This is a genomic window from Paenarthrobacter sp. NPDC057355, from assembly GCF_042667405.1.
In the GTDB taxonomy this organism is placed as follows: Bacteria; Actinomycetota; Actinomycetes; order Actinomycetales; family Micrococcaceae; genus Arthrobacter.
Genome location: NZ_JBHVAL010000024.1, coordinates 1 through 43,055, shown reverse-complemented (window position 1 = coordinate 43,055; position 43,055 = coordinate 1). Strand labels below are relative to the sequence as shown.

Sequence of the window (43,055 nt, the reverse complement as noted above, 5' to 3'; positions counted from 1 at the left end):
GGGGCGCGGGGTTTTCCGTGATTGAGACACCAGGCGATGACGCCGGAGCGGCGCAGCGCCGTAGCGTCAGCCAGTCCGTGGATTTTGCCCTGTGCGCGGAGCCAGAACAACGGATGTTGCTGGCCGTGGCTTCCGTCGTTGACGAATACGGGATTGCTTCGGGGTGGGATGAAGAGGCCGGTGGTGCGCGCGGCGTTGCTATCCCGGGGCTTGCGCTGAAGGCAGGAATGGACAGGGCAGCGGCAGAGCAGTCCCTGAATCTCCTGTGTGCCAGAGGGATGCTCATCCGTCTGACGGCGAAACATCATCCCTTCGGCCCGGTCTGGGTTCTGCCTGACTACGAGGACGAGCTGTGAAGAGGGCCTGGGGCCAAGGAGGCGCGCCTGGCGTCGCCGTCGTGGGTGTTTGAAAACGCCCAAACCGTTTCAAACACCCCGCTTAAACAGTTGAGAGGAACTTTTGGCGGGAGGGCGCAGGACGTGCGCCGGAGCCAACCAGCACGTGGTTGTTGATTCGCTTTTCGAACGATCTATAGGAGGTTTCGGCCGATGTTGAATCAGATTTTGACGTTGATGAGTCAGTTTGTGGGTGTGGGTGGTGGTGTGTGGCTGGTGTGGGGGGTTATCGGTCTGGCGACGGGTTTGCGGGATCAGTCCGGCCCGGACATTAAGACTGGTATTTGGCAGACCATTGGCGGGGCGATGATTATCGCGGCCGCGGTGCTGTTCAAGAACATCGTGGTTCCGTAAGGGCTTGGGATGGGACCGATTCTTGCGTTCATGTTGGACGCCTTGGGCGGTGGGGGCTGGTTCGGTGGCGGCCCTGACGGTGGTTCCTTCTCTGATCTGGGTAAGTCTTTGCCGGAGTACCAGGCGTCGATGTGGCAGTCGGTGGAGGCGGTGCATAACGTCGCTGTGAAGCCGGTGACTTCGGTGATTTTGGCGATCATGTTTGTGCTGATGTTGGCGCGGACGAGCACCCAGATTGAGGGGGATTCCCAGCTGGGTGTGAAAGTCGTTGCGGCGACGTTGTTGAAGGTTGCCCTTGTTTTCATCGCTGTGCAGAACGCGATGGGCATTTTGAACGCGATCTTGTCGATTTCCACGGATATTACGAAGTCGATCCTCACGAACCCGGCTGCGGGCAGGGGCGATATCGGCACGCAAATGCTGGACCGGATTAATGCGATGAACCTTATGGAGCAGGTGGGTGCGCTGGTCCTGTTGTTTTTTCCGTTCGTTATCGGAGCGGCAGCAACGGTGGTGCCGATTGTGCTGATTTTCGTGCGGTTCGTGCAGTTGTTCATCATGGCGGCGTTCGCGTCGTTGCCGTTGGCGTTTTTCGGGCATGAGGACACCAAACAGATCCCGATCGGCTATTTGAAGGCTTTCGCGGCGACGGCTTTATCGGGAACCGTGATGGTCCTGGCGATCAAGCTGTACGGCGCGATCGGTTTGACGGATTCCTTGAAGTTCAACGGCGAGGTTTTGCCGTTCATCCTGGGGAACTTTTGGAACATGCTGCTGGCCCCGTTGGTGTTGCTGTTCATTTTGCTCACGGCTAACGGCTTGGCCAAAAAGATCGTCGGGGACGGGTAGGGACTGGCATGGCTTTGGAAATGAAGGTCTTCAAGGAGATCGCCGCGTACCAGCCCAAACCAATGTTCGGGATGACGTGGCGGCAGTTGGCCGCCCTGGTGGTGATGGTCGTTATTGGTGGCGTCGTGTTCGCCCTGGTGACGTTCTTGCTCATGAAATCCGGCGCTGGCATGGAGGCAGCGACGACCGCTGCGATGTGGGTGCTGTGGCCGGTTCTGTTGCCGGCCGCGATGTGGGGATGGTGGCGGCCTAAGGGCCTGAAACCGGAGGAATTTCTGCCCTTCCCGGCCCGGGACATTTTGATGAAGAAGGAAGTGACGTATGGAACAGCAACAGGCACTGATCGAACAGGAAACGAACCCATGGCTGGTTCAGGAGACAGAGCCGAAGCGAAAGCGCGGGCCCGGCAGGTCCGGGCTCTTCGCCGGGGCGTTTCCGAGCGCGGGTAAGAAAGCACCCAAGCCAGCGCGTCAGAGGAAGACCCGGGTAGGGGCGACCCGCACGGGCATCGATCATGCCGGCGGGGTTGGTTTCAAGGCTGCCCCGAAAAGGTCGCAGGACGTTCTGGGGTACAAGGCGATGCTGCCCAGCGGGGTTGCGTGGCTGGGCGGTGATGAGTGGTCCATGACGTTGAGTTTTTCCGATATCAATTATGTGGCTGCTGCTGAGTCCCGGCAGGAGTCGTTGTTGGATAAGTGGGCCAGGCAGTTGAATTCCTTTGCTCCTGGTTCCCGGTTCCAGGTGTCGGTGGTGAACCGCGTCCTGGACGCTACCGATGTCGCATCCCTAGTTCATAAGCCGTTGACCGGGGACCGGCTGGATGAGTACCGGGTGGATTTCAACAGCATTGTGAGGTCCAAGCTGGCCTCTGGTAGCGCAAACACGGTCACGGAGAAGTACCTGACGGTCACCGTCCAGGAGGTCGACCGGGCGAAGGCCGAAGAGACCCTGACGAGGATTTTCCACGAGCTCGAGTCCTCGCTGGCTGCTTTGGATGGGTGTTCGGCGGTGCGGTTGAACAGGGCGGAGCGTTTGGCGGTGTTCTCGAGGCTGCTGCGCCCGTATGAGTTGTTCACCTTCAGTGAGGAGTCGTTCCTGACGGCGAAGGGGTCTTGCTCGACCGGGGATTATGCGGCCCCGTGGTCGGTGGCCACTACGGGGAAACATGGGCCGGTGGTGCTCCGTAGCGGGACGGGGACGACGTACTTCTCCACGGTGTGGGTCCGTGATTATCCGGTGTGGTTGACGGACAGGGTGTTCACGGAGTTGGCCGAGATCAAGGCCGACATGATTGCCTCGTTCCACGCGGAGCCCTATAGCCAGCTTGATGGTGCGGTCATGGTCAACCGGCAGGTCGCTGAGTTGGAGATGCAGAAAGACAATGAGGAACGGAAGGCCCTGAAGCAGGGACGCAGTAAGGACTCCATCCCGCACAAGTTGAAGGTTGCTTATGATGAGGCAACCGGGTTGCGGGACGAGCTGGGAGATTCGAACCAGAAACTTTTCTCGACGTTGTTCTTGGTCGGTGTTTCCGGTCCGGATCCGGAGACTGTGGAGAACACTGTCCGCCGGGTTTCAACGGTGCTCAGGAAGCTCTCCATTCCCGTGGACTCGCTTGCCTATATGCAGCGTGATGCGTTGACGACGGTTTTGCCCACGGGCCGGCGTCTGGTGCCGATGCGCAGGACCTTGACGACCTCGGCGGCTGCGATGTTGATTCCGTTCACGACACAGGAACTGTGTGTGCCTGGCGGGATTTGGTACGGGCTGAACGCGCAGTCCTCGAACCCGTTGCTTGCTGACCGGACGAAAACGAAGAACGGAAACGGTTTCATCCTGGGCACGTCGGGGTCGGGTAAGTCGCAGGCGTGCAAGTCCGAAATCATGAATATTTTTCTGTCCCGGCCGAACGATGATGTGATCATCATTGACCCCGAGCGGGAGTACGAACCGCTGGTTCAGGCCGTGGCGGGGGAGACGGTGCGGGTCCATGCCGGGTCGGTCCAGCACGTGAATTGGATGGATGTTGACCTGGAGAACGTGGAGCCGGGCACTGATCCGGTCCATCTCAAATGTTCGTTCGTCCTTAGTGCTGTTGAAACGCTGGTTGGCGGCCGGGAGGGTTTGACCGGTGGGGAACGAGCGGCTGTGGACCGTGCCGCGCTTGCCCTGTACCGGGCTTACGCTGACGCGTATGAGGCTGACCGGGCCGCTGCCCGGATGCCCGTTCCGGAGGATCTGCGGAACGAACTGATACGTACTGGCGGGGAGGACGGGGCACGTCTGGCCGCCGCGCTTGAGCTGTACACGTCAGGGTCGTTGGCCGGCTTCTCGCAACGGACCAATGTCAACCCGCGCAACCGGGTGGTCTCGTGGGACATTTCCCAGCTGGGCACTGAGATGCGCGCCTTCGCCATGATGGTGATCCTGGATCAGATCTGGTCACGGATCGTGGCGAACAAGGCCGCAGGAAAGCGCACGTGGCTCTACGTTGACGAGTTCCATCTGCTGTTCAACAACCCCAAGACGGCCGAGTACTTCAAGGCTTTGTTCAAGCGTGCCCGTAAATGGGGTGCGATCCCGACGGGGATTACCCAGAACATTGAGGAACTGCTGGAAAACGCGGATGCGCGCCTGATGTTGGCTAACTGCGATTTCCTGATGCTCCTTGGACAGAACGAGACCGACGCGAACACGCTGACTGACTTGCTGACCCTTTCCGAGGAGCAGCGCCGGTACTTTACCAATGTCCAGCCGGGGAAGGGTTTACTCCGCTCCGGTTCGGCAGTGGTTCCTTTTGACGCGCGAATCCCGGAAACGTCCAAGCTGCACGCATTGTTTGAAACGTCCTTCAAAGACCTGGCCGCATAGAGCCGGGGGCTGTGGTGAAGAACATTCGTCGCCCCGGTGCCGGCCGGGAAGCATCCGAGAGGCTGGCACGGTTGAAAGTGGCCACGAGGTCACAGCGGCTCAGCAGCGCCGGCACGGAGAAGACCATCCGACGAAACCAGAACATTCCTGACAAAGCTGGCGGTTCGGAGCGGGCTGGCGGGTCAAGCCGTCTGTCGCGGGCGGTCCGGTCCACGGCGACGGAGGTCCTCACTTCGACCCGGCCGGAGCAGGAGCATACCGACACGGCCAGCAAGGTTGAAGCGGCGGCCGCGTCCAGGACCCGTCGAACCGCTGCCCGCGCGGTGGGGAAGGTTCCAGGAGCTGGCACGGTGGTGTCAACGGTTTCCTCCCGGTCCGGTGTCAGTGAGAACACCGAAGCGGTGGGGCAGCAGTTCGCGAAGGATGCTGCCCGTCGTGGTGGTCTTCGCACGGCACGGGTGGCCGGGAAGTTGGGCAGGCGTTCGGCCAGGGCTGCAGGGCGTGGGGCGAAGGTCGCTGCCCAGGGCACGGGCTCGGCTGCCCGGACTGCGGCGATCAAAGCAGGGCATGTCACTGCCCGCTCCGCCGTACACGGGGCTCAAACCGCCATGGCGATGGTCCGGGGAGTGGTTGCCGTTGTTTCCGGGATCACCGCGGGCGGCCCGTTCACGGCTGGAATTGGTGCGGTGCTGGCCATTGTCGCAGTGGTGGCGAGTATTTTCGGAGCTGTCCTGCCAACAGTGAGCAACACCGTCTCGTGCACAACGCCGGCCACGGGCGCTGTTGGTGTCGCCTTCGGGGGTTACGGCCCTGAGCAGATGGCCAACGCCAAGGACATCATCCGGGCTGGTCAGGACGCCAAGTTGGACCCCCGTGACATCACCATTGCTGTGATGGTCGCAATGGGTGAATCGAGCCTGCGGATTCTCGCGTACGGGGATGCTGTCGGTCCGGACTCGCGAGGGTTGTTCCAGCAGAGGGATTCGTGGGGGCCTTTAGCGGTGCGGATGAACGCTTATGGTTCAGCGGGCTTGTTCTTCGAGGCGCTGAAGAAAGTCCCGAACCGGGAAGCCAAGGAACCAACCCAGGTCGCCCACGCGGTGCAGAGAAACGCGGACCCGAACCACTACACAAAATTCTGGGACGCTGCTGTTTCAGTGGTCTCCAGAGCCGGTGGCGGGACGGGCTCCAGGTGCGATGTGGGGACAGCAGGGGTACCCGGAGAACTGGGCAAGGGCGACGATTACCCGTTCAATCACGGCCAGTACAACGCCTCGAACCCTGTCACGGGCCTGGCGTTCAAGAACTGCACCGATTTCGCGTGGTGGCGGTTGATGCAGCAGCTTGGCATCACGGACCAGGCGCGAATGGACTCCCGCCGGATCGGCCCCGGTAACGGTGCGACGTGGGGGGATGCCTGGAAGCGGGCAGGCTGGACGGTCACGATGACCCCCACGGTCGGGGCGATCATCTGGTACGGGCCAGGGAACCCAGGAGGTAACCCTATCTACGGACACGTCGCGGTGGTCAAAGCCATCACCGCCGACGGGAAAGTGATCGAAGAAGGCTACAACATGGCCCCGGACAAACTGGGCGCCTACTACACGCGCGAAATCCCAGCTGACAAACCTACCGGGTACCTGCTTGTCCCGACGAAGGAACAGTACGCGAAGGCCGCATAGGCCACGCACCAACAGCCACTTTCCGAGAAAAGGAGATCCCCAATGGACAACTTCACCGGCGCACCGCCTCAGCTCCCCATCCTCGTCGTCCTCCTGGTCGTCGTCGCATTCCTCTATGTGCGACACGTCAAGGTCAACACCGCGAAGCTCAACGCGTTCGTCAGGGCGAGCCCCGAAGAACAGGACGCCTACGACGTCGAGGAGGTTCGTCGGCTTCAGCAGTTCGCTATGAGCCGTGTCGGCCGGCGCACGTCCGCGACGGCCGCCCAGTACCGGGAATCCGCCCGCGTCCTGGGCGAATGGCTCGGCCACAGCTGAGCCCACCAGAACCCAATCACCGCTACCTAAAGGAACCACCAATGCTTGATAAGCAGAAACTCGCCGCACTGATTGTCATCGGTGTGCTCGTGGTGGCCGGCCTGGCCGTGTCGATCACTCTTGGCCTGTCCGGGCAGCACCACAGCGATGCCGGACCAAGCCAAGCACCTGCGCCGCCGTCGGCAGCGACGACTGACGCCCCACCGGAACCGGTTGAGCTGACTACCGAGGAGATGAACGCGCTCAAGGCAGCCGGGGAGGCTGCCGCAAGCTTCGACAACAACCCGAAATCCGCGTTAGGAGCCGAGGACTACATCAAGGCCGGCTTCACCGAGTCGTTGGCCAAGTCGTACAAGCCGATCTGGGGCGGGGTGTTCGCCGGCCGTGCCGATCAGGCAACCGCCCGGATCGATGCCCAGGTCGGAGGACCGGTGGGCGGCGCCGGTGTTCTCCAGCAATCGTTGAAAGTCCTGGACTACACCGGCTCCAAGCCCGGTAATTACGTGATCCGGGCCGCGGTCACCGTGCGCTGGAAGACTTGGGACGTCACGGCCGGCCGAGGTAAGGACGGGCTGCCCGTTCCAGTGAACGCCAATGGAGAAGCTGTCTGGACCCTGACCTATGAGCAGCTGTCCCAACGGATTCTCAAAGTTGAGCAGCCCGCGTGGCAGGACCTGGGAGCCGAGAAACTGTTCGAAGGTTTGGGTCTGCCCGTGCCCACGAAGGGCGCGAACACTGCAGCGCAGGCAGGGACCTAATGGCCGCAACAGCAACCGTCGAAGCGGACGGGTCAGCAATTCTGAGCCTGGACGGCATTGACCACAAAATTGGTGGCACCAGTGTTGACACCACCCGCCTACGCATCCGTGAGCTGGTGACCGAATACGCGGCAAAGACCGGTCAGCCTCAAACCCTTCAAGCCCATGACAGCACCGGTACATGGCAAACCATCATCCACCCTGACGGACGAACCGAGGCTGTCTCTTCCCGAGCCGACGCTGGCCCTTCTGAAACATTGCCCGCTGCCGAAGAATCAGCGGAACCGGAAATCCCACGCGATACCTCCTTCAGGCGGTTCAAGGTCACATCCCGTGTGGTGCTCTCGGCCGCCGGGGGCTTGCTCATCGCCTGCGCTGTAACGGCCGCAGTATCGATCACCAGCAACCCGGCCCCGGCAACGCCGCCCGCCGCTACCGGGACCGGGCCGCTGTGGACCATTCCGGAGAACGTGACTGCGTTGGCGGCCGCGGGCTTAGTGGTGGCAGGAACCAGCGACGGCTCCCTGGCCCTGTACGAAGGACCCACCGGGAAAGCCATTCCGATGCAAGGCAAAGTCGCTGTACCTGACGCCGGATTGGTGAAGGCGGCATCAGGTGACGGGCTCACTGTCATCTCCGTGTCGGAGGCATCAGGTGTGGCGGTCGTGCAGGGGACCGTCCACCCGTATGAAGGCAAAGGCGCGGTCTTGGACCGTGGCCCTGTGCCTGTACTGGTTGGTGGAACTGCCCAGGCCAAAACGTTCTGGGTCTTCAATGACGGGGCGCCCGTCCAGGTCCAGCCACCAGAACGTGGGAACAGCCTCTTTGGCGGGCTTCCCGGTGGCGGCTCCATCTGGGCAGCAGCTGGCGGGAAGGTGACCTACGTTCCCGCCTCCGGCGCGCCACGGACCATCCCGCTGCTGCCGCCCGTCCCTGGAGCCACGGTCAGCACGTGGCTTTCTGCCGGTGAAGCGACGACCACGATCCTCTGGAAAGCCGGGAACAGTCACGTCCTGGCAGAGCACGACACCTCGGCCGAAGGCAAAGGAGAGATCAAGGCCAAGACGGCACTGGAGGACGGCGACACGGTAAGCACTGATTCCGGGCTCACGGTCCTGCACCACAAGGACGGCACCTCCGAGGCGTACCCAGCAACAGCCCATGATCCACGATGCGCTGATCCCGTCATCACCTCCAAAACCCTGTGGTGCCCTGGCCCGGACAGTGCCTGGCGCTCCGGTACTGCTTCCGTCCCTGGTCAACCCGCCGCGGCCGGCGCGGGCTTCGCCCTCATCTTCCAGGACAACCACACACAGGTCCTCCCCACAACTCAACCCACCAAATAGCACCACCACAGAAAGAAGGAACAACCTCATGAGCCGTGGAAAGCACAAAGCTGTGAAGAACCGAAAGAAGCAGCCCGGAAACAAGCGGCGGACAGCCCAAGTAGTTGCCGGGGCTGTTTTGGCCGGCCCAGCGCTGATGCTCGGTGTCGCACCAGGGGCAAACGCCGCGGACCTGGGCCCAACACCAGCGGGCGGAACAACAACCCCAAGCGAACAGTCCACTCAAGCCCCCATGATCCCCGGCGGACAAGAGCCGCTGTCCACGGCGCCCGAGGACTCCGTCAAGACCACCGACCCAACTGATCCGGTGGTCGTGCCGACAGATCCCGTGGTCGTGCCGACAGACCCGTTAGTCGTGCCCACAGATCCCGTGGTCGTGCCAACAGACCCGGTCGTGGTGCCCACAGATCCCGTGGTCGCGCCAACAGACCCGGTCGTGGTGCCCACGGATCCCGTGGTCGCGCCAACAGACCCGGTGGTGGTGCCCACGGATCCCGTGGTCGTGCAGCCCGTAACCCCGTCGGTTCCTGCCGTCCCAGGGACCGGTCCGGTGCAACCTGTGGTGTCCGCACCTCAAAACCTCGTCCCGATGGCCGCCGTATCTTCCGGGACCAGCCAGGCTGGCTCAGTTCCGGTTCAGGCTCCCGCCAGTGTTGCCCAGCCCCAGCCGGCCTTTAAGGGCCAGCTGGCTAATACAGGTGCAGGCAATAACGAAACCCTGATCGGTGGCATCGGTGCCGGCGCGGTGCTGGCCGGCGTCGTTGCGATTGCCGCGAGTCGCCGGAGCAAGGGAAAGCACAGCCTGTAAAGCCGCGGCTGATCGCAGCCTCAGTGACCCATATTTCAAACCCCCACAAACACCAGAAAGAGACGCAATTATGGCCAAGACGAAGTTTTCTGTGGATCACGAGTGTGGCCACACCCAGGAACACGACCTGTCAGGGAAGCCGGCTGGTAAGCGCGCCGGTTTGGCGGTTTGGCTGAAGGAGAAGCCGTGCTGGGATTGCGGGAAGTCTTCCGGGATCTCGGAGGAACGCAAGGCTGAGATCCAGTCCGAGACCGAGGAGACTGAACGGACTCTGGAGCTGGGTGAGCTGAGGGCGACGGACCGGCAGCGGCCGAAGCTGCTGCCTTGGGCGCGGGAGATCCGGGCAACCAAGCTGAGGGAGGCCTACGATCTGGTTGAGTCTGGCACGGAGACTGAGGCTTGGTTCGAGAACAACATTCTGGGCCCGGCCAAGCAGATCAGCCAGTGCAGCTGGTGGGTCGATAACCGGGAGGCCTCGATCGAGGATTTGCCCGAGCTGCTTGATGATTCCGGGGAAGAGAACCCGCATACGTGGACCGGAGACAGGGCAGCGTCGTGAGCGCTGTAACCCGCAACCACCGGAACCCGGTCGCACCAGGAATCATGTTCCTGGTGCTGGCCGGGTCCGTGGCCCTGTTCTTTTTCGGCGCGTTCCCGGCCGGTGAGGCTGCCGTCGGGCACGGCTATGACTGGACGGCTGCGCAAACGACGTTGGATCGGCTTATCGCGTTGTTCCTGGGTCAGGGTTCCTGGACTGAGGCACACACAAACACGGTGCTGGTGTGGTTCGGGATGCCGGTGGCCGCCGCGGTTCTGGTTTTGATGGGGCAGGCGGTACTTCGGCCCCGCCGGCAGGAAATCGACAAGGCGGCACGGTTCATGGGCCGTGGCCGGCAGATCGAACCGCTGCGGAAGGGGTCTGTGAAGAAGAAGGCCAAGCGGCTGGGTGTTCAGGGGACAACGCATCCTGGGATTCTTCTGGCCCGGCTGGTGGCTGGAGGCGAACGCCTGTATGCCTCCTTTGAGGACACGTGCGTGGATATTTGGGGTTCCCGGGCCGGTAAGTCCTCCACCAGGGCTATTCCGGTGATCCTGACCGCGCCTGGCGCAGTTTTAGCGACATCGAACAAGCCTGATCTGGTGAGCGTGTGCGCGAAAGTCCGCGCCTTGGTCGGAAAGGTGTGGGCGTTCGATCCACAGGGGATCTGCGGGCCAGTGATACCCAAGATCTTCTTCAACCCGCTGACATCGGTAAAGGTCATTGAAGACGCCCGTGACCTGGCCGGCATTTTCGAAGAAACCACCGCGGACACGGATGCAAAGAAAGATGCCTTCTTTAACCCTGCCGGCAAGACACTGATCACCGATCTGATGTTCGCGGCCGCGCTGGCTGGCCGGTACCTGCATACGGTGTTCAACTGGATCAACCGCCCGAATGATGACGAGCCAGTGCAGCTGCTCATGAAGCACGGCCACACCTCAATCGCAGCACGGGTCAAAGATGTCCAGGAACTGACCGAGAAAACCCGGGGCGGCATCTACAAGGAAGCAGCTCGAATGGTCGAATTCCTCGAATCAACGGGCCTGCTGCAATGGATCACCCCGGGCGAAGGCCGGACCGAGTTCAACCCGGCTGAGTTCGTAAACAGCAAAGACACCTTGTTCCTCCTCTCGCAGGAGGGCACAGGCTCCGCCGGGCCAATCATCGCGGCCCTGACCAAAGCAGTCTTCGACGCCGGCGAACGCGAAGCCGCGCAACACAAATCCGGCCGGCTGCCGGTTCCGCTGATCGCGGTACTCGATGAGGCAGCGAACATCTGCCGGATCAGAAGCCTTCCGGAGAAGTACTCGCACTACGGTTCCAAAGGCATTCTGCCGATGGTGCTGTTGCAGTCCTACGAGCAAGGCGAAGAAGTCTGGGGCGAGTACGGCATGGCGTTGATGTGGTCCGTTGCCAACGTGAGGATCTACGGCGGAAACGCCGTGTCAAGCAAGTTCCTGGGCGATCTGGAGCAGCTTGTGGGCGAGTACATCTACCGTGAGGAAGAGAAAAGCTACGGCACCAACGGCGTCAGTAAGAGCGTCCGTACCCATAGCGAATCAATTCTCTCGATCGCTGACCTGGCCTCTGTCCCGGGCGACCGGATGATCATTCTCGCCGGGCAATCACGGGCCACCCTGGCCCGAACACTGCCCTGGCATAAAGACCGGAAACTACGCCGCGCGGTGAAGAACGCGAACCGAGGCCCGGGAAACCGCCGCCCCAAACTGAAGCCCCGCAATACCGGGATCAGCCGCTCTCTGACAAGGAAGGAAACCATCTAATGGACCAGCCAATTGTTGAACTGGATGACGAGCTCGCGGAGTTTGTCGAAACTGTTCTAACGCCGATCTTCGAGTACCGCACAGGCGGACACGCTTGGTGTGCCCAGTGGTGGCGGCACACAGAGGTACTGAACCGCGTCCAAGACCTGTGCGACGGCTGGAACAAGATCGGCCCCGACGAAGACGACATTGATTTGAACACCTGGTACCGCTACTACCTGGACCACCACATGCCCATCATCATGAGCAAGGACAGCGGTCCGCTCAAGGGCTGTACCAATATTGAACACGGAAACATCCGGACCGATCAGTGGGCACACGGCGCCTCGGCAGTGGGGCAGCCATGAGCCCAGAAGAGCAGCGTTCGGGCGGGCACTTGATCAGGCATCAGCTGTACATTGAGACCCCCGCATTGGTCGATTGGTTGGTGCGCTGCGTCGCACCGACTTTCGCCATGTATGCCGGCTACCCAGACGATGCCGACACCATGGGTGCTCTGCCGCAGTTCACCGCTGAGGTGCTTAGTAAGCGCACCAGGCCGGGAACCATCAGAGTTTTCGATGAGTTCAACGAGCGCATCGACGACCTCTGGATGGAAACCATCAACGCCAGGGTCCGACAAGGAGCAACGCGGGAGGAAACCAGTCCGTCTGACTCATTCAAGGAGACCCTGACCGTCAAGGCGGGAAACGTTGGTCGGTGGGCTGCCCGCCCGTCCAATGTCGGGTGGCACGCTTATCGAACTCTTCACAGCTGTGCACGGCTCATGGCCGCTGCTGATGGTTCTTCGAGTGCCCGGCTGGCCTTGGCTGTGACCATCACTGACTACCAGGCACTGGAAGCAGCCAACACCACCGCGGAAGTTCTCGAACGTATGGCGATATGGAGAAAGGCCATACCTGACGACGCGAGGATTCGTGACTACACCGGACGGGGAGCACGGACGCTACAGGCGAACTAACGTCGGCTACGTTATGGGGGACGTAAAGGAGGGTTTGACTCGACTCGATTGACATCCTCCCCGGCCTGAAGGCTAGGGATTCCTGGCCGTGTTAGGCGGCCAGTTGGTTGGCGTTGCCAGCGGTGACTGGTCTTGCACGCCCGGGCACCGCATGTCCTGCGGCCGTGGTGGTGTTAAGTGCCCTGTCTAGGATAACCAGGGCGGCGTTGGTGTCGGCGTGTGCTGTGTATTCGCAGGATTGGCACTGGAAGACCGCTTGGCTCTCACGGTTCCCGTGTGCGCAATGCCCGCAGACAGCACAGGTTAGACTGGTGTTTCTCGGATCAACCCTTAGCAGTGTGCCTTCGGGCATTTTGTGTTCCAAGCGGATGAGGAAGCGACCCCATACGGAGGCGAGGATCGCCCGGTTGAGTCCGGCCTTTGCCCGTGCCCCGTTCGGCAGGAACACTCCCGGATTACCCGGGGCCGGCTTGGGTTTGGGACGGCGGACCATGTTCCGGATCCTAAGATCCTCCACAGCAACCACCGAATGGGTGCATGCCAAGGCCGTAGTGGTCTGCTCAACCCAATCAGCGCGGCGATTCTCGAGCCGGCCACGCAATACAACCAACGCTTCGAGCGTCTTACCCCGTCGTTGGGAATCCTTCTGTTGCCGGGCAAGGCGCTGCTGCAGACGAAGGAACCGGGCCTGCTCGAACTTCGTGAGCGAAGGGGCTTGGAGCATATGCCCATCACTGAGCGCAAGCGTGTTTGCCACACCTCTGTCGATCCCCACCGCTGGGCCGGTACCAGGCTCGAACCGGGCCGGTGCGGGGATCGTGAACGCGACATGCCAGCGACCGTTCTTGTGAGTGACCCGCGCGGAAGACGCGCACGTGATCTGTGCCCATTCCCGGCTGATCCGGAAGCGCACACGCCCGATCTTGGGGACAGCCACTTCGCCCCATTTACGGTTCAACCGCCGCACGGAGAGGTCCCGGACAACGAAAGAGCCCTCCCGGTCCGAACGCCGTTTGAACCTCGGGTACTTCGCCCTGCCTGCGAAAAAATTCATGAACGCCCGGTCAAGATCACGCAAGGCCGCCTGCTGGACCGAGGACGAGCCTGCACGCAGCCAATCTGTCCCGGCCCGGAGCTGCGCGAGTTCGCGCATCTGAGACGCCGCATTCACCCGTGGAACGCTCAACGGCCCCCTCAGGTGCTTGTCCCGGCGCCACATCGACCGCTGTTCCAGACCGATATTAAACACGAACCGGGCATGATGGCAGTGCTCCACCAGCCCGGCCACTTGGCCAGACTCCGGGTACAAACGCTGCCGGATACTCACACCAACGACCCTAAACGGAAGGACCGACAATTAATCCCACCACCTACCGGCGTGCCCGTCACAACGTGACGATGCTCCACACTCACCTCGTGTTCGTGACCAAATACCACCGAAGCGTGTCCGACGACGCCATGCTCACCGCCTGCGAGCACACCATGCGCGCGACATGCACCACCCGGCGAACCGGACCACGTCCACCTGCTCGTCGCATAGCCGCCCACCATCGCCGTCTCCACACTTGTGAACCGGCTCAAAGGCGCATCCGCCCACGCACTCCGCCGGGAGTTCACCGGGCGCACCAACCGGGCCCGGATGAACGGGCACCTCTGGACCCCGTCCTACTTCGCCGTCTCCGCAGGCGGAGCACCCCTGGCCATCATCAAGCAATACATCGAACACCAGGACCGGCCCACCCCAGCCGGAACTTGATGCGCTAACCCCGCCCTAAAGGGACGTGGCTTGCGCGCTACCACCCTCGGGTCAAACCCTCCTTTACATCCTTCAGTGTTCCGGTCCGCGGTGGTGGCCGGGGCTTGGCGTCTTGGTGTGGCTGGAAGATTTCGCCCGCTGGTTCTGGGCGGCACGGCCAGAGAAAGCACGGTCCTTCGCTGCCTCCTGTTCCGGAGTCTGAGTCCCGACGGCGGGTGGTTTGGGCCGGTCCTGCTCGGTGCACCACTTAGGCGCGCTGTCCTTGAGTGCGGCGGCCTTCGCGGCGGCTTGTTCCTCAATCGTCCGGGCGCGGTCCAGTTCTTGGTTCTCTGCTGTGAGGGCTTGTTCGCGGGTCTGTTGGATCAGGTGCAGGGGCGGTTCCGGGTGTACGTCCAGCTCGGGTTGGACCCCGAAGACGGTCTCGTACCGCGTTTCCGCTTCAGCGAGAGCACGACGCGCGGCGGGGCGGGAGAAGACACCGGCCTGGTCGAGGTTCTGGCGCGCCGTGCTGACCTGAGCCGCGAGCTGGGCGTGCTGGGCCCGAAGTTCTTGCTCGGCGAGGGAGGCGAGGTTGTGTTCGATCGTTTCGCGCCTGCTCTTGGCCTCTTGGTGCGCGTCAACGGCCTGGGTGTTGAGCTGCTGCCAGGCTTCCGGGCTGTAGCCGTGCTGCGTCTCGTACGCGTCGCGGCGGGACTGCCAGGCGGCGAGTTTACGCTCGTAAGTGCGTTTCTCGGACGCTAGGCGGCGCTCTCTCAGCTGCGTATCGACGGTCTGGGCCTCCGCTGTCTGGGAGACCTCAGCGGCCTGCCCCGGTGCGTCTGGGGCAGGCTCCGGAGATTGCTGAGGCGCGGGAGCGGGGTAGGTGTGTGGTTCCTCCAACTGGCGCGTGATGCTGGCCGGGATCGGTGGCATGGAAAGATCCAGTCCGTCGATTTCATGGGCGAGGGCTTTGATGGCGGCTTCGATACCCCGGTCAGCGGTGTCACGGTTCATGATGTCCACGAACTGGGCTTGTGCGTCTTCGGTTGAGGCGGCCACCAGGTGCAGGGTGTTGGCTTCCCGGCCGCGGGTTGCGGCTACGTAGGTTCCGGACGCTGTCGATGAGACGTCGAGCAGCCCGGCCCCGGTGGTTTCGGTCGCGCCTTGGGCACCGTATTCGGTGGAGGCGTAGCCGAGGTGCACGTACTCGGCCACGTACTCCTTGGGCAGGCGGATCATGTCCTTGCCCTTGCCTTGGCTCACGGTGATTGACCCGTCAGCGTGGGTGGTGTGCACGGTGTAGGTTTCCCGGTTCGCCACGCCAAGCATCGTGTCGTTGTTCCGGGTCATGATCGTGTCCCCGTGACGGAGCGTGAGGCCATCAACGCCGGCTATCTGGTACTTCGCTTCCCGGGTTCGACCGGCAGCGCTCATCCGATCCTGCATGGCGGCGTTGATCTGCGTCGCTACCTCATTTGTTGGCGTCGCCAGGGCGACGGTCCCGCCGGTGAGAATCGTCGCGGATGCTTGTTCGGTCATCACGGCAAGTGCTTCTTCGGTGCTGGTGTGGATGCGGATGTGTCCGCCCGTATAGAGCTCGTTGAAGAGGTCAGCGGGCTTGTCACGGTCTCGCATCCGCAAAGACAGCTCCGCGTACTTGGGATCGGTGAAGCGGTGCACAACATCGATGTCGGCGTGGTCGGCGGCGATCTTCGCGGCGTGGTCAAGGACGCCGCCGCGGCCGACAGCCGGCAGCTGGGCACGGTCGCCCATCAGAACCAGACCGGCTCCGTACTGGTCCGCGAGTCGGGTCAAGGCAAGGGCTGTGTCCTGGTCGAGCATGCCGGCTTCATCAACGACGACCCGTGCACCCTTCCTTAGCAGGTATTCACCCCGCGGGCCTTGGAAGGTTTTGCCGGTCTTCGGGTCGCTCTCGCCCAGCTTCAGACGCGTGCAGCGGCCGTTCGCATCCCACCTGAAACCGTTCGAGTGCAGGAGCTTATGAACGCTGAACGCTGGGGCGTCAAGGGAGCGGGCGGCTTCCTGCGCGCCTTTGAGCGTCGGGGCGAGGACGACGAGCTGCCGCTCTTCGGCGTCCAGGACCTTCTTTGCCTCACGGAGCATGGTGGTCTTCCCCGAACCGGCCGCGCCTTCGACGACACCCAGACGGGAACTGCCGGCGACGATCTGGGCTGCGTGTTTTTGCGCTTGGCCAAGGTTCGTCTCGGCGAAGGCGCGTGGATCGAGCTGCACTGGTTCGCCGGCGATAACGCGGGCGGTGAAGCGTGCTTTGAGTTCGTCTTCAACAGCAATGACGCGTTCGCTGGTGATGTGGCGGACGTGATCTGGCATGTGTCCGTCTCGGGGGTCACTGATCGAACGGGCACCCTGTGCGGCGTGCTTCGCGGTGTCAGTGATGAAGGCATTGATCTCGGCACGATCGGCTATCGCCCCGGCAGCCGCGATCTGGTCAGCGACGGCGGCCTGAAGCTGATGCAGGGACCAGGCAGACGCCTTACCTTCACAGACCGCGATCGCTTCGGACGCGATCTTCTCCTGATCCAGTTCAGCCAAGGAACGGGCTACGGATGCTCCCCCGTTGAATCCTTCTGTTGGCAGCCCGGCTGCGTGCAGTTCTTCGATCCAGCCAGCCTGGGAGACCTCGCGAGTCTTGGCCTTTTTGCCGGGACGATCCAGTGCCCATGCCTTGAAGTCGAACTCGCGCCGTTGCTCAGGTGACGGGTCCTGTCCTAGGTGGTCTTCCCTCCATGCTGCTTCCAGGGCTGCGACATTCTCTTGCACTTGGGCTCGTCGTTTGGAGAGAAGCTCAGCGTGCTTGGAGAGTTCGACCACTTTGCCAGTGGCGGTGTCGAACGTGAGCCCAGCGTTCGCCAAAGCGGTGCGCAGTCCTTCATGGGAACGGATTGTTGACTCCCCGATTCCACGTAACGCTCCCTGTTGTTTCAGCGTCGGCGTGGTCCACAGTCCGCGCCACTTTCCTTCGGCAAAAACGCGAGTGTTCCACTGGACGTGGATGTGCCGGTGCGGGTCACCGGCACGTGAAGTCTTGTGCACGACGGCGACAGCTTCGAACCTCTCAACCTTCACCAAGCGTTGGCTTCTCATCGGACCAACACGGGTCACGGCGTTCCCGGCGACGAACTCGCTCATCGCCTGCGCTGCCTCCCGCTGTGCCGCATCCAGTGCCGCGCTAACCGCAGGATCAAGGGCAGCCGCAACCGACAGTGACTTGTCACAGTTCACGGTCATCTCAGCGAAACGTGGACTGGCCGGAAGATCGCGCATAACACCGTCGTCCTGACGTAAGCGTGCCTGCCCTTTGGGTTTGCCACGGACTTCGCCAGTGTCAGGGTCAACCCAGTCAACCCATTGCTTGTATCGCGCCGCATCAAGAGAATCAACCGCGTCGAGCGTTCCTTCGGGACCGTACACGAATCGCTCTGCGAGCTGGCTGTCCTCTTCGAGGTAATACTCATCCGCGCGGTGATGGTCGGATTCAAGGTAAGCGGTGGCTGACGCGCCCGTGCCACGGAAGAACGTTACGCCCCCGTGCATCGAACTGCCACCGCCCTCCATCTGCCTGCTAGCCGCGAACTGCGGCATCTATTGCAGATAGTATACGTGCATTGCGCTCTTGGTCTTTTGCAATTTTGTTCAGTTCCCGAATCTCCGGGAGGTTGTGCACGCCACGTCGTTTAGGTCCGCCCGGCACCGTTTGTGGTGTGTGCAACCGGAAGATGACCCATGAGCTGTCCATGGTTGGGGTCAATTCGGGTTATCCACGGCTGGAATTTGGGAGCCCCTGATTTAGCTCCCTCGTAGCCGTAGCGGTGGATAACCCATAAGAATTGTCCCCGGCTGTGGACAGCTGAAACCCAAGCCGCCACCCACCCACTATTGAGGTCCGTCCAGGACCGAAACAGGGTGGATGCGCCCAGCGCATCCACCCGCTACACGAGTGCGGGGCTCGTTGCGGCATGCGGCGCCGGACAGCAATAGACTGTTGATCATGAGTGAGCGAATTGAACAAGCCGTCATTGCAGAGCAACAGGTGAAAATCTCTCTGGGCAAAGCGCTCGAAGATGCAGTTGAAGCGGAAGCCAACGCGGAGACTGCATACAAGGAAGCCAAAGCAGAGACCGTGAAAGCACGGCGTGCCGCGTTGCGCGGAGGCTGGGACGAAAAGTCACTGCGTAAGCTCGGACTACTGAAGACCGCCAGGACTTCAAAGAAGACCGACACGCAGCCGCAGGACGAAGAAGCAAAGGCCGCGTCAGAGGCCAGCCCCGGAAGTGAACACCACTGACCAGTGGCTCCGTGCTATCCGTTAGGAGGTGTGAATGGTTGACGTATTCTCCCAGTCAGTACAGCAACGGTTCTGGTCAAAGGTCATCAAGCAGGACAGTGAGCGCGGGCACTGGTTTTGGATCGGTGCTATCGCTGACGACGGGTACGGGCGGCTATCCATCAACGCGCGTGGGCGCACAGATTCAGTTCGTCCCCACCGCTTCGCCTACGCCCTGGCACATGGGCGGGAACTCAACACGCTGGGGCCGCTCATGCACACATGCGACATACCCATATGCGTTCGAGCCACCACCGACGAACTCACGCACCTCGTAGAGGGAACCGTGCTGGATAACATGCTCGACCGGCGGCAGAAAGGCCGCGCCTCCAACGGACAACAGTTCGCTTGGCGAGGACTGCCCCGTCAGCGCTTCACCGAAAAATCCCGTGCGCTTCGCGACGAACTCACCACACACGGAACCACCCGCCCCGACGTACTCGCAGCTCTCATCACGGGCAACGACCCGGAAGCACCCACCCTGTTCTAGAGCACACGCCCAAAAGCGTGCCCATCAGAAGCGCGTCTTCACCTTGGTTTGCGCTGACAGGTAGCGGTTTGCTGAGGCCGGTGTGACAAGATCCTGCGGGTTCTTCTCGGGTACGCTGTCCGGCGGATCAAGTTCGGCGCCAATGGGGGCGCCAAACAACAAAGGGGGTTTCATGGCTGGCAGATTCGAGATTCTTTGGGAACCCGGAACGGGGTTCCTGTTCCACCTCACCGGAGCAGAGGGCACAGTGGTCGCAGTATCGCCGCCCTTCGCGACCATCCAGGACACCGTCGCTGGGATAGAAGCCGTGCGCGAGAACGCCGCAACAGGACACATCATCGTGCACCCCAGAAGCAAACAAATACCGGACCCCGGTTCCTGAACCGAGGAGGCCCAATACGGAGGCAGACGTGCGCGTCCCGGCTTTGAGCCATCCGAGGCCTTTAGTACTCCGGTCGCGGCCAACGAGGCCTACAGCCTCGATGAAAACGTCGTGGAGAGCGAGTACCAGAGAAGGTGTCTGTCCCAGGACGGTCATCCTCACTGGGCATGACAACCAGGAACGGATTCCATGGGTATATTCGGTGCCTCGGTTGGCGCCAGGCCTTCGTCATCCTCACAAGGGTGGCGTCACGTTTTGGACTGTGCATGGGTTGTGTCGGTAGGCAGGGGCATTCCACCAAGTACTCAAGCAGCCGGGTACAGGACGGTCTTGCCGGCAATCCAAGGGACACTGAACGCTCTTGGGTCTTCCGGGGCGGGAGAAGGGCTTCTCCCTCCCCGGAGACGTGCCGTCCGTAACGGGGAAATCCGTGGTTGTGTGTGACGAACGGTCTGTGACCTGCCCGTAGTGGGCTTGAAAGCCGCGAAGAACTCCAGAAGGAAATGAATGGCAATGCACCGTAATGAACTTGTTGAACAGATAGCAGCCAAGACTGGTACCAGCGGCACGGACGTGAACGCCGTGCTTACTGCACTATTCGAAGTTTTCGAGACGTCTCTGGCCGCCGGGGAGAAAATCACCATCCCGGGCTGGCTCGGAATCGAACGCACCACCCGTGCAGCACGCACCGGACGCAACCCAGGCACCGGCGAAACCATCCAGATCCCGTCCGGCCACACCGTCAAACTAACCGCCGGTTCCAAACTCAAGGCCGCCGCCACGAGGAAATAGCTTCCGTTCGCAGCACCCGACCACGAACCCGCCGAATCAGGCTATCGGGGCCGGGTGTGCGGCTTCGTTCCATCACTGGTACACGCCCTGGCCGTCCGTAGAGCCTGTACGCCGGGTAAAGTGTCTGTGCCAGTGGATAGGGTTTCGTCATGAATGTTGATGACCTCCGCGCCAAAATCCGGGCAAAACATGCGGCCTCCGTCCGGCAATTCCGGGCCGCGGTGCTGGGCCCGGAAGGCATCCACGGTCCAGAGACCAAAGCCGTGAACGGACGGTCACCGTTTCCTTCGATCAGCCACCCTTCAGTGACGGACCGGCACGCTGCCATCTCAGTCGTCGGCGACGTCGCCGAGCTGGCATGGCTCAATGAGAACCCGAACCTGACAGGTTTCGTAACGACGCTTTCCATCGCAGGCAGGCACAAGCTGCTGGGTGACCGGATGTCCCTGCCCTCCGGAGAGTGCGACGCCTGGATCAGCGAAATCGTCGGTGACGATCTCCTTCCATTCGTGTACCGGGCAGGAACACTCAGCGGCGTCGCCGGCAGAGCGTCCACCGTCTACTACAACGTCTTCATGGACGCAGACAAGAACGGGGTCATGAAACCCGACGGTATTGACCACCCACAACTGAGGCACCTCAGCGAACTCTAAGCACCAAAGCGATTCGCCACATGCTCTTGAATGAACCGATGCCACCGCCCTCTGGAGAGTGCGACGCCTGGATCAGGACCTCAGCCTGAAGAGGGCGCCAATTGGTCAACAATGACCAGCACTACTGCTGCACTCAAAAACAGCAAAATCGCTCCAAGCATGACCCACGTTCTTACGGTCCTGGACCAACCCACTAGGCGGCCCAAAGATCTACCCACACGAAACCCCAGGTAGGGACAGCCCGCGGACGGGCATGAGTAGGGAGATTTCGGGCATGTGCCGTAAGAGGTGGTTCCTGATTTCAATTCCCAGTATCTCGGCCAGGAACTCTGGTTCGGAGGTCAGGAATAGACGGTGGTCCGGATCCTGGGGTAAGGGCCAGGCGTTGGGGAAGCCTAGGGCTGCTTGCTGGAGGTCTTCTTGTTCTGCTTCCACGGTCTGGGAGACGGTGATGCGTATGCGTGACATGGATCCTCCTTGATGATGGGGCTGAGCTGAATAGTGCGTGGCCGGTTATTTATCGGCCCAGCGTTCGTGGGCGGCTTGGCGGCTGATCCCTGCGGCACGGCCGATGTCTGCCCAGGAAGCCCCAGCAGCTTTGGCGGCCGCGACGGTCTTATCCAGGCGGTGCGATGCCTGCCGGTGTTCTTTGGCGGCCGCTTCAACACCCAGAATGGCTTCGGACGGTGCGATGTGGATCATCCACTCGTCCTGAACGGCGTCCTCCACGGGCTCGGAAACAAAAGCCCCGCCCCCTGGAGGGCAGTATTCTTTGCGGGCGTCGAAGTCTGCCTCCGCTGCCGTGAGGACTCGCTGCCACAGCTCTCCCTGCCACCCGCAGGTGCAGGCACCCCGCCAACTCATAATGAGATCGTGAGGAACGATCTCCTCATCAGGGTGGAATTCCCCTGCCGGTTCGTACTGTCCGGTGATCCCGTGGAAAAGGATTCCTGCCCCGTTCGAAGACCCTGAAAGCCGCCCGTCGGGCGCGATCTCTGCCACCCAGCCCTCGTGTTGATAGTCGTTGGAGGTCCAGCCCATAGCCTCACGCCTTCCTGTCAGGGTTTCCTGACACACAGTCTGCATGGGAGCCGTGACATTTACCAGAGCCGTGAAACGTCGGCTATACAGCATGGCGACCTCCCCCTCTGGTCTCTCCAAGTCCCGGCATCGTGGTTTTGAGTCCATGCAGGTAGGAGTTAGACTAATCTGGAGCAACGCGGGTAGCCCGTTCGAAGTTCTAGGTTGAGGCCGGAGTAGGTTTCAAATTGATCTTCCTGCCGGTGAGGCGTCAAGCCCCAGATGTCTACGGACTGCCTGGGGCTGCTCCATTTAACGGGCACAAGTGGGGGCTGTCATCGCAGGAGTTGTAAGCAAACTAGCGCAGCACTATGCAGGCAACGAAAATCCCGTGGCCTTCATCGACGAGAGTTTCGATCTGACACACACCAAGACCTTCTATATTGTCGGCTTGGCAGTCGTAAACCCAGACCAACTCCAACCCACGAGACAAACCCTCCTCGACTTCTACGGCGGAGATGCCCTCCATGCAGCTCCCATGTTCAAGAACAGAGAAGACACCTCGCTTCGACTAGCCACAGAACTCGTGGCAACAAACCACGACGGCCTGGAAATTGTTGTCTGTGCACCCATCGACAAGGCAGACACCACCGGCGAGGGCGCAAGGCGGCGCTGCTTGGAATTTATACTCCCCGAGATCCACAGTGAGTTTGGAACCGAACTTTTCATCTTCGACAAACGAAACTTGCTCAAGCAGGATGAGTACGTGGCAAACGACCTCCGCGCCGCCAAGCAACTAAGCCGTGACTCCATCGTTCATCACTGCCAGCCATCCGAAGAACCCCTTCTCGGCTTACCCGATGTCCTAGCCTGGTCCTATAGGCAGCATCACCTCGGCCGCCCTGAATGGTTCGCGCCAATGAAAAGCAAAGCCAAAGTAACGGAACTGCCCATTACGCCTACGGTCATCTAACTTCGGGCAGTGACCCCGCTGGAAGTTCGGTGCTAACACACGAGCAACGGGGTGTCCCACTTCCTTAGAACTGGGACGCTTGCCCGGGACACTTCCCCATCAGTTCAGCGCCACCGGATTCCTGTAACTTTGATGTCCCGTTTGTTATTCCAAAACATGCGCAATAGTCGGCCGTCACAGAGACAACTTTCGGTACGGTTCGAGCATGGATATTGGATATGCGAGGGTCTCGACGGCCAAGCAGGACTTGGGTCGGCAGTTGGATGCGTTGGCCGCCATCGGTATCACCAAGGTTTTTGCCGACAAGAAGTCCGGGGCCACTAGGGACCGGCCCGGCCTTCAAGGTGCCCTGGACCATGCAAGAGCGGGCGATGTAATCGTCGTGCACACCTTGGACCGGCTTGGCCGAACAGTCCGCGACACCCTCAACCTAATGCACGAGCTCAAGGAGCGCGGCGTGGGTGTCCGAACGCTGGCCGATCCGCTGCCCATCGACACCTCGGACCCAGACAGTCCGATGGCGCAGCTGGCCGTTGTCATGCTCGCGCTCTTCGCCGAGATGGAGCGAACATACGCGGCCGAAAGAGCTGCCCATGCCCGTGCTGTGGCTACCGCCAACGGTCGACGTACCGGAAGGCCCTCCGTAGTCGATCCCGACAAGCTCGAACATGCCACGATGCTTCGTGATAAGGGAGTCACTATCCGGGAGATCGTCACGAAAACAGGGCTGGCACGCACTACCCTGTACCGGCACCTACCGCCCCGTTCATCGACTGCGGACTAGGCAGTCCAAGCGGCTCGCGCCAGACATCGGCCACACAATGCGGCCACAAAACGACCAAATGGCTAGGTTTCTCGGATGGAGGCATCCCCCAGAATGTGCTTTGGTCTCAGGGTCCCGCAGGCACTGTCGAATCCCAGTTACGATACTGAACTAGATCGCCTCGTGAAGGCCATTGCTAAGGATCTCGGCGACCCCTCCGGTTGGAGCGCCCCGGTGGAGTTTCGCGGCTCTCTTGCGCTTTGCGCACTGAATTCCGCCTACTCCCTGCGCGCGAGCTCGGCCGCAGCGACCAATGTCCTTGCCGGGTACCGTGCGCTTCGCACAACGGCCGATACCGATAGTGGCGCAGACCTGATAGAGGCCATGGATGGCGCAGACGGAACCTCCTCAAACTCGCGGCCACGAAACTGTCTGTCGAACCGCGGGATTTGGACCGCGCGATATGGCTACACGAGAGTCCATCGAAGTAGACCCCAAATAACGGATCTCTGAGCGGCGCTCCGTGTGCACGTGTGACCATCGAGAACGTCAGGCTGACCTATACCGCAAAGCTCTCACAAGCTGCTGCCCGGAAGACGAAGACTGCAATGCCTAATGCGGTGATGGCCCTCTGAAAATAGTTTCGGAGGACAGGATGACCTCTCCCGTTCGGGGGTCGACGTCGAATCTGCGCAGCGTTCCACGCCCGAGTTCGGAACCGGCACGCTCGGCCAGGGTCAGGGCGTTGGTGGCGCAGACTGAGGCTCCGGAGGGATCTGGGAAGCAGGTGCTAATCGCCTGATCGGGAACGAACCTACCGCCCAAATCTTCGGATTGGCGATCATCCCACCACCGTTCCTTTGCCCGTTCGAGCACAATGGCCAGGGAGGCTTCTACATCCACGACATCGAGATCTTCGTACCCCGCATCGAAGAGCTCACCGATGTACTGCGTAACGAGGGGGTCCCAGAAGAGCGTGCCTTCAATGACGATGTTCTCCCCTGCTGCCAAAGCCAGGCCTCGAACGATGTCAACCGTCCGGGTCGACATCGAATGGATGTGGCTGGATACCTCGCGGACGCTTACAGGCTGACCGTCAGGCAGCACGTGTGAGTGCCGGTACGCCAGTAATCCCTGCCGCTCGGCTTCCATAAGCAGCAGGTCCTTTGCAATGTCGGCGTCGATAATCCGGTACCCGCCGAGGGACATAGTTTTACGGGCTGCAGTCTTGCCGGCTCCCGGTGGCCCCGCCGTCACTACGACCGCTTGTCCACCGGCCGAGACGTCGCTTTGCAGCTGCATGTACGCGTGCGCTGTTCGTACGATTGCCAGATCATCGAAGTATTTGGTCAACTCGTCCGGTCGCTGATTGAGGGCACCCCCGGGCGCGAAAAGGTCAGTGAGGGCGGAATGGATTTCTTCCCTTTCAGCGGCCAATGGCCGCCCTGACGCTGTTGAACTCTTCTTCACTGAGAAGACCCTGCGCTACTGCAGCCACGACCTGATCCCAACTGCCCGGGACGCGTCCTTCATGCGGATACGGCGCCTCTTCACCGAAAGTGTAGGCAAACGTCTTGAGTTTGTCCACGAGTTCTTCCCGCGGTGTGTCGTAGGCGAAGGCGCGGAGGATTATCTCCTCGGGATCCAGCTCGAGGTTTCCTCCCCTGCGCTCGATTGCCTTCAACATGCGGTGAACTTTGGCTTGGCTGGTTGCCAGAACCTCGGCGATCTCTCGCTGGCTGAAGTTCCGCTGGGCCACATTCTGAACCGCCCGAAGATCGTCAAGCAGATCGACGCGCTGCCGGGCCTGGCGCTGCAGCGCCTGACGATGCATTGCGGCAAGGCCGCTGTCCATGGTGAGCATCAGCTTTCCTTTCTTCGTGGGTTCTAGTCTAGCTCCTTGATTCACTATGAATCAAGGAGCTATGGATGTCATCAAGGAGTGAGTTGATCCGATCATCTCTCGAGCCGGGATGACTCCAACAACTCCTCCGTCTCGTATCCCTAGCCGGCCCAAAGTGCCTGCGCTCACCCCGAGACTGATTCCATGGAATGGCCCAGGGCGGGTTCGGTGAGTAGTTTCGGTGACACTCCTTGCGGCGTGTCGCCGCAGCCGATGGCAGACCTTTCGGTGACCTCAAAAACGACCAGTTTTGGTGTGTTCTAGCAATCTCACAAATGCCCCAAGGTAGCCTGCATCCATGCCACTCTCTGAACGCACCGAATCGATCATCAGCGAGCTCGCCGCAGGCTACGGACATGGTCGGCTGACGGCCCTGTTGAAGTACGCGAACCTCGGGAAGAACGACCCTGGCAAGGACAAGCCCGGTGGGAGCTGGTATAACTTGCCCACTCGCGTCAGCATGGCCCTCGGCAAAGACCCGAGCGAAGAATCCCTTATCGCTCTGGCAACCAAAATCCTCGATGACAGAGCGAACGGCAACAACGAACCCAAATGGGTAGATGAGCTGCGCTTGAGCTTCCTGGAAGACGGCTTCAGCCTCAGCTTCGACGGCGGAAAATGGTCGATCGGCCCGGTGGGCGCCGAAGAGATTCCCCTCCCCCCGCAGGTCTCGGACTTGGAAGCAGCCCTCAATGCAAAGGGATTCGCCGTATCGGCGAACCACTACCAACAAGCATTCTCAGCATTCAAACGGCAGGACTGGGAGGCCTGCAACTCGGCCACTCGCTCAACGATGGAGGGCTTCTTAGTCGATGTCGCTAAAGCGGAGGCAGGCTTCGTTCCCAGGCCCGGTCAGGGCGGAGGAGGCAATGCTATCCAGGAGTTAGACAACTCGGGATTGTTCGAACCCGGCGAGAATGACTACATCAAGGGTTTCTGGAAGATGAGCCATACCAACGGTTCGCACCCGGGGCTCAGCAGCGAGCAAGAGGCCCTGTTCAGATTCAGCGCCGCTACCTCGGCGCTGACTTTCTTCCTTCATCGCTGGACGTCTTAGTCCACGAAAACCACCCTTTCTGGGAGAGATGGGGAGCACTCGGCAGGGAATTGAGGCACTGAGGGTAGGAAGGACGAGTTTGTTACGCCAGCGACATCGTATGGACGCCTGAGGGGGTTCTCGCAAATGGCCCAGTGCGGGGGTTTATTCGGCTCAGCCTGCACGCCTCATCCGCCATGCTAGATATGTGACCAATGACTCCGCTGGGGATCCGCTCGGTTCCGAAGGCCTGCATCCCGTAACTGCTGCGACCACTTCAACGACGACTCCTCATCCATCGCCTCTGCGCCTGAACCGGCGCAACCTAACGCATGAGATAGCTGAGGCTCTGTACGCGGCCAGCGCTAATGAGCTTGAGCATGTCTGCGTTGGATTCGGGCTTGATCCGCTCGGCGAGAATGAGCCCCCGCCCTTCAGCAGTAAAAGGAACTATGTCCGGCGGCGCCTGAGTCAAAAGAGCCTGACCGAACTGCTTGATCTCGCATTGAGGGTCAACGAGGAGTATCAGACGCCGGCCCTTTCCCACCTCGTCGCCCTGAGCGGTACTCACGGGGTCAATGGGGAGCTCCGAAACATTGTCTTTGCTGCTAACGGGCCCAAGCCTCATATCGTCCTCACAGACGCGCTCAACATTACGATTGAGATCACCCGCAATGCGCAGTACTGCCTTGTTTACGACAGGCCACTCGAGGATGCTGGCCTCTCTTGGAGGCAGCTCATCGAATGGTGGCGGAGTAAAGGAACCTGGGAAGGCGTTGGAGAGCGGGATGTCGGTCTCGACCTCTACCGTCGCCTCCGCGCTTCGTTGCAGGGCAATTCGGTGGAGGAAATTGTCTTTGACACCTACGCCGGCCTTTACGGGACCAGGGGCTTCGAGATCCCCGCCCTGATTCCTCAGGTCTACCTGCACTACGACCCGTATACGCGCCGCACTGGCGCCACGCTTCCCCGCCAGCGAATGGACTTCCTTCTCCTAATGAGTGGGCGTCGCCGGGTAGTGCTCGAGGTTGACGGTGTCCAGCACTACTCAGAGAACAACGTGCCCCGGCCGGATCTGTACGCGAAGATGGTCGCAGAAGACCGCAAGCTTCGCCTCAACGGATATGAGGTCTACCGCTTTGGCGGCAAGGAGCTCATGGGCCAGGAGGCGAAGCCGATGCTGTTGGATTTCTTCTCGCAGCTGCTCGCATCAGAGGCTGCTGCGTGAAAGCTACCTAAAAAGGCCTCCTACAACCAGCCCGAATGCTGTCCAATCCATGTCTAGGCTCCTGTTCACGGTTGGCGACTCAAATTGGGCTGGCATTCCCTCGGGCGGTATTGCAATATTGCAATATTTCTAGAGCATTTCGTTCCTCTTCTTCTCCATGAAGTCGCGGACAGCTTCATCGAGTTGGGCGGCAATGGGAACGGCAGTGCGCTGCTTGTAAGCGTCCATCCAGTCAAGAAGGTCTGGGTCGAGCCTGTTGGTGAAGGTCACGGTCCTCTTCTTCGCCGGCGGTGTGCTGGCTTCTGGGGCTTTGGCTTTCGGGGCTGCTACTGCGTCCACAATGTCGGTTCGTGGGGCCCTGGCCAGCGGTGCCTGGCTTCCTGCGCCTGCCGGTACCTGTGGTTGCCTTTTGATGCTGGTCATTTGCTACTCAGTTCCTTCTTGATTGCGACTGCATGACGAGTGAAGGCTTCTCCGGCCTTTATGGCACCCCTCGATGAAATCTTGCTCAGGGGCACGCGGCCCGATTGCCCATCAGCAATAGCTGTCGTGCGTGGCACCGCCGGCACCAGGACGGCGGGGCCATAAGCATCCATCAGGGTCTTCTGCTGATACATGTGCTCAGCGGTACCCGCGTATTTATTGATGACGATTCGCGGTTCAGCAAGCCCAGGGTTGTACATGGCACTCCCCCGCACTTTGGTGGTCAATTCCATGAACTTGACGGCACCCTTGACGCTGAACGATTCTGAGTCAACGACAATCCGCGCCTCGTCAGCATAGATAAGGCCATTGATGGTGAGCCGCCCGAGCGCTGGCGGCATGTCCAAGAGAATAACGTCGTACTGCTCCAGATTTGCTCCGTCAGCGGCGTTCTTTAGCCGGACTTCAGGCGCCATGATGCTTTCGACTTCGATCCTCGCCAGTGCTTCGTCGCCTGGAAGAAGATCGATGCCAGAAAAGTCCGTTGTGACGACAATCTGACCGAGAGTCCCTGGGCGCTCGTCATACAAAGCATCGAACAGGGTCAGTTCAGGTTCCGCGTCGCCTCCGATCAAGACGTCGGTGAGGTTCCGCTGCGGGTCCAAGTCGGCACACAGAACCCTGAGGCCTTGCAGTTGCAGTGCATGCGCAAGGTTGAGCACGTAAGAGGTCTTTCCTGCACCTCCCTTGCGGTTTCCTACTGCGATCACGCGTGTCATGTGCGCCCTCTCTGGTATTGCAATATGTATTGCTTGCAATATTGCATGCAATCTTCAGCGCAAGTCTACATCATTCAGAGAACATTGCAATATTGCAATATGTATTGCTTGCATGATTGCAATATTGCAAGCAATTGCGTGAGTGTCGAGATTTTGCAGGTGCATCGGCGTTCCAGAACGGGACGCCGTCACCAGCGGCATATTGCATGCTTGCAATATAGACTCCCAGCGTCAGGATATCCTGACGTATTCAAGCTTTAGGGGAGTGGTCGGTTATGGAACGTTCAAACCACGAGGGTTCGCTGGTTGCGACAGTGTCGGACGGCCGCAACTCTGTAGATCTGCAGTGCGGGGTCGTCCTTGTCCGCGGTGTAACTGGCAAATATCAGCGGCATCCAGATCGTCGGGACCACGAGATAGTCCCGGACGACGACGTTACAGGCTGGCGCGCTCTCTGTTCCTGCGGATGGGAAGGTCCATTGTGGTGCCGCGTCTCCGCCCGAGGGGCAGCGAACCTTCCGCGACGTCAGGCTTTCGTGCCGCTTTTAGGGTTTGCCAATCCATCCGTCGACGTTGAGGCAGCAATACGCTCGGAGTGGATGGCTCATGCTGGACCCGCTGACGCAGTCGGACAACTTAAAGCAGCCGTGGAAGCCCTGGAACAGGCTCAGGAACGTCTCAACCAGAAGGTGCTTCAGGCCAGAACGGCCGGCGTCTCGTGGGCCAAGGTAGGGCTCGCGACCCGAATGACGAAACAGTCTGCACACGAACGCTGGGGGCATCAGTAGTCTCGCCCCCGCTGAACCTAGCTGGCTTAGGCGAAGGCCAGATGGGACAAGGTCCAATCCTCGGGCGGTCCTTCGTACAGGTGCCAGGGGTAGTCGTCTGCAGGGGAAAGCAGTTCGGCTACGGTGTGGGTTCGTTTGGATAGCCATTCGCGCCAAATGATGCGATCTTGGACGTATTTCCTGAGCTGGCGTGCCACGGCTTCGAGGACGCCGAGCTGTTCGGCAAGTTCTTTCAAGGACGTGGTGGCCATGATTGTCCATTGCAGAGTCTTTGACCTGCTAACCAGGTTCCATGCAGCAAGAATCTCCAGAGCTTCCGTGACGGCTGTCCTGGACAACCTGGTAGTCCTAACCAAGTCAACGCTGCGTAGGGCAGCGGAGGGGTGCTCCAGGGCCTCGAGGGGTGGGACTTTAGGGGCTAAACCTAATCTGCGTCTCGCCGCAGCGATCCCCGTATAAACATCGCCACTTGCTCAAGATTTCCTCAAGATCGGATAAGCACCCAGGGGCACCTCAGTCGATTTCACATTTCCAACGCCTTTTGCATGTGCAATACGTCTCCTAGGAACACATGGATATCGGAATTCAACGCATGCTGATAATTCGAATGAACATTCTTTTCTTTGTGAGTCTTTTCGTTGAGATCGTGTAGGCGGGGGGGCAAGCTCCGCAGCCCGCAGCCAGTTGCAGGCTTGGCCCGCGCGATGCTGCGGGGAGTTGGCTTCGGGTGGCGGTGAGGAGTGAGGTGGCGGCCCGGCGGAATGCGCTAGCCCTAGCGTCTGCAGCAAGGAGCGGCGTCATGCGGAAATGTGCTTTCCGATCGCGCCGATACCCTCTGGGCCAAGCCTGAAATTGTTTCTTTAGGATTCCTAAGTAGAACATTCTTTTGGGCTAATATTCCCGGTTTGTCATGTTGAATCGATGAATAGTAGGCTCGCCCTGAGAGCGTATGGAGATTGCAAGTATGCTGTCAAGTCCAGTCGTATCAGCAGATACTGCGAATCCTATTGAGGTCTTTTGTCCATGGAAAAGCTAGATGATCGTTCGTATTATGAACGATACGATCGACGTGCTCGTCGTCTGCGAATAGCGGCGTACTATTTTTTGGCCGTGCTGTCCGCGGTCACGGTCGTTGTGGTTTTTCTGGCCCTGACCAAATAGGACGCGGCCCGCTGGGTCCTGCCCCCCCGAGATGAAAGGGGAGTGGGCGATGGTGACCAAGCGAGGCTGGAAGGCATCGCTGGTGACTTGGGTGACGGCGAACAATCAGCCTTTGGAAACCGGAGGATGAATCTCAAAGCGGTCCACATTGGGTGTCAGTGCGTTGTGCCGTGTGCGGCGGCCTCCTGGAGGCCTTTCTGGTAGTCGTCCGCGTACCGGGTCCGCCAGGATTCGGCGGGGGCAGCTGGCCGGCGTGCGGCCGCTTCCTTTTCAAGCCGCTGGCGGCAGGCCTCGGCCTGTGCCCGGAGCTGCTGCGAACGCTGGATAAGGCGCTTGCTCCGCGGGTAGACAGGCTGACCGTTCAGACGCCAGTAGTTGAGCCGGTGTTGGAGCAACTGAGCTAAATTCTTCGCGCGGTGGAAGCCGTCATGGGGGTGCTCTGTGCCGTCTGGTTTCACGTCCAGGGCGTGGATGATGTCAGCGGGGGTGTAGTCGTCCCTGAAATACGGAGCCAGGATGCGTGCGAGAGGCTGGGCCTGATCCTGCCCTTGGCGCCGACCTTCAGTGCCGACTCAAAGTGAGGACTGGCGGCTGGCGGCAGCACCAAGCTAGAAGACATGCGCAAGCCGCATAGTCTAGGTCAACGGGGTTGGTTGCCGTGTCGGCGGATGCTCATTCAGTCGACACGGCAACTCGCCCTTAGCCTAGCGAAGACGGTGGGCGGCTGTTGTGCACACGGGGGAGCCGTAGAGCCGGGGGCGCCTTGGTCGGGGCTGTCCCTTTTAGGTTCTTTGCCATGGAAGTTGATGAGATGCGCCGGCCGATACGTTTCGCGGCTGCTTTCTGGGCCCGGCTTGAGCTGCTAGCCGGCTGCTGTGAAGGCTATGTCCGCGAGGGTCCATTCATCGGGTGGGCCTTCGAATTGGTCCCAGGGGTAGTCATCTGTGGGGGAGAGGAGCTCGGAGAACGTGTGGGCGCGTTTACCGAGCCATGCTTTCCATTGCTCCCGGTGGTTCTTGTGCTTTTTGTGCTGGTCCGCGACGGCTTCGAGGACGCCGAAGTACTCGGCGAGGTCCTTCAGTGATGTGCTCGCCACGATTGTCCATGCGCCGGTTCGGTCGCGGGTGATCATGTTCCATGCGACCATGACCTGCAGGGCGTCTTCCACTGCCGTGCGCGAGAGCCTGGTCTGGCGGATGATGTCCGCTTGACGTTGGGGTTCGTGGGCTTGCTCGAGAGCCTCGTACACGAACGCGGCCGGGATCCCGAGTTCTCGGAAGACCGGGCGCAGGGCATGGATTTTGCCTTTCTGCCAGGACAAGTCCTCGGCTGCTTCCCTGATGTCTTCAGGGATGGTGAGCAGGTACTGGTCCGCTTTGGTCCGTACAGCCGCATCAGTCTGTGTAATCAGCGCCCGTGATTCCTGCCGTAGCTCCCTCAAATGCGCAGCGACGGTGGTGTAGGAGAGCCCAGTCGCCTCTGCAATTGACCTGCACCCAAATTCGATAAACCGAGAGTCTGTCATGTGTGCAGCTTCGCCCAATGCCCGCAAGATCATTCTCTTTGCCTGCCCATCACGACTGTCCTGATACCGATGTTCGAGCAAGCGCAGCGCGTTACGCCAGACGCGGATGTACTGGTGCTCAGCGGCTCGGCTCACGCTGACTTGAATTCCTTGGATGCCGGTAGCGCCCCCCTGTGTTAAAGGCTGGCTTGTGTGCGATATATGGGCATTGTTCTTCCCGCCTGATTTGCCTTTGTTTTCTTTGACGTAACGGCATGCCTCGGTCCAGTCCCTCTGGATGCTTTTGGACCGGTTCTGCGAGCCGTAGCGGGCGTAGAGTGACGCCAGCCCAGGCCAGTGGCCCTGCCACAGCCGACGCTGGACATCCACCAGTGAAAGGCCGGCCGCGGCCGCGTTCACCAGAACCGCCTGGCGGGCCTCTGAATCGGTGGCGTAACGGTTGGCGTCATAGAGCCCTGATACCGCCAGCTGGGCCATGGCGCGGGACATCCGTCCCTGGGCGGCCGTAGCCTGCAGCTGTGCCTCCGGCGCCTCGACAGTGGCGGGGAAGCTCTGTTCCAGGCGAAGAGCGCGAGCAGCGGCGATTTCCTGCGCCAAGTCACCAGTCATCGCCCGCCATACCGTTGACGAGTTCGGCCGTCGGACGACGTCGTAGGCGGCGTTTAGGCTCATCGCCAACTGTTGGTGACCACCACGTTTATGCAGGGAGCCGGGAACACGCATGCACCCATGGTTCAAGTTTTGGTGCGGGGACTTGTCCAGGCTCCGGTACCGGGTGCCCAGGGCCTCGACAAGATCACGCGCCTGAGAGAACGTCACCCGCTCGGCCAACGGAATGTACACATGGCGGCCGCCGTTGGGGGAGAAGTCCTCAATCCACCTGGCGCCGCACCTGTAAAGCCATGACTGTACCGCCCTGACGTCGGCCTCAACCCAGTCAATACCAGCAACGGAAGAGTCAAAGTCGAGGAAGATCGCCCTGCAGGTACCGTCCTTCCCGAAAATCCGGACCGCTGCCGGGAATGTCGGCAGCCGCTCGGTCAGGTCGCGCTCGTGTTTCTGCGGATATGTCTTGCCACCATCGCGGGAAAGACGGACTCGGGGTTGGCCTGCGAGCAGAGGCGCTAGCGCGGCCCACGCACCCGCGGGGGAGGAGTCAGAAGCGACACGCGGCACGCTTGGGCGCGGGGTGTATGTTGACGGCGGCAAAACAGCCGGTACGATAGAACCCAACAGCAGCCTTTCTTTGGAAGGTACGCAGAAGTCCACCCACTGGGTGGGTGTTGAATAAAGTTCAGATCTCGACCCGCCAAGATCATGGATCTGAACAGCAAAATTCTCGAAGCTACGGCCCGCGCAAGCGGGCCTCTTCGTTTAACTGGCCTTCGCGATAGGCAAAGCCTCCTGGGTGCGCTCTTTTTCGAGGTCGATGGTGGCCAGCCAAGCCATGAAGCGCTCGGCAATTAGGGGGCCGGCGTCGTCACCATAGATCTTGGCCAAGGCCCTAGTCTTCATGCCTTCTTCGACAGGGAGCCGAACGTTGAAAGCGATGCGCTCTCCCTTGCTGGGGCGCCCAACTTTGGAAACCTTTGCACGTGTCATGTGCTCAACCTTGCCATTCCTGTGACAGAAAGCAGGTGATGGGTTGCGGTGTGTCGGAAGGTCGAGACTCCCTGTGTTCATTCGGTTCCTTCCCTCCGCACGGGTTGACAAGTGATCCCTCTGGCTTCCTTGGTACTCTTGCGCGTGTTGTCACCCTGGGTGAACAACTCGCGTTCTTGAACCAATATTAGAACATGTTTCGAACCATGTTTCACGAAGCCTGCGGAAGGATTGCGGTGCCCGATCACAAACTGCGATCAATGAACAATGAGGCGTATACGGCAGCAACCGCAGCCTTTGGCGAACTCAATCTGCCACGCAAACTGACTTTCGAGTCGTTGCTAGCAGTCATGGAGGAAAGACGCGGGAGGAAGATTCTCCTTATCGAAGCGCCGGAGTTGCTCGGGACAAGCGCCTGTGGGGTTTGGTTTCCGTGCAAGTCCGCCGATATGGTCTTTTACCCCCCTGTCGAATGGAAAGTCCTTCGAGAACAATATGTACTCCACGAGTTTGCTCACATGATCCTCGAACATGATTCGGTGCCAGGCGGCGGCAATTTTGTGGAGTCGGCTGTTCAACATATTCCACGCCACCTTGTACAAAGGGCTCTATTCCGTACTGACTTTCGGACCCTCCGAGAGGCGACGGCAGAGTACCTAGCCGACTTGCTAGCTACGGCCATCAGAGACAGCCCTACACAACCTGGTGGCTTTGAGGGGGTGTTTGGATAATGGAGATCGCCGCGGCAGGAATGATGCTTGCACTCACGACCATCATCGTCGGATCTTGGCGGGCAGGTAAAGATCCGAGCATGCTCTGGGCTTCATCTCTCATTTCGACTTCCATGCTTCTAAACATCGACTACTTGTATACACTCACTGACACCTCGCTGGGGGGACACAACTGGGTTGACCTTGCGGCCAACCTGCTCTTGCTCCTCGGCGTGTACTTTCTAGTCCGAGGAATTATTCGTGGAGCCTCCTCATTGGAGTACTCAAAGCAGACGTTTGAGTCTTGGGCCCGCTGTGCAATGCAGGCTGTCTGCCTGTGTGTGGTTCTGCTGTTTGTTTGCTTCATGGAAGTGCCGTTAACATCGGCCCAATTCATGAAGGACTACGGGGATCAAGGTGGCGTCGCGCTGTACTCTGCCGTTCAATACGCCTTCATAGGCGCGAGCATGGCTTCGGCTGCAGTGACCTGTTTCCGATTCCGGAAATTCTGGACTGCGACCCTATACCGGAGAGCGTTCACGGCAGTAGGCTCGGGCTGCTACCTCGCGCTCCTTCTGAGCCTCATCATAATCCTGATGGACTGGACGCACTATCTAGGGCATTTGGATGCAGTGGCCATGCTCTCCCTCGTCTACCCTTGGCTCCACAGTGCCTCCTTCTTCTTCCTCTGCACTGGTTTGTCCTTCCCTCCCGCGGTCCGAAGACTACGGGAATGGCTGGAACCAGTAGACACACAAAAGGTCACTGACCTTCTGTACCCAACTTGGAAATTGGCTGTCCAAGGAAACGCCCTTATTACTCTCAACACACAGGTGTTGACTAGAAAAAGAGGCTGGGAGCTGGCCCGGTTGCATCGAATGGTCATCGAGGTACACGACTGTATGGCTATGGACACCAGCATGCGCGCTCGGTTGGGCCCAGAGAGACTGAAATCGCTTACGCAAGCCGCCGAGTACCTCGACAAGCTCTCAAAGCGTCCTCGGTGAAGATCATTTCAAGCGCCCTCGGTGCCGCACTGATTGCTGCGCTCGCTGGGATTGTATACGCCTTAAGGCTGGCTTCAGCAAGCTCATATGAACGTAAGTTCGACATTTTTCCGGTTACCCTCACCGAGAAGTCCATCACTCTCCCATCAACCAAGCGGACGCTTTCGCAAGGCACGTTCGGTCTCCATCTGAAAGGAGGTGGAGACCCGGCGATAGTGGGGGCCGTTATCAGGACTGAAGGCGGGACGGTTTGCCGCGAACTCTTGCGCTCTCCCACCCGGTTCGAAGCGAATTCCGCAGGGAACTGGAGCGGCGTGTTGGACGCCACACCTGGCAAGCATTTGGGCCCGAGCGAGCAGGTCATCGTTCCTACTGCCTACGGGCCAGCCCCGGCGTGGCTTGTCAACCAAGGGACGAAGAATTGGGCCATTCATGTTCATGGACATGGAAGTACACGTGCCCAAACACTCCGCGGTGTGAACGTCGCTTCTCAGCTGGGACTAAGTTCGCTCGTTATTTCCTACAGAAATGATGCGGAAGGTCCTGCCGTGGGCACGGGGCGACACAGGTTTGGGGAGACAGAGTGGGAAGACCTTGAGGCCGCACTGGCATTCGCCAAAGACCTCGGCGCGGAAAGGTGCGTGATCTTCGGGTGGTCTATGGGCGCTGCCCTGACCCTTCGACTGATTCACAAGTCGCGAATGAAGGAGCTCATTATCGGCGTGGTGCTCGTGGCCCCTGTCCTATCGTGGCGCGAAGTCCTCAAGGCCAATGCCTCCCACCGCGGCTACCCCAGTGCCTTAGGAAGGATGGTCTACTCCTTGCTTCATACTCGCCTAGGTAGCCGTGTTGCCGGCTTGGGTTCCCCATTGGATATCCGTACATTCGAGACGGAGTTGGCAAGGACTCCCATGATTACACCAACTCTCATACTCCACAGCAGAAGTGATCCCTACGTCCCCTATGCCAGCTCTCTAAGATTCGCCGAAACCCATGTGGCCGCTAAACTAGTAACCTTTGATTGTCCCGGGCACACCCAAGAATGGAACGCTGAACCGATACGCTGGGAAGCGGAAGTCCGCGATTGGTACAAAAAATTGTGAATTTCATCCGACTCGAACGGGGGACGTAGATGGCGGAACGCGTTGACCCGCGCGAAAGGCTCAAGCAGGCTGAGGTGTTAGCCCGAAAGATTAACCTACTCTTAGATGTTGTTGTCGCCGAAGGCGGCCAACCCTACGAGTTCGCGGACGTTCAAGCCGGAGTTAGAGAGCACGGATTCGAGCTGTCACGCACGCGATGGTGGCGGTTGCGGTCAGGGGAGTCACCGGAACCTATTCCACCCGAAGCGCTTACAGCCCTGGCTAAATTCTTTGGAGTGAACGAAGCCTACCTGACGGGAGGGTCAGGCGAGCTGCCCCAGCGAATCGAGAGCGAACTCCTTCTGTTGAAGAAGATGCGCCGTAACAAGCTCAAATCGATTGCAGCGCGAACGCTGGGCGATATAGACACCAGCACTCTGAACGCCATCAACGAGCTACTTGACCGAGTGAACGCCGAAGATTTGGCCGCGGATAAAGAATTTTGAAACATGTTTCGAAACATGTTTCATTCATGTTATCGTTAGCTTATGCCCAAGTTCATTTCATTCGGCATCCAGCAAAACCGACCTCTAGTTGCCCGCGATATAGCGAATATACGCGTCGCTCAACTCTCTAATACGCCGCGAAGCTTGCGTGTATGTTGTGTCTCGACCTTGGCGAAGACCCGGCGCAGGGTCTCCAATAACGAGGCCCAGATCCTCAAGAGACTTGAGGTGTCGATTGAGGCTGGGTCTGGTCATCTCCAATTCAGCGCCCAACTTGCCGATGTTCGCTTCACCCATAACGGCCAGGTGGCGAAGTATGTCAGCTTGTGCGCGATTACCCATGAAGGCGATGGCTGCTTCCACCTCTGCGGGAAGGGTGGGTCTAATGAGGCGCGGCATGGAACCATCTTGCCTGACTCCTTGCTGGAGCAAGATACATTCAGCCAAACTCTATTACTAAACAATAGAATTCTGGATGACCGGCCCCGTCCAATCCAAGATCTCCACGGGGGTGGGCGATGACGCAGGACAATGAATCCGCCCGCCAAGCATTGGCAACACGGCAATCGAACTACGTGGCACATACCGCCCCGACAGGCTTGGACTGTGCTATCCCACGACCGGGCGAATTGCGGGAGCCGCTGCGTCAGTGGCCCTCGGGAAGAGCAGGTGTTGAAGAGGCAGCGGCCTTGTACTTGTCGCTCTATATGCCCTTTCGAAACTTGAAGCCACTGGCAGCACGCAAAGAAGCGTGGAAGACATACCTCGCTGCAGAGAAGCTACGGGTCAAAGATCTGGAGCCGCAGCCCGGGCACAAGGAGGTTCGCCGTTTGGCGGGCGCCTTGGTGGCGGCTCAGATGGATCAACTGGCGGTCAGCCTGGTACTCGGGGTCTCGCAGATGTCGGTCTCTCGATATGTGCAGGCATCCGCGCGGTCAGGGCAGCCCACAACGGCGCCCTTACCTTTGCCTTCCCGCAGCGTTGGGGCCGTGTCTCGGCGTGAAACCGCCGAACGTGTAGTCGGTGATTTGGTTCGGAAGGCCTCGGAGGCGCCGTTGGTTCCGACAGACGCTCTTACGTTGGTCGTCACCTCATCGGCGAACGTCAAAGAGTACGTTGGAGAGTTTGTATCCGGGCTTAGCGAGGGGACGCAACTGTCCGACCAGGGCGAGGCACTCCTGCTGCAGGCGGTGAGGGAACTGGAGGCTTTGGCCGGCGTCCTTAGGCGAACAAGCGGTGAGCGATGCGTGAAGGTATGAACAGCACCGATACGGCCGCCGTTCCTGGGGCAGCCGACACGGCCTTTCTGGCTCTGGTCGAATCAGCGCGCGAAAATTGCTGGGTTGGGCCGGAAGCGGAGCTTCTTCTCAATCACGTCCTGCCGGCGTTGGCTCGGCCTCTGGTAGGGGAGTTTCCGGATCTTCTACCCGATGAGGTGTTGTCGTGGGTGTGGGAGGTAACGAAGCGCCCTTCATTGGCGTCAACTCAGCACCCTCGCACGTGGGTGGTCAAGGGGGTTCGGAAGGAACTTATTTCCTTGGTCCGTGCGCAGCGCGACGGCGTCGCGCCCGAGAGAATCTCCGCGAAGGGGTGGTGGAAGGAGCGGGTAGCTTTTGTGGGCGACTCTGCGGGTCTGATGATCACTGGTCCCAAAGCTGATGAACATCTGAGCGCTATCGCAGCCACAGTGTCGCCGGCGGAGGCGTCTACAGACGAAGGCATGGCGTCGTCGGTGTGGGAGGACCTTCGGGATCTTTTGGTCCGTCTGCAGTGGCCTTTCGATGTGGCCTCACGTGCTGTGCTGGTTTTGGAAATGGAGCCCAATCACAATTCCGCGAAGCGGGGACTGGGCTTCCTTCCGTGGGGGTACGCCACGGCCTTAGTTCGCTTTGCCTTTGCCAAGCCAGGGTTTCTTTGGGCAAGGCTTCACGGGATAAACATCGATCGGGCAGTTCTTTTGGCGGCCACCGGTACTGATCTTCTGCAGGGGCTTGTGTGGACTTCCAAGCCCTCAGCTGTAGAGTCCGCATCGGGCTAGGAAGCGGAGCAACATAGATTGTTCAAAGAAGGGTGGGCCGCGCCGTTACTGGCGCGGTCCACCTTTCATCTTTTATGGCGTGCTGAGATCCTCGCCCAGAGCCCCGGGCGTCGGGGGCTCTGTCTGGTCTCAGGGTGTTCTGCATCTGCGGTGCAATCCGGGCAGGGCCCGTCGGGGAATTCGCCCATCTGTTTCCAGATCCATCCGTCGAGGCAGTAGTTGTTGGTGCAGTCTGGTGTTTTCAAGTTTTGTTCATTCCCCGGGCAGTTTTCCTCACACGCTCTGAGGTGCCTCGTTTGTTCGTGTCGTGGTCGTTTGGGTGTCAGCGGCTGAGCGCTGCCTTCAACAAGGGCAGGTACGATGCGGTGACCTTGTTATGGCCCGCTTGGGTGAGGTGGACATTGTCGTGAAAGTCGAGGTCGGCGCCTGCAGTTGAAGCCATGCCGGTCACGGAAATGGCTTGCAGGCCGCGGGCCTTGGCAGCGTTGACGATCAAGGCATCTACTTGGCGCCGTCGGGTGTGACTCGCGTCGTTCCTGGACATGACGCCATTGACGATGATTTTTGTGTGCGGATACTTTCGGGCCAGCTCATCCCAGGTGTTCTTGGCGGCCTCCAGAATGGCCACGTCACTGGCCCCGGTGGTTGCATCGTTGCCGCCCAAGGTAAGGATGATTGCGCCCGGGTTCCCCTGCGGGAGCAAAACCCGATCGTACATCAGGGCTTGTTCGGCATTTCCACCGGCGTAGATGTTGCCGCTGGTGTAGCCGAGACCGCCGAAGACGTGCTCGATCTGGTGGGTCAGTCCTAGTTTCTGGGCGGCTTGTTCTGCCCAGGAGTCGATGCCTGGTCCTGCCAGTTGTGAGTCTCCCAGGAAGACCACCGTCGAAGCGTCAACTGGTTCGGCCGAGTAGAGTTCGGCCGTGGCAAAGTCCCAGATGACTTCGCGGTGCTGAAATTGCACGCGCGCTCCGCGCCGGTCTTGCCATTCGTCCGTTAGAGCCCATCCGAACTGGCCCGGGTTGGCGGCCCATTTCTGGTAGATGCCGTGGCCGAGGACTCGTGCGCCCACGCCAGGTCCCCAGATGATCTCTCCCTTGGCGAAGGACTGCACATAGCCGCCGGCGAACGGTGTTTTGTTGCTGGTGGGGTAGCCCAGTTCACCTTCAGCGCCTCCTCCGTCTGCGACGAAGCGGTTCTCGATCTCGCCGCTCGTGGTCATGTAGGTACCGGTCGCGGGGGAGTGGAACACGGTACCATGCTCAAAACGTTGGAACACCCCTTCACCTGCGCGGGTTTCCTCCGAGATCGGGTAGCCCAGGGGACCGGCTTCGCGCCCCGCCTGCGCCCACAAAGCCCCAATGGCGCCCCAGACGCTGTGCGGTCCCGTTGCGGGTGAGAAATAGATCCAGCCGTGTTCGAAAACTTGGAAGATCCCACGGCCGCGCCAGCCTCCGATTTCATCCGAGATGGGGTTTCCGTGCGGGCTGTGTTTGCCGCCTGATTCGCGCCAACGGTCCCCGATGGCTCCTTGAGCCGGGTGGGCTCCTTGGCCCTTTGTCCAGGCCATGGAGCCGCGTTCGAAGTCTTGGACGGTCTTCCCGTCAGCGGTTTCGGTTTCGTCGTTCACGGCCCAGCCGAGCAGTCCGGGGGCTCTGGACCATTTCTGGTACGTGTCGTGACCAATGACTTTCGCGCCAATTCCTGGGCCCCAAATGACGTCAGCGTTCGCGAATCCCTGAACCCAGCCCCCGGCAAAAAGCCGTTTGCTCGTCGTGGGGAATCCCAGCTCGCCGGTTGCGCCTCCGCTGGAGAGGAATCTGGTTTGGATGTCGCCGGGGCTCGTGGGATGCGCTCCCCATGTAGGGGAGTTGTAGATCGTTCCGTGTTCGAACCGTTGGTACACGCCGTTGCCGATAGGGATTTCGGCGCTGGTCGCGGCACCTAGCACGTTACGGACTTCGGTGTTGCTGTAATACAGCTGCCCGATGGACCCGGACGGTCTGTAGTCCTTGGGCCCCGCTGCGGCCGAGGTCACTGTGGATCCGGTAAGGAGGACGGTCGCGAGGATGAGACTGGTCAGCTTGGCCGGTTTCATGGCGTTCTTTCTGCCGGGGTGGCGGTGATGACGATGTTGTGGGTGAAGGCTGGTTGGCCGTTGACGGTTTCGATGGGCCCTCCGCAGGTGACCAGGTGCAGGACTCGGTCACCGGTGGTGGTGAACAGTTCGTCGGGAAGGTTCTGTTGCGGGTAGAGCTGCAGGGACGTCACTGAGAAGCGGTGTTCTTGCCCGGCGCTGTTGGTGACGTTGATGAGGTCTCCGGCATGGAGGCGGGCTATGGCCGACATCGGCGCCCAGGAGGCGTCCGGGAAGTTCACGTGCCCGGCAATGACTGTTGCCCCGGCAGAAGCGTCCACGGGTGCGGAGTCCTGGTAGACCGCCGCCCGGTTCGGGTCCGGTAGCTCGACGGTTCCCTGTGTTCCCCGTGCCCCGTTGACCAAGGTCAAGTGGAGTCCCACGGCCGGTGCGGTGACTTGGTTCGGACCCAGCACCGCCTCAACGTGAGCGGGGGCAGGCGCGGGGCTGGTGCTTGCTGTGCTGGTCGTGAAAGGTTCCGGGTTGAGCATCTGCAGTTCAACTGCTGAGGGCGCTTGATGGCCTTCCGCTGGTAATGCTTGGACGCCCATAACGGCTGCGCCGCCGAGGAAGAGCAGGGACGATATCCCTAGTGCTGCCTTCTTTTTGTTATGCACTCTGGCTCCTGGTTTTGGGTGTGGCAAAGGCGGCCACCCAAGAGGGTTGGGCGACCGCCTTCCTATGGCTGGCTATTGTTCGGTGGATGAATCCGAGGCAGCGGCCAGCGGCTTACGGGACCGCCAGGCTTTGATTCCGAAGACCGCGCCAAGCAGAGCGAGGATGCCTGCCCCGAGGCCCAGTCCGGTCTGCAACGTGGTGTCGCCATCACCAGCCGGCGCGAATCCGGCGAGGATGGTTGCGGGCTTGTTCGGCGTGACCTGCTTGACCGAGGCCGGGGCTGAAGGCAGTTCAACGGCGTCTTCATCGGTCACATCAGGACCAGTACCCGGAGTGCCGGTGATGTCGGCGCTGTTCGTCACCAGCCCGGTCGCCGCTTCGGCTTCCGTGACCTTGTAGGTCCCGGACGCGTAGGTGACGGATTCACCCGGTGCCAGGGTGGCCGTGAAGTCAGCTGGGGCGTGGATCTGAACGCCGGCATCCGTGAGCTTCTGGTCGGAGAGCTTGATGTTGTGGAGCGTGACGTTGCCGGTGTTGGTGCCCACGAATTCATAGCTCACTTTTTCGCCGGCGTCAGCGTCCCCGTCACCGTTGCTGTCCTCGAGGTGTTGGAGTTTCTTCAGCTCGATGGCCGGTTTCTGGTCGGGGGCTACATCGGCGTCGTCGGTGTC

Annotated in this window: 43 protein-coding genes and 2 pseudogenes; 28 read left to right on the top strand and 17 right to left on the bottom strand. The window is 60.3% G+C overall.

Features of this window, described 5'->3' with window-relative positions; genetic code table 11:
• From ACFUOZ_RS19640 to ACFUOZ_RS19575, 14 genes are all read left to right on the top strand, one after another.
• The coding region (locus tag ACFUOZ_RS19640; protein ID WP_377551272.1) for a hypothetical protein at nt 1-356 on the top strand (356 nt) is incomplete at its 5' end.
• Between the two features lie 192 nt (nt 357-548).
• A complete protein-coding gene (locus ACFUOZ_RS19635) occupies nt 549-749 on the top strand; it encodes a hypothetical protein (protein WP_377551270.1) in 201 nt (66 codons plus the stop codon).
• Between the two features lie 9 nt (nt 750-758).
• Nucleotides 759-1,598, top strand: coding sequence for a hypothetical protein (locus ACFUOZ_RS19630; RefSeq protein WP_377551267.1), 840 nt, complete (start codon nt 759-761; stop codon nt 1,596-1,598).
• Nucleotides 1,599-1,606: 8 nt separating this feature from the next.
• The gene (locus ACFUOZ_RS19625; protein WP_377551265.1) at nt 1,607-2,047 is read left to right on the top strand and encodes a PrgI family protein; all 441 of its coding nucleotides are present in this window, start codon (nt 1,607-1,609) and stop codon (nt 2,045-2,047) included.
• The gene (locus ACFUOZ_RS19620) at nt 1,938-4,469 is read left to right on the top strand and encodes a VirB4-like conjugal transfer ATPase, CD1110 family (protein ID WP_377551277.1); all 2,532 of its coding nucleotides are present in this window, start codon (nt 1,938-1,940) and stop codon (nt 4,467-4,469) included. The genes ACFUOZ_RS19625 and ACFUOZ_RS19620 overlap by 110 nt, the downstream gene beginning before the upstream one ends.
• A gap of 11 nt (nt 4,470-4,480) precedes the next feature.
• The gene (locus ACFUOZ_RS19615) at nt 4,481-6,151 is read left to right on the top strand and encodes a CHAP domain-containing protein (protein ID WP_377551262.1); all 1,671 of its coding nucleotides are present in this window, start codon (nt 4,481-4,483) and stop codon (nt 6,149-6,151) included.
• Between the two features lie 42 nt (nt 6,152-6,193).
• On the top strand, nt 6,194-6,469 hold the full coding sequence (locus ACFUOZ_RS19610) for a hypothetical protein (RefSeq protein WP_377551260.1): 276 nt from the start codon (nt 6,194-6,196) through the stop codon (nt 6,467-6,469).
• Nucleotides 6,470-6,510: 41 nt separating this feature from the next.
• Nucleotides 6,511-7,227, top strand: a complete 717-nt coding sequence (locus ACFUOZ_RS19605; protein WP_377551257.1) for a hypothetical protein — start codon at nt 6,511-6,513, stop codon at nt 7,225-7,227.
• A complete protein-coding gene (locus ACFUOZ_RS19600) occupies nt 7,227-8,573 on the top strand; it encodes a hypothetical protein (RefSeq protein WP_377551255.1) in 1,347 nt (448 codons plus the stop codon). The genes ACFUOZ_RS19605 and ACFUOZ_RS19600 overlap by 1 nt, the downstream gene beginning before the upstream one ends.
• Before the next feature lie 28 nt (nt 8,574-8,601).
• Entirely contained in the window at nt 8,602-9,381 is a 780-nt protein-coding gene (locus tag ACFUOZ_RS19595; RefSeq protein ID WP_377551252.1) for a hypothetical protein, read from the top strand.
• Nucleotides 9,382-9,451: 70 nt separating this feature from the next.
• The gene (locus ACFUOZ_RS19590; protein ID WP_377551250.1) at nt 9,452-9,940 is read left to right on the top strand and encodes a hypothetical protein; all 489 of its coding nucleotides are present in this window, start codon (nt 9,452-9,454) and stop codon (nt 9,938-9,940) included.
• Complete coding sequence (locus ACFUOZ_RS19585) at nt 9,937-11,706, top strand: type IV secretory system conjugative DNA transfer family protein (protein WP_377551247.1); 1,770 nt, start codon at nt 9,937-9,939, stop codon at nt 11,704-11,706. Before ACFUOZ_RS19590 ends, ACFUOZ_RS19585 begins: the two co-directional genes overlap by 4 nt.
• The gene (locus ACFUOZ_RS19580) at nt 11,706-12,053 is read left to right on the top strand and encodes a DUF4913 domain-containing protein (RefSeq protein ID WP_377551245.1); all 348 of its coding nucleotides are present in this window, start codon (nt 11,706-11,708) and stop codon (nt 12,051-12,053) included. The genes ACFUOZ_RS19585 and ACFUOZ_RS19580 overlap by 1 nt, the downstream gene beginning before the upstream one ends.
• Nucleotides 12,050-12,667, top strand: coding sequence for a hypothetical protein (locus ACFUOZ_RS19575; protein WP_377551242.1), 618 nt, complete (start codon nt 12,050-12,052; stop codon nt 12,665-12,667). Before ACFUOZ_RS19580 ends, ACFUOZ_RS19575 begins: the two co-directional genes overlap by 4 nt.
• Before the next feature lie 91 nt (nt 12,668-12,758).
• Here ACFUOZ_RS19575 and ACFUOZ_RS19570 read toward each other — a convergent pair whose 3' ends face one another.
• Nucleotides 12,759-13,994: an RNA-guided endonuclease InsQ/TnpB family protein gene (locus tag ACFUOZ_RS19570; RefSeq protein WP_377551239.1), complete on the bottom strand. Its 1,236-nt coding sequence runs from the start codon at nt 13,992-13,994 to the stop codon at nt 12,759-12,761.
• A gap of 71 nt (nt 13,995-14,065) precedes the next feature.
• Here ACFUOZ_RS19570 and tnpA point away from each other — a divergent pair.
• Nucleotides 14,066-14,423 (top strand): annotated as a pseudogene (gene tnpA / locus ACFUOZ_RS19565) (IS200/IS605 family transposase).
• A 72-nt stretch (nt 14,424-14,495) separates the two neighbouring features.
• Here tnpA and mobF read toward each other — a convergent pair.
• The gene (gene mobF, locus ACFUOZ_RS19560; protein WP_377551236.1) at nt 14,496-18,026 is read right to left on the bottom strand and encodes a MobF family relaxase; all 3,531 of its coding nucleotides are present in this window, start codon (nt 18,024-18,026) and stop codon (nt 14,496-14,498) included.
• Nucleotides 18,027-18,432: 406 nt separating this feature from the next.
• On the opposite strand from mobF, the gene ACFUOZ_RS19555 reads away from it, so the two are divergent.
• Both ACFUOZ_RS19555 and ACFUOZ_RS19550 read left to right on the top strand, forming a co-directional pair.
• Complete coding sequence (locus tag ACFUOZ_RS19555; protein WP_377551234.1) at nt 18,433-18,729, top strand: hypothetical protein; 297 nt, start codon at nt 18,433-18,435, stop codon at nt 18,727-18,729.
• 34 nt (nt 18,730-18,763) lie between these two features.
• Nucleotides 18,764-19,258 (top strand): hypothetical protein, encoded by a 495-nt coding sequence (locus ACFUOZ_RS19550; protein ID WP_377551232.1) that lies wholly within the window; start codon nt 18,764-18,766, stop codon nt 19,256-19,258.
• Between the two features lie 24 nt (nt 19,259-19,282).
• Here the strand turns inward: ACFUOZ_RS19550 and ACFUOZ_RS19545 are convergent, their stop codons facing one another.
• Nucleotides 19,283-19,432, bottom strand: a complete 150-nt coding sequence (locus tag ACFUOZ_RS19545; protein WP_377551229.1) for a hypothetical protein — start codon at nt 19,430-19,432, stop codon at nt 19,283-19,285.
• Between ACFUOZ_RS19545 and ACFUOZ_RS19540 the strand changes: the two genes are divergently transcribed.
• The 3 genes from ACFUOZ_RS19540 (at nt 19,431) to ACFUOZ_RS19530 (ending at nt 21,085) form a co-directional block, all read left to right on the top strand.
• Complete coding sequence (locus ACFUOZ_RS19540; RefSeq protein WP_377551227.1) at nt 19,431-19,640, top strand: YegP family protein; 210 nt, start codon at nt 19,431-19,433, stop codon at nt 19,638-19,640. The two genes, ACFUOZ_RS19545 and ACFUOZ_RS19540, sit on opposite strands and share 2 nt — an antisense overlap.
• A gap of 507 nt (nt 19,641-20,147) precedes the next feature.
• Nucleotides 20,148-20,432 (top strand): HU family DNA-binding protein, encoded by a 285-nt coding sequence (locus tag ACFUOZ_RS19535; RefSeq protein WP_377551224.1) that lies wholly within the window; start codon nt 20,148-20,150, stop codon nt 20,430-20,432.
• A gap of 149 nt (nt 20,433-20,581) precedes the next feature.
• Nucleotides 20,582-21,085, top strand: coding sequence for a hypothetical protein (locus ACFUOZ_RS19530; RefSeq protein WP_377551222.1), 504 nt, complete (start codon nt 20,582-20,584; stop codon nt 21,083-21,085).
• A 210-nt stretch (nt 21,086-21,295) separates the two neighbouring features.
• Here the strand turns inward: ACFUOZ_RS19530 and ACFUOZ_RS19525 are convergent, their stop codons facing one another.
• Together ACFUOZ_RS19525 and ACFUOZ_RS19520 are read right to left on the bottom strand one after the other, a co-directional pair.
• A complete protein-coding gene (locus ACFUOZ_RS19525; protein WP_377551219.1) occupies nt 21,296-21,553 on the bottom strand; it encodes a hypothetical protein in 258 nt (85 codons plus the stop codon).
• A gap of 45 nt (nt 21,554-21,598) precedes the next feature.
• Nucleotides 21,599-22,126 (bottom strand): hypothetical protein, encoded by a 528-nt coding sequence (locus ACFUOZ_RS19520; RefSeq protein ID WP_377551216.1) that lies wholly within the window; start codon nt 22,124-22,126, stop codon nt 21,599-21,601.
• A gap of 370 nt (nt 22,127-22,496) precedes the next feature.
• On the opposite strand from ACFUOZ_RS19520, the gene ACFUOZ_RS19515 reads away from it, so the two are divergent.
• Nucleotides 22,497-23,078: a hypothetical protein gene (locus ACFUOZ_RS19515; RefSeq protein ID WP_377551215.1), complete on the top strand. Its 582-nt coding sequence runs from the start codon at nt 22,497-22,499 to the stop codon at nt 23,076-23,078.
• Nucleotides 23,079-23,283: 205 nt separating this feature from the next.
• Nucleotides 23,284-23,862 (top strand): recombinase family protein, encoded by a 579-nt coding sequence (locus tag ACFUOZ_RS19510; RefSeq protein WP_377551213.1) that lies wholly within the window; start codon nt 23,284-23,286, stop codon nt 23,860-23,862.
• A gap of 591 nt (nt 23,863-24,453) precedes the next feature.
• Here the strand turns inward: ACFUOZ_RS19510 and ACFUOZ_RS19505 are convergent.
• Both ACFUOZ_RS19505 and ACFUOZ_RS19500 read right to left on the bottom strand, forming a co-directional pair.
• The gene (locus tag ACFUOZ_RS19505; protein ID WP_377551211.1) at nt 24,454-25,311 is read right to left on the bottom strand and encodes a zeta toxin family protein; all 858 of its coding nucleotides are present in this window, start codon (nt 25,309-25,311) and stop codon (nt 24,454-24,456) included.
• Complete coding sequence (locus ACFUOZ_RS19500; protein WP_377551209.1) at nt 25,268-25,705, bottom strand: hypothetical protein; 438 nt, start codon at nt 25,703-25,705, stop codon at nt 25,268-25,270. Before ACFUOZ_RS19500 ends, ACFUOZ_RS19505 begins: the two co-directional genes overlap by 44 nt.
• Nucleotides 25,706-26,042: 337 nt before the next feature.
• Here ACFUOZ_RS19500 and ACFUOZ_RS19495 point away from each other — a divergent pair, with 337 nt between their 5' ends.
• Together ACFUOZ_RS19495 and ACFUOZ_RS19490 are read left to right on the top strand one after the other, a co-directional pair.
• Nucleotides 26,043-26,801 (top strand): hypothetical protein, encoded by a 759-nt coding sequence (locus tag ACFUOZ_RS19495; RefSeq protein ID WP_377551206.1) that lies wholly within the window; start codon nt 26,043-26,045, stop codon nt 26,799-26,801.
• 187 nt (nt 26,802-26,988) lie between these two features.
• Nucleotides 26,989-28,008 carry a hypothetical protein gene (locus tag ACFUOZ_RS19490; protein WP_377551203.1) on the top strand — a complete coding sequence of 340 codons (1,020 nt, stop codon included), beginning with the start codon at nt 26,989-26,991 and terminating at the stop codon, nt 28,006-28,008.
• A 129-nt stretch (nt 28,009-28,137) separates the two neighbouring features.
• Here the strand turns inward: ACFUOZ_RS19490 and ACFUOZ_RS19485 are convergent, their stop codons facing one another.
• The 6 genes from ACFUOZ_RS19485 to ACFUOZ_RS19460 form a co-directional block, all read right to left on the bottom strand.
• Nucleotides 28,138-28,431 carry a ribbon-helix-helix domain-containing protein gene (locus ACFUOZ_RS19485; RefSeq protein ID WP_377551201.1) on the bottom strand — a complete coding sequence of 98 codons (294 nt, stop codon included), beginning with the start codon at nt 28,429-28,431 and terminating at the stop codon, nt 28,138-28,140.
• Nucleotides 28,428-29,210: a ParA family protein gene (locus ACFUOZ_RS19480; RefSeq protein WP_377551198.1), complete on the bottom strand. Its 783-nt coding sequence runs from the start codon at nt 29,208-29,210 to the stop codon at nt 28,428-28,430. Before ACFUOZ_RS19480 ends, ACFUOZ_RS19485 begins: the two co-directional genes overlap by 4 nt.
• 814 nt (nt 29,211-30,024) lie before the next feature.
• Nucleotides 30,025-30,249, bottom strand: a complete 225-nt coding sequence (locus ACFUOZ_RS19475) for a hypothetical protein (RefSeq protein ID WP_377551195.1) — start codon at nt 30,247-30,249, stop codon at nt 30,025-30,027.
• A 1,065-nt stretch (nt 30,250-31,314) separates the two neighbouring features.
• Nucleotides 31,315-31,554 carry a hypothetical protein gene (locus ACFUOZ_RS19470; protein WP_377551192.1) on the bottom strand — a complete coding sequence of 80 codons (240 nt, stop codon included), beginning with the start codon at nt 31,552-31,554 and terminating at the stop codon, nt 31,315-31,317.
• Nucleotides 31,555-32,021: 467 nt separating this feature from the next.
• The gene (locus tag ACFUOZ_RS19465; RefSeq protein WP_377551189.1) at nt 32,022-33,860 is read right to left on the bottom strand and encodes a winged helix-turn-helix domain-containing protein; all 1,839 of its coding nucleotides are present in this window, start codon (nt 33,858-33,860) and stop codon (nt 32,022-32,024) included.
• A 198-nt stretch (nt 33,861-34,058) separates the two neighbouring features.
• Nucleotides 34,059-34,286: a hypothetical protein gene (locus ACFUOZ_RS19460; RefSeq protein ID WP_377551186.1), complete on the bottom strand. Its 228-nt coding sequence runs from the start codon at nt 34,284-34,286 to the stop codon at nt 34,059-34,061.
• 730 nt (nt 34,287-35,016) lie between these two features.
• Here ACFUOZ_RS19460 and ACFUOZ_RS19455 point away from each other — a divergent pair.
• From ACFUOZ_RS19455 to ACFUOZ_RS19445, 3 genes are all read left to right on the top strand, one after another.
• Nucleotides 35,017-36,003, top strand: a complete 987-nt coding sequence (locus ACFUOZ_RS19455) for a hypothetical protein (RefSeq protein ID WP_377551183.1) — start codon at nt 35,017-35,019, stop codon at nt 36,001-36,003.
• Nucleotides 36,000-37,106, top strand: a complete 1,107-nt coding sequence (locus ACFUOZ_RS19450; RefSeq protein WP_377551180.1) for an alpha/beta hydrolase family protein — start codon at nt 36,000-36,002, stop codon at nt 37,104-37,106. Before ACFUOZ_RS19455 ends, ACFUOZ_RS19450 begins: the two co-directional genes overlap by 4 nt.
• 275 nt (nt 37,107-37,381) lie before the next feature.
• The gene (locus tag ACFUOZ_RS19445) at nt 37,382-37,591 is read left to right on the top strand and encodes a hypothetical protein (protein WP_377551177.1); all 210 of its coding nucleotides are present in this window, start codon (nt 37,382-37,384) and stop codon (nt 37,589-37,591) included.
• 84 nt (nt 37,592-37,675) lie between these two features.
• Here ACFUOZ_RS19445 and ACFUOZ_RS19440 read toward each other — a convergent pair whose 3' ends face one another.
• Nucleotides 37,676-37,933 (bottom strand): ArsR/SmtB family transcription factor, encoded by a 258-nt coding sequence (locus ACFUOZ_RS19440; RefSeq protein WP_377551274.1) that lies wholly within the window; start codon nt 37,931-37,933, stop codon nt 37,676-37,678.
• A 1,195-nt stretch (nt 37,934-39,128) separates the two neighbouring features.
• On the opposite strand from ACFUOZ_RS19440, the gene ACFUOZ_RS19435 reads away from it, so the two are divergent.
• Nucleotides 39,129-39,629, top strand: coding sequence for a hypothetical protein (locus tag ACFUOZ_RS19435; RefSeq protein WP_377551174.1), 501 nt, complete (start codon nt 39,129-39,131; stop codon nt 39,627-39,629).
• A 322-nt stretch (nt 39,630-39,951) separates the two neighbouring features.
• Here the strand turns inward: ACFUOZ_RS19435 and ACFUOZ_RS19430 are convergent, their stop codons facing one another.
• The 3 genes and pseudogenes from ACFUOZ_RS19430 to ACFUOZ_RS19420 all read right to left on the bottom strand — a co-directional run.
• Nucleotides 39,952-41,727 (bottom strand): GDSL-type esterase/lipase family protein, encoded by a 1,776-nt coding sequence (locus tag ACFUOZ_RS19430; protein WP_377551171.1) that lies wholly within the window; start codon nt 41,725-41,727, stop codon nt 39,952-39,954.
• Nucleotides 41,724-42,383, bottom strand: coding sequence for a class F sortase (locus tag ACFUOZ_RS19425; protein WP_377551168.1), 660 nt, complete (start codon nt 42,381-42,383; stop codon nt 41,724-41,726). The genes ACFUOZ_RS19430 and ACFUOZ_RS19425 overlap by 4 nt, the downstream gene beginning before the upstream one ends.
• A 72-nt stretch (nt 42,384-42,455) precedes the next feature.
• Nucleotides 42,456-43,055, bottom strand: a pseudogene (locus ACFUOZ_RS19420) (hypothetical protein); the annotation flags it as partial.

What these genes read in the sequence shown, in the direction of transcription:
- ACFUOZ_RS19530 (WP_377551222.1), top strand. Translation starts at nt 20,582, where the DNA reads ATGAATGTTGATGACCTCCGCGCCAAAATCCGGGCAAAACATGCGGCC.
- ACFUOZ_RS19535 (WP_377551224.1), top strand. Translation starts at nt 20,148, where the DNA reads ATGGCAATGCACCGTAATGAACTTGTTGAACAGATAGCAGCCAAGACT.
- mobF (WP_377551236.1), bottom strand. Translation starts at nt 18,026, where the DNA reads ATGCCGCAGTTCGCGGCTAGCAGGCAGATGGAGGGCGGTGGCAGTTCG.
- ACFUOZ_RS19600 (WP_377551255.1), top strand. Translation starts at nt 7,227, where the DNA reads ATGGCCGCAACAGCAACCGTCGAAGCGGACGGGTCAGCAATTCTGAGC.
- ACFUOZ_RS19480 (WP_377551198.1), bottom strand. Translation starts at nt 29,210, where the DNA reads ATGACACGCGTGATCGCAGTAGGAAACCGCAAGGGAGGTGCAGGAAAG.
- ACFUOZ_RS19550 (WP_377551232.1), top strand. Translation starts at nt 18,764, where the DNA reads ATGGTTGACGTATTCTCCCAGTCAGTACAGCAACGGTTCTGGTCAAAG.
- ACFUOZ_RS19555 (WP_377551234.1), top strand. Translation starts at nt 18,433, where the DNA reads ATGAGTGAGCGAATTGAACAAGCCGTCATTGCAGAGCAACAGGTGAAA.
- ACFUOZ_RS19475 (WP_377551195.1), bottom strand. Translation starts at nt 30,249, where the DNA reads ATGGCCACCACGTCCTTGAAAGAACTTGCCGAACAGCTCGGCGTCCTC.
- ACFUOZ_RS19525 (WP_377551219.1), bottom strand. Translation starts at nt 21,553, where the DNA reads ATGTCACGCATACGCATCACCGTCTCCCAGACCGTGGAAGCAGAACAA.
- ACFUOZ_RS19630 (WP_377551267.1), top strand. Translation starts at nt 759, where the DNA reads ATGGGACCGATTCTTGCGTTCATGTTGGACGCCTTGGGCGGTGGGGGC.
- ACFUOZ_RS19605 (WP_377551257.1), top strand. Translation starts at nt 6,511, where the DNA reads ATGCTTGATAAGCAGAAACTCGCCGCACTGATTGTCATCGGTGTGCTC.
- ACFUOZ_RS19485 (WP_377551201.1), bottom strand. Translation starts at nt 28,431, where the DNA reads ATGACCAGCATCAAAAGGCAACCACAGGTACCGGCAGGCGCAGGAAGC.
- ACFUOZ_RS19520 (WP_377551216.1), bottom strand. Translation starts at nt 22,126, where the DNA reads ATGGGCTGGACCTCCAACGACTATCAACACGAGGGCTGGGTGGCAGAG.
- ACFUOZ_RS19430 (WP_377551171.1), bottom strand. Translation starts at nt 41,727, where the DNA reads ATGAAACCGGCCAAGCTGACCAGTCTCATCCTCGCGACCGTCCTCCTT.
- ACFUOZ_RS19440 (WP_377551274.1), bottom strand. Translation starts at nt 37,933, where the DNA reads ATGGGTAATCGCGCACAAGCTGACATACTTCGCCACCTGGCCGTTATG.
- ACFUOZ_RS19590 (WP_377551250.1), top strand. Translation starts at nt 9,452, where the DNA reads ATGGCCAAGACGAAGTTTTCTGTGGATCACGAGTGTGGCCACACCCAG.
- ACFUOZ_RS19510 (WP_377551213.1), top strand. Translation starts at nt 23,284, where the DNA reads ATGGATATTGGATATGCGAGGGTCTCGACGGCCAAGCAGGACTTGGGT.
- ACFUOZ_RS19635 (WP_377551270.1), top strand. Translation starts at nt 549, where the DNA reads ATGTTGAATCAGATTTTGACGTTGATGAGTCAGTTTGTGGGTGTGGGT.
- ACFUOZ_RS19545 (WP_377551229.1), bottom strand. Translation starts at nt 19,432, where the DNA reads ATGAAACCCCCTTTGTTGTTTGGCGCCCCCATTGGCGCCGAACTTGAT.
- ACFUOZ_RS19610 (WP_377551260.1), top strand. Translation starts at nt 6,194, where the DNA reads ATGGACAACTTCACCGGCGCACCGCCTCAGCTCCCCATCCTCGTCGTC.
- ACFUOZ_RS19460 (WP_377551186.1), bottom strand. Translation starts at nt 34,286, where the DNA reads ATGACACGTGCAAAGGTTTCCAAAGTTGGGCGCCCCAGCAAGGGAGAG.
- ACFUOZ_RS19575 (WP_377551242.1), top strand. Translation starts at nt 12,050, where the DNA reads ATGAGCCCAGAAGAGCAGCGTTCGGGCGGGCACTTGATCAGGCATCAG.
- ACFUOZ_RS19595 (WP_377551252.1), top strand. Translation starts at nt 8,602, where the DNA reads ATGAGCCGTGGAAAGCACAAAGCTGTGAAGAACCGAAAGAAGCAGCCC.
- ACFUOZ_RS19495 (WP_377551206.1), top strand. Translation starts at nt 26,043, where the DNA reads ATGCCACTCTCTGAACGCACCGAATCGATCATCAGCGAGCTCGCCGCA.
- ACFUOZ_RS19625 (WP_377551265.1), top strand. Translation starts at nt 1,607, where the DNA reads ATGGCTTTGGAAATGAAGGTCTTCAAGGAGATCGCCGCGTACCAGCCC.
- ACFUOZ_RS19500 (WP_377551209.1), bottom strand. Translation starts at nt 25,705, where the DNA reads ATGCTCACCATGGACAGCGGCCTTGCCGCAATGCATCGTCAGGCGCTG.
- ACFUOZ_RS19540 (WP_377551227.1), top strand. Translation starts at nt 19,431, where the DNA reads ATGGCTGGCAGATTCGAGATTCTTTGGGAACCCGGAACGGGGTTCCTG.
- ACFUOZ_RS19580 (WP_377551245.1), top strand. Translation starts at nt 11,706, where the DNA reads ATGGACCAGCCAATTGTTGAACTGGATGACGAGCTCGCGGAGTTTGTC.
- ACFUOZ_RS19455 (WP_377551183.1), top strand. Translation starts at nt 35,017, where the DNA reads ATGGAGATCGCCGCGGCAGGAATGATGCTTGCACTCACGACCATCATC.